The sequence below is a fragment of the Streptomyces sp. NPDC014894 genome (genome assembly GCF_043080985.1).
In the GTDB taxonomy this organism is placed as follows: Bacteria; Actinomycetota; Actinomycetes; order Streptomycetales; family Streptomycetaceae; genus Streptomyces.
This window is the reverse complement of the sequence record NZ_JBIBWD010000006.1, coordinates 406,897-463,740: the sequence shown is the minus strand read 5'-3', so window position 1 is coordinate 463,740 and position 56,844 is coordinate 406,897. Positions and strand designations below refer to the sequence as shown.

The following is a 56,844-nucleotide window of genomic DNA, read 5'->3' as shown; positions in this document are numbered from 1 at the left end:
TAGTCGGTGGCGGTGGTGCCCGCGCCGGCCAGGGCGCGCAGCACGTCGGCGGGCGAGACGGTGAAGTCGCCGGTGCCGAGCGCCAGCACGGCGACGGTGACGAGTGCGGCGAGCAGGGCGAATCCGGTGGCCAGCGGCCGCTTCGGCAGCCGCAGGGCGATCCGGCCGCCGGCCGCCCGCAGCCGCAGCCCGGGGACGAGCCGGCGGACCTCGGCCCCGGCTCCGGCCTCGCCGCCGGGGGCCGGGTCGTGGCCCGGGCCCGGGCCGGGCCCGCCGGGGCTCTTGACGAGGTCGGCGGTGAGGGAGTCGGGTCCGCTCACACCTGGGGCTCTGCTCATACCTGGGGCACCTTGCGCGTACGGACGAGGGCGATGAGGACCGGCGCGCCGATGGCGGCGGTGACGATGCCGACGGCCAGCTCGTCGGGGCGCACCACGAGGCGGCCGAGGACGTCGGCCCCGAGGAGCAGGACGGGGGCGAGGACCACGCAGTAGGCGAGGATCCAGCGGTGGTCGGGGCCGGTGATGAGGCGGGCGACGTGGGGCACGATGAGCCCGACGAAGCCGATGGGGCCCACGGCGGCGGTGGCGGCTCCGCAGAGCAGGGTCACGGAGAGGACTCCGAGGATCCGGGTGCGCACCACGCGGGCGCCGAGGGCCTTGCCCGTCTCGTCGCCGAGGGCGAGCGCGTTGAGGGACCCGCTCAGCGAGAGGGCGATGAGGGCGCCGGCGATCAGGAAGGGCGCGACCTGTCCGAGCACGGCCCCCTCGCGTCCGGCGAGGGTGCCGACGGCCCACATCCGCAGTTCGCCGAAGGCCTCGTCGTCGAGGAAGGTGACGGCGGAGATGCCGGCGATGAGCGAGGCGTTGACGGCGGTGCCGGCGAGGATCAGCCGGACGGGGCTCGCGGCCCCTCTGCCGGAGGTGCCGAGGATGTAGACGACGACCGCGACGACGACGGCTCCGGCGAACGCGAACCAGACGTAGCCGAGCAGGGAGGTGATCCCGAAGCCGCCGATGGCGACGACGACGGCGGCGGAGGCCCCGGACTCGATGCCGAGGAGTCCGGGGTCGGCGAGGGGATTGCGGGTCAGGGCCTGCATGACGGCCCCGGAGAGGCCGAGTCCGACGCCGACGGCGATGCCGAGCAGGGTCCGGGTGAGCCGGTAGTCCCGCACGATGACGGCGTTCTCGGAGCCGTCGGGATCCAGCAGTCCGCTCACGACGTCGCCGAAGGGGATGGACTTCGCGCCCAGCGAGATGCTCAGGACGATCATCAGGGCGAGGACCGCGCAGCCCACGAGGAGTCCGGTGAGCCGGGTCGCGATGCTCCGGCGCACCGGGGAGGGCGGCTCGGGGGCGGCGGGCGTCCCGTCGCGGACCGTCCGGCGGAGCGGGGGCGGGGGCGCGGGGACGCCGCTGGTCGTCTGCGGGCCCGGGGCGTCCTTCGGACTTCGGGGCTCGACCGCGCTGCCGCGCGAGGGGACCGTGGCCACTTCACCTTCTCCCTCTGAGTACAGGGAACCGATCACGGCCGCACCTGAATAGAACTAAGGTAAGCCTATCTTAAGTGCGCTCCGGGGAGACTCGCGGCGCGCTTCCGGAAGTCCTCGTGTCACCGCGCGAGTTCGGCCGCGAACCGGAAGGGGAGGGCAGGGTGGGCCAATGGCCACACTTAGGTTAGGCTCACCTAAGAACGAGGAGGTTGCTCATGCCTGACCACAGAGCGTCCGGCGGGGAGTTCGCCGGCCGCGTGGCACTCGTCACCGGTGCCGGACAGGGCATCGGCGCGGCGGTGACACGTGCTCTGGCCGCGCTCGGCGCCACGGTGGCAGCCACCGACCGGGCCGCCGACACGCTCTCCGCCGTCGCCTCGGAGCAGGCCGGGGAGCCGGGCCGGGACCCCGGGCGGGTCAGGGCCTATCCGCTCGACGTCACCGACGCCGGGGCCGTCGAGTCCACGGTCGCCCGCGTGGAGCGCGAACTCGGCCCCATCGACATCCTGGTGAACGTCGCGGGCGTGCTGCGCACCGCTCCCGTGGTGGAGATGACCGACCGGGACTGGGCGGACACCTTCGCCGTGAACACCACCGGCGTCTTCCATCTCTCGCGGGCCGTCGTCGCCCGGATGACACCGCGCCGCTCCGGCTGCGTGGTCACGGTCGCCTCCAACGCCGCGGGCATCCCCCGCCCCCGGATGGCCGCCTACGCCGCCTCCAAGGCCGCGGCCGTGATGTTCACCAAATGCCTGGGCCTGGAGAGCGCCCGCGACGGCATCCGCTGCAACGTGGTCGCCCCCGGCTCCACCGACACCCCGATGCAACGCGCCCTGTGGACCGACGAGTCGGGCCCCGCGCGGGTCATCGACGGCGACCCGTCCCCGGCGGCGTACCGCACCGGCATCCCGCTCGGCCGGATCGCCGCACCCGAGGACATCGCGGACGCCGTGGTCTTCCTCGCCTCCGACCGGGCCCGGCAGATCACCATGCACGATCTGTACGTCGACGGCGGCGCGACCCTGCGCTGACCGGACCGGCCGGTCCGCCGCGGCCGGCCCCGCCCCGGGCCCTCGCCCGACCGCTCTTCCCCCGCCCCCGCACCCTCACTTCGAACAGAGGAGTCACCGTGTCGACGGCTGCCCACCAGGTCGCCACACACCGAACGATGGACGAGCCGGCGCACCCCGCCGTCGGAGCCGCCACCGCACTTCTCGACGCCTACCGCCCGGACGCCCGCTTCCTCGCCACGCCCACCCGCACGCTGCTGGCGCACGGAGTCCGGAGCGCGATACCCGAGGGCGACGGGCCCGTCGCCCACCGGGTGGCCGCCGCTCTCGCCGGATCCCCCTCGGCCACGGTCGTCGGGGCCATCCCCTTCGACCAGACGGCGGCCCCGGCGCTGGTGATCCCCGAGGTCGTCCGCACCGGCCCGCCGCTCGTCTCCGACCCGCTGACCGCGCTCCCCGCGGGCAGCGCGCCGTCGGGCGGCTGGGAGATCCGGCCGGAGCCCGCGCCCGAGGTGTACGCCAAGGGAGTGGCCTCGGCCGTCGACCGGATGTGGCAGGGCGAGTTCAGCAAGGTCGTCCTGGCCCGCACCCTCGCCCTCACCGGCCACGACCCGCTGGACATCCCGGGGATGCTGGACCGGCTCGCCCGCCGGGACCCGGCCGGCTACACCTTCGCGCTGCCGACCGGCCCCGGCCGCACCCTGCTGGGCGCCAGCCCCGAGCTGCTGGTCTCGCGCCGGGGCGGCCGGCTGGTCTCCAACCCGCTCGCCGGGTCCACCCCGCGCAGCCCCGACCTCGCCGAGGACGTGCGCCGCGCCGCCGCGCTCCTCCAGTCGGCCAAGGACCTCCACGAACACGCCGTCGTGGTGGACGCCGTGCACCAGGGGATGGCGCCGTACTGCTCGTCCATCGACGTGCCGGCCCGGCCCACCCTGATCCGCACCGCCGCCATGTGGCATCTGTCGACCACCGTCACCGGCGAACTCGCCGACCCCGGGATCTCCGCGCTGGAGATCGCCTGCGCGCTCCACCCGACGCCCGCGGTCTGCGGCACCCCCACCGCGCTGGCCCGCACCGTCATCCAGGAGACCGAACCCTTCGACCGGGGCTTCTTCACCGGCGTGGTCGGCTGGGGCGACGCGTCCGGCGACGGCGAATGGGTCGTCACCATCCGCTGCGCCGAGGCCGAGGAGCGCACCCTGCGGCTGTACGCCGGGGCCGGGGTCGTCGCCGCCTCCGAGCCCGAGGCGGAGACCGAGGAGACGGCCGCGAAATTCCGTACCTTCCTGAACGCCGTGGGAGCCGAGCTGTGAGCACCGTTCCGGCCGGGGCCGCCGCCCCGGAGACCGCCGCCGGGCCCGAGGAGCCCCCCTCCCCCCGGACCACCGGCGCCCCCGAGGCGCCCACCTGGCCCGAGGAGTTCGCCGCCCGCTACCGGGCCGCGGGCCACTGGCGCGGGGAGACCTTCGGCGGGATGCTGCGCGACCGGGCCGAGGTCCACCCGGACCGGATCGCCGTGATCGACCCGGCCGGCGGCCCCGCCGGCGGCCGGCGCGTCTGGACGTACGCCGAACTCGACCGCCGGGCCGACCGGATGGCCGCCGGATTCGCCGCGCGCGGCATCGGCCGGGGCGACCGGGTCGTGGTCCAGCTGCCGAACGTCGCCGAGTTCTTCGAGGTGGTCTTCGCGCTCTTCCGGATCGGCGCGCTCCCCGTCTTCGCGCTGCCCGCCCACCGCAAGACCGAGATCGGCTACTTCTGCTCCTTCACCGAGGCCGTCGCCTATGTGATCCCCGCCGTCCACGAGGGATTCGACTACCGGACGCTGGCGACGACGGCCCGCGCCCAGGCCCCCTCCCTCAAGCACGTCTTCGTCGCCGGGGGCGACGCCGGGTACTTCGAGAGCCTGGCCGAGGTGCCGGCCGAGCCGGTCGACCTGCCCGAACCGGCCCCCGGCGACCTGGCGTTCCTCCAGCTCTCCGGCGGCAGCACGGGCGTGCCCAAGCTCATCCCGCGCACCCACGACGACTACATCTACTCGCTGCGCGGCTCCAACGAGATCTGCGCCGTCGACGAGAACAGCGTCTATCTGTGCGTACTGCCCGCGGCGCACAACTTCCCGCTCTCGTCCCCCGGCTCGCTGGGGACGCTGTACGCGGGCGGCCGGGTCGTGCTCTGCCCCCGGCCCGTCCCCGACGAGGCGTTCCGTCTGATCGAGTCCGAGGGCGTCACCATCACCGGCGTGGTCCCGCCGCTGGCGCTGGTCTGGACCGAGGCCGCGCCCCGGTCCGCGTACGACCTCGGCTCGCTCTCCGTACTGCTGGTGGGCGGGGCCAAGTTCAGCGAGGAGACGGCCCGCCGGGTGCGCCCGGCGCTGGGCTGCTCGCTCCAGCAGGTCTTCGGGATGGCGGAGGGGCTGGTGAACTACACGCGGCTGGACGATCCGCAGGAGACGGTCCTCACCACCCAGGGCCGGCCGATCTCCCCCGACGACGAGATCCTCGTCGTGGACGACGAGGACAACGAGCTGCCGGTCGGCGAGACCGGGCATCTGCTGACCCGGGGCCCCTACACGATCCGCGGCTACTGGAAGGCGCCGGAGCACAACGCGCGCTCCTTCACCGAGGACGGCTTCTACCGCACCGGCGACGTCGTCCGACTCACCGCGACGGGCCACATCGTGGTGGAGGGCCGGGCCAAGGACCAGATCAACCGCGGCGGCGAGAAGATCGCGGCCGAGGAGGTGGAGAACCACATCCTCGCCCACCCCGCCGTCCACGACGCGAACGTGGTCGCCGAGCCGGACCCGTATCTGGGCGAGCGGACCTGCGCGTACGTGATCCTCCGGCCGGGCGCCGAGCCGCTGCGGGCGCCCGCCGTGAAGAAGTTCGTACGGGAACGGGGACTGGCCGCCTACAAGGTGCCGGACCGGGTGGTCTTCGTGGACGCCTTCCCCAAGACCGGCGTCGGCAAGGTCTCCAAGAAGGATCTCCGCGCGGCGGCGACCTCCCCGGCCGCCCCGTAAGCCGCCGCCCCGACCCGCACACCACCGCACGGAACGGAATCCCCATGGCTCTGCCCGCCATCGCCCCCTACTCGATGCCCAAGCCGGACGAACTCCCGGCGGGCCGGGTCGACTGGGAGGTGGACCCGGCCCGCGCGGTGCTGCTCGTCCACGATCTCCAGAACTACTTCCTGTCGGCGTACGGGGACCACCCCGAGCCGCTGAACACGCTGCTGCACCAGGTGTCCCTGCTCCGCAAGGACGCGGACCGGCTCGGGGTGCCCGTCGTCTACACCGCCCAGCCGGGCGGCCAGACGGCGGCCGAACGCGGCCTCCAGCAGGACTTCTGGGGCCCCGGGCTGCCGAACGACCCGCACGCCGCGGCCATCGCGGAGGCCGTCGCGCCCGGGCCGGGCGACACGGTGCTGACCAAGTGGAAGTACAGCGCGTTCGTCCGGACCGATCTCCTGGAGCTGCTCCGCGAGCAGGGGCGCGACCAGCTGATCGTCACCGGCGTCTACGCCCATATCGGCGTGCTGACGACCGCGTGCGACGCCTGGATGCAGGACGTCCAGGCCTTCGTGGTGGCGGACGCCGTCGCCGACTTCTCCGAGCGCGAGCACCGCATGGCGCTGGAGTGGGCGGCCGGGCGCTGCGCCCGGGTGATCACGGCGGACCGCGTCTTCTGATTCCGGCCCCGGACGCACACGGGCCCCGGGCGCATCGCGCGCCCGGGGCCCGTGTGCGTCCGGGGCCGGTCAGTCGGCGCGGCCGAGGAAGTCGTATCCGGCGTCCTCGACCGTCTCGGAGACCAGCCCGTCGTCCGGCTCCGTCTCGGTGGTCACGGTCAGCACCCCCGTGGAGATCTCCATCCGCACGGTGCGCACCGTGTCGAGCGCGCGCAGCGCGGTGCTGATCCGGGCCTGGCAGTGACCGCTGTTGACTCCGGCGACGCGGTAGGCGGTGCTGTGGAGCGCCATGGTGTTCCTCCTTGATGCTGATACCCCTGGGGGGTGTCTGACAGCTCCATTTATACCCCCAGGGGGTATCCATCGGCAAATGCGGGCCCCCGGACCCTCGGACCCTCTGGCTCGCGGGCTCTCTCCGCCGGGCCGGACGGCCGCTCAGCGGAAGATGGCCATGGCCTGGATCTCCAGGATCTGCTCCGGGGCGTTCCAGTCCTGGACCTTGCCCAGGCAGCGGGCCGAGAAGGCTCCGTCGGGGACCTCGTTGCGCAGGCCCTCCGTGACGCAGACGAGCCGGACGCGCGGCCCGCGGGCGGGGTCGTCCGGGTCGCCGTAGGGGGCGATGAGGACGGTGGAGTCGGGGGACTCGCTGATCTTGCGGAAGCGGCCCCGGATCAGGACGAAGTCCTCGATGTCGCGCAGCCGCACGTCCTGCGGCGCGGGCCCCGGACCGCCCCGCAGGGAGAGGGCGCCGGCCAGGGCCGCGTTACGGCGTACCGTCTGGTTGACGAGGTCGACATGGACGATGACGTCCTTCGCCTCCAGCACATCCATGATCACGCCGATCACCGAGATCGGCTCGGCGACCTCCAGATACTTGCTGACGATCTCCTTGTTGTCGCGCTTGCCGCCGCCCGCGCTCACCCCGAAGACCGTCGCCCGGATGGTGCCGTCGGCGCTGTCGCTGGTCCGCTGCTCGACCTCCTTGCGCAGGGCCGCGGTGTAGTTGCGCATCTGGTAGTGGTCCATGACGGAACGGTCGTGGAGGTAGAAGCAGATGCTGTAGGTGAGATTGCGGTCGCGGCCGCGCCGCCTGCGGGCGAGCAGCAGGAGCACCGGCGCGGTCAGCAGCGTGAGCGCGCCCGCCGCGGTCAGCAGCCACACCAGCATCCAGGGCCACCAGACGCTCCACCACTCCTCAGTCCACACAGCCACGGATCTCCTTGAAGGCGTCGAGGACGGGCCGGTCGGCGGCGTCCGCGAGGCGGCCGCCCGTCGCCCGGGCGGCCCGGCCCAGTTCGGCGGCGTCGGCCTCGCCGTAGCGGACGGTGTGGGTCCGGATCTCCCGGGCCCCGGCGGACCGGTCCCGGTGGCGGCGGAGGAAGGCGTCCAGACCGATGCCCGCGTTGTTCCGGCCGTCCGTCATCAGCACGATGGAGAGCCGCTCGCCGGGGTGGTCGCGCAGGATCCGGCCGGCCGTCCGGTAGGCGTGGTCCAGTCCGGACCAGATGGCGGTGGCGTCGTCGAAGTCCTCGGAGGCCACCAGATCGCGCAGCCGCTCCAGGTCCCGGCCGTCGCGATAGGTCACGGTCCGCTCGTCGAGCACCCGTCCGCCGAACCGGAGGACAGTGATCTTCTCGCCCCGGTGGAAGCGGAGAAACTTTCCCGATCGCGAATCGTCCGCGCCGCCGAGGCCGTCGAAGGCGGCCCGCAGCCGCTCGATGCGCTCCCCGCGCATCGAGCCGGAGTAGTCGAGGAGGAAGAGCACATGGGCGGTGCGGCGGCGCCGGGGATCGCCGTAGTCGGCGAGCAGCCGGTCGACCACCTGCGGGCGGTCCGGGAAGTAGAGCGCGTTGCCGATGGGTTCGCGCAGGCCGGGGATGCGCTCCAGGGCGGGGTCGATCGGCCGCCGCAGGGTGCGTTCCATGATCTTTCGCTGTACGGGTTCGCTCTTCAGCCACTCGACCAGCCGGTCGTAGGGGGCGCGCCGGGCGGGGTCGAGGAGGAGGAGCGGGTGGTCGGAGAGGACCATGCCGTCCTTGGGGTGGACGATCTCCAGCGGGGTGCGGAGCTTTCCGGAGGCGTTGAGGGCGAGCAGTTCGGACTCGTGGGTGATCAGGGCGTCCAGGGTGTCCTGACGGGCGGCGAAGGCGTCGGCGAGCCGGGCCGGGGAGTCCTCGGTGAGGGCGTGGCCGCTGAAGAAGCCGCTGAGGCGGTCGCAGGAGACGTCGCCCGGGCGCAGTACGCCGCCGGTGCCCGCGGCGGCGGTCGCCACGCCGACGAGGGCGGCGAGTCCGCTGGTGGTGTGGCGGGGGTCGGCCATGGCGAAGGAGAGGGAGCCGCCGGCCGCCGCGTCGGCCGCGTCCGCCCAGGAGATCTGCCGGTCGCGGCCGGCGGCGCGCAGCCGGGCGGCGGTGGCGGGCTTCATGCCGATGACGACGGGGGAGCGCATGATGCCGGTGGTCAGGGGCGGTTCGGCGCGGCGGCCCGCGGCCCGCAGCCGGAGCTGGAAGGAGCGGTCGGAGGCGAGCCAGGCGATGTCGTGGCGGCGATCGCCGCGGGCGAGTTCGCGGTCCGCGTCGGCGGCGCCCCGGTACTCGGTCTCGATCCGGATGCCGGTCTCCCGGCGGAAGTCGTCGAGGAAGGGGCCCATGTCGGCCAGCTCCGGGGCGGCCAGCAGCCGGAGGGTGACGGGCGCGGGCGCCTCATCGGTGCAGGCGACGGCGGCGCCGAGCAGAAGCAGCGCGAGGAGGAGGGGGAGGCCGCGGCGGGCGCGGCGGCGCGGGGCGGCGGCGGGACGGGCCGCGGGGACCGGCCCGGGCCCGGGCGTCATCCGCCGCCCTCGGGCGGGCAGTCCCCGACGATGGAGATCATGCGTTCCAGAAGGCGGAGCCGGGGCATCGCGGCGCGGGTGTCGGTCGCCACGGCGGGCACGGGTATCCCGCTCTCGTCGAGGAAGCGGGTGAGCTGGTCGCCGGCGACCTCTCCGGTGGGGTCGAGAATGCGGAATCCGAGCTCCATGGCGCGCCGGCGCAGCTCGGGGTCCTCGCTGATCAGCCGGCCGAGCCGGTCGCCGTCCTCGTTGAGGGCGAGGAACTGGGGCTGGGAGACCAGTTGGCTGTCCGGGTAGAGCAGGACGCGGCGGGAGTCCAGCTCCTTGGACTGGGCGAGGTGGTGCGCCTGGTAGGTGAGGTACTGGTGCTCGTACGCGACCACGACCGGGGCCACGCCCTTGCCCTCGGGGGAGACATAGGTGCGGAAGACGTCGGCGTGCGGAAGTCCTTGTTCCATGAGCGGTTTGATCCGCCGGGCGCGCTCGTCCGCCTCCCGGTCGGTCTCGGGGACCTCGTCCGCCTTTCCGCGCCAGGTGAAGGAGACGAGGGCGAGATAGGTGCCCGCCGAGTTGGCCGTGCAGACATCGGGGCTCTGGGCGAGAATTCGGTTGGTGTTGGTGATTCCGTGGCGCTGGATTCCGATGTCGTTCCACTGGCGCTTGCGGTGGACCAGTTCCAGGAACTTCCGGGTGTCGAGCCGGTAGTAGAGGGGTTTTCCGCCGTCGGACGCCTCCTGGACGGTGGCGATTCCGGCGTCCTTGAGAGCCTCGGCGTACTCCCGATAGGAGGCGAGCACGATCGGGCTGACGAACGGCCGGTAGATCTTGGTGAATTCGTTGCGGGCGGCGCGTTCACGGGTGATGAGATCTCCGGCGGGCTGCCCGGAGGGAAAGACGAAGTCGTAGGAGGAGAGGTCCCGGATGGCGACCTCGCGGGATCCCGTGCTGGTGATGTGGATCCTGAGGTGGTGCTTCAGCAGGATCCGCCGGACCTGTTCGTCCTCGAAGAAGTCCCGCTTGGAGGCCATCTTGCCCTCCAGCGTGATGACGCGTTCGAAGGGCAGCAGGGTGTTCCCGGAGACGCCGAGCGCGGTCGCGCCGGTGAGGACCGTGGCCAGCGCGGGCAGCAGGACGGCCAGGAGGCCGCGCCGCGACCAGGCGGACGACGGCGGGCGGCGCAGCGCGAGACGCGGCTCCTCCGCGACGGGTCTCTCTCCGACGGTCACCGATACCTCCCCCGACTCCCCCGGCCCGGCGGGGTGAGCATTCCCCGGCGAGCCCCCGTTCCACCGTCCGTACGGACATCCGTACGACCGTCCGACGCGATTCCCGTACGGCCCCCCCGGCGCGCTCCCCGCCGCCGTCCGCCGTGGCGCGCGGGGCCCTGGGCGGCAGCCCTCAGGGCCGTCGGCGGCGGTCCGCGGCGAACGGCCCGGTCGCCCGTGTCACGGCGTACGGACCGCGCCCAGCCGCTCGGCGACGCCCAGCCTGGCGGCCCATTCCAGGGCGGAGGGCAGCCGGGACTCCCGGGGCAGCGGGCCGCCCGGCCGGGTCGCCGAGTCCATCAGGTCCTTGAGGGCCGACTCGTTCACCGTGCCCGCCCCGACCCGGGCGACGAAGCGCGCGGCGGCGTCGCGGTCCCGGTAGCCGGCGTCGGCGAAGCTGTCGGAGAGGTACTGGTCGTCGAAGATGCCGGCGTATCCGTCGCAGGAGGCGACCAGGCCGTCGTCCAGGACGTAGTCGGGGTAGGGCGCCCGTCCCCACCGGCCCTGCTCCCACCAGTACAGATAGCCCAGTTCACAGCCGTCGTTCATTTCCCGCAGCCGGTCCAGCGGCAGCCAGGCGGGCGCGTTCACCAGCAGGTCGACGGGCTTGTCCCCCCGGTAGGTGGTGTCGCTGCAGTCGACGTCCTGACCGTAGAAGAGCGCTCGGTCCTCCGACTTCAGCACCAGGGTCCAGCCGCCATTGGAATGCGAACACGAAAGCTCACGATCGATCAAACGGAATGCGGGCCTCGCAGTTCTGGTGACGGCGATCAGTACGAGTGCGACGGCGCGTTCCCACATCCGCTCGGGCCTGCCCAGCTGTATGGGAATTGCCGGCTCGTTGGTCATTTCAGTCCCTGCTGTCAACGCTACGTATTGCTGACCGAACATTCAGCGCTACCGAACCATACGGCCGGACCGAGCGGCGACGCCAACGCGCGGCGTGGCGCTCGCACCGGGCAACGAACTCGTCCTGAGTTGTGCCGGTTCACTGTCATGGATATGCATGCGAAGCACCATGGGATGAATATTCTTCAATGGGCGGGGAGAGGGAGGGCCGGCGCTCGGCCGGGCGGCCGTCAGAAGGTCGTTCGCGCCCGCCCGCGCCGCGGGGAGTCCGCCCCCGGCTCCGCCGCCGGACGGCCGGGGATCCGGCCCGGTCCGACCGCCGGACGGAGGGCGGCCGGGCGCAGCGCGCCACGACCCGTACTGAGGCGAGGGACCCCTGTCGGACTCATGGGGGTGAACGTATCCCCCGCTCTCGATTCAGTGTTCGCATTTGCTTATCGTTTACCGAATCCTCATGACTCGGCTGGCTGAAACCAGCCCCCTCCACATAAGCGGAAGCTGTCTGTCCGGTAGTTCGGCTCCCCCGGGCGCAGCCGCGATGACCCGCGGATACCACAGAGCAGGCCCCCGGCGCACTCCGGCGCGCCGACACACCGGGGAAGGTTGCGCGAATGCTTCCGCCCGCGCGGAGAACGGCCGGATCCATGAATCGCCGCGGAGTCAGCCGTGCAACGCCCGACGATCTCGCCCGGCGACGGCCCCGGACGGGCCGGGTACTGTGACGCCGATGTTCTCCCCCTCCGGCCCCACCGCCCGCGAACTGGCCGTCCAGGCGCTCTCCTCGGTCGAGCGAGGCTACGACCTCCTCGCCCCCTCGTTCGACGCGACCCCCTTCCGCACCCCGGACCTGGTGCTCGATCCGGTGGTGCGCGCGGTGCGCGCGCTCGGCCCCTTCCGGTCCGGGCTCGACGTCTGCTGCGGTACGGGCGCGGGGACCGAGGCGCTGCGGCGGCTCTGCGCGGACCGGGTCACGGGCGTCGACTTCAGCGCAGGGATGCTGGCCCGGGCGCGGGCCGCCCTGCCGCCCGCCCCGGACGGGCCCGGCGTCGGCTGGGTCCGGGCCGACGCCCGGGCCCTCCCCTTCGTCTCCGCCTTCGACCTGGTCACCAGCTTCGGCGCGTTCGGCCACTTCCTGCCCGCCGAACGGCCGGACCTCTTCGCCGGGATCCACCGGGCGCTGCGCCCCGGCGGGCTGTTCGTCTTCCCGCTGCCCGCTCCCCCGCCGGTCGGCTCCCGGACGTACTGGTCGCTGTGGGCGTTCGACGCCGTGATGCGGGTGCGGAATCGGGTGTGGCGGCCGCCCTTCGTCATGTACTACCGCACCTTCCGGCTCGCCGACGTCCGGGACGAGCTGGTCCGGGCGGGCTTCTCGGTCGGGTCGATCCCGCTGGAGGAGCTGGGCCGCCGCCCGGACGGCGCGCCGAACTGCCGTCTGGTGACGGCCCGCAGGACCGGCTGAACGCGCGGCCGGACCGAGCGCGCGGCCCGGACCGGACCCGTCGCGCCGACCGGGCGGGTCCGGCCGGTCCCGGCGCTCAGGCGGGCGAGCCCAGGCGCGGGGCGTCGTGGTGGATGGGGATGTGCGCGCCCGTCAGGGAGAGTCCGCTGCCGCCGCGTCGCTCGGCGACGATCTCCGCGGCGATCGAGAGGGCGGTCTCCTCGGGCGTATGGGCCCCGAGGTCCAGCCCGATGGGGCTGTGCAGCCGGGCGAGTCCGGCGTCCGGCACCCCGGCCTCGCGCAGCCGCCGCACACGGTCCTCGTGCGTACGGCGGGAGCCCATCGCGCCGACGTAGGCGACCGGCAGCGTCAGCGCGTGCACCAGGAGCGGCACATCGAATCTGGGGTCGTGGGTGAGGACGCACAGCACCGTGCGGGAGTCGGTCACGGTGGCGGCGAGATAGCGGTGCGGCCAGTCGACGACGACCTCGTGGGCGTCCGGGAAGCGGGCCGGGGTGGCGAAGACGGGGCGGGCGTCGCAGACGGTGACCCGGTAGCCGAGGAAGGCTCCGACGCGGGCCAGCGCCGAGGCGAAGTCGACCGCGCCGAAGACGATCATCCGGGCGGGCGGCACGCTGGTCTCGACGAGTACGGTCAGCGGGCTCTCGCACCGCTCGCCGTCCCCGCCGCCGAGCACGGCGCGGCCGGTGCTCCCGGCGTCCAGCATCGCCCCGGCCCGGCCCACCGCCACGCGGTCGAGCCCCGGCCCGGCGCCGAGGGTGCCCTCGTGCCCTCCGCCCGGCCGGACCAGCAGGGCCTGTCCCGCGCTCGGTCCGGGGCCGTCGGCGGCCCGGACCAGGGCGACCGTCTCGCCCCGGGCGGCGGCGGCCAGCGCGCCGGCGAGCACCCGGCCCGGTCCCTCCCGGAGCGCGGGAGGGGAGCCGTCCGGCGCCCCGGCATCGGCGGACCGGGGCGCGCGGACCGGCGCGACCAGGACATCGATGACTCCGCCGCAGGTCAGACCCACGGCGAAGGCGTCCTCGTCGCTGTACCCGAAGCGCTCGACGACGGTCTCGCCGTCGTCGAGCGCCCGTCGGCACAGTTCGTACACCGCCGCCTCCACACACCCTCCGGAGACCGATCCGATCACCGTGCCCTCGCTGTCGACGGCCAGGGCCGCGCCCGGGGGGCGCGGTGCGCTGCCGGTGACGGCCACGACGGTGGCGACGGCGAACGAGCGGCCCTGGCGGACCCATCGGCCGAGTTCCTCGGCGATGTCCAGCATGGCGGCCTCCTCGGGGGCTCCTCGGGGTGCGGCGGGCGGACCGGTCAGCCGCCGGTGAGGTGCTCGGGCCGGACCGGGACGCGGTTCAGCTCCAGCCCGGTGGCGTCCCGGATCGCCGCGAGCACGGCGGGGGTGGACGAGAGGGTGGGGGCCTCGCCGACGCCGCGGAGCCCGTAGGGGGCGTGGCTGTCGGCGAGTTCGAGCACATCGACGGGGATCGCCGGGGTGTCGAGGATGGTGGGGATCAGATAGTCCGTGAAGGAGGGGTTGCGGACCTTCGCGGTCACCGGGTCGACGAGGATCTCCTCCATGATCGCCATGCCGAGGCCCTGGGTGGTGCCGCCCTGGATCTGCCCGGCGACGGAGAGCGGGTTGAGCGCCTTGCCGACGTCCTGGGCGCAGGCCAGCTCGACCACCTTGACCAGGCCCAGTTCGGTGTCCACCTCCACCACGGCGCGGTGGGCTGCGAAGGAGTACTGGACATGGCCGTTGCCCTGCCCGGTGACCCGGTCGAACGGCTCGGTGGGCCGGTGCCGCCACTCCACCTCGGCCTCGACCGTCTCGTCCCCGAGCAGCTCCGCCAGATCGGCCAGCGCCTCGCCGCCGCCGGTGACCACCCGGCCGCCCTCCAGCAGCAGTCCGTCCTCGGCCCAGGCGGGGTGGCGGGCGCCGAAGAGCCGGCGGCCCCGCTCCAGCACCCGTTCCCGGACGGTCTCGCAGGCGTGTTTCACGGCCCCGCCGGTGACATAGGTCTGGCGCGACGCGGAGGTGCCGCCGGCCGAGCCGATCCGGGTGTCGGCGGGCCGCACTGTGACCTGGGCGACGCCGAGTTCGGTGCGGGCGATCTGGGCGTGGACGGTGATGCCGCCCTGGCCGACCTCGGCCATCGCGGTGTACACGGTCGCGACCGGGACCCCGCCGGCGTTCTGGAGGCTCACCCGGGCGGTGGAGTAGTCGTCGAAGCCCTCGGAGAAGCCGACGTTCTTGATGCCGACCGCGTAGCCGACGCCCCGGACGACGCCCTCGCCGTGGGTGGTGTTGGAGAGTCCGCCGGGCAGGGCGCGGAGGTCGGGTGCGCCGCCCGCGGTCTCCCACTGGCGCTCCGGCGGCAGCGGGCGGGCCTTGACCCTGCGCAGCAGTTCGGCGACCGGGGCCGGGGAGTCCACCGGCTGGCCGGTGGGCATCAGGGTGCCCTGTTCCATGGCGTTGCGGCGGCGGAACTCGACCGGGTCCAGGCCCAGCCGGGCGGCCAGCTTGTCCATCTGGGCCTCGTAGGCGAAGCAGGCCTGGACCGCGCCGAAGCCGCGCATGGCCCCGCAGGGCGGGTTGTTGGTGTAGAGGGCGAGGGCCTCGACGTCGACGTCGTCCACGGCGTAGGGGCCGACCGCGAGGGACGCGGCGTTGCCGACGACGGCGGGCGAGGAGGAGGCGTACGCGCCGCCGTCCAGGACGATCCGGCAGCGGACGTGGGTGAGCCTGCCGTCCCGGGTCGCGCCGTGCTCGTAGGTCAGTCTCGCCGGGTGGCGGTGGACATGGCCGAAGAAGGACTCGAAGCGGTTGTAGACCATTTTGACGGGCCGGCCGGTGCGCAGCGCGAGCAGACAGGCGTGGATCTGCATCGAGAGGTCCTCGCGGCCGCCGAACGCGCCGCCGACCCCGGCGAGCGTCATCCGGACCTTGTCCTCGGGGAGGCCGAGGACGGGGGCGATCTGGGCGAGGTCGGAGTGGAGCCACTGGGTGGCGACGTGGAGTTCGACGCCGCCGTCCTCGGCGGGGATCGCGAGTCCCGACTCGGGTCCCAGGAACGCCTGGTCCTGCATGCCGAAGACATAGCTGCCGCGGACGGTGACCTCGGCGCGGCGGGCGGCCCGGGCGGCGTCGCCCCGGACGATCGGCTGGCGGTGGAGGATGTTGGGGTGCGGGACATGGCCGCTGTGGTGGTCGGCGCGGGCCTCGTGGACCAGGGGCGCGCCGGGCGCGGTGGCGGAGGCCTCGTCGGTGACCAGCGGCAGTTCCTCGTAGTCGACGCGGATCCTCTCGGCGGCGCGGCGGGCGGTCTCGGGGTGGTCGGCGGCGACGAGGGCGACGGGCTCGCCGTGGTGGCGGACCTTGCCGGTGGCGAGGACGGGGGTGTCCTTCATCTCCAGTCCGTAGGTCGTCACGGCGGTGGGGAGGTCCTCGTGGGTGAGGACGGCGCGGACGCCGGGGACGGCGAGCGCCCGGGAGATGTCGACGGAGCGGATGGCGGCGTGGGCGAGGGGGGAGCGCAGGGTGTGGCCCCAGAGCATGTCCTCGTGCCACATGTCGGAGGAGTAGGCGAACTCTCCGGTGACCTTGAGGAGGCCGTCGGGGCGGAGGGTGGACTCGCCGACGCCCCCGGCGGTGCGGGAGCCCTGGGTGAGGGCGCCGGGCGGCCTCGTGGTGGTCATCGGTCCTCCCCCTCCTGGCGGGCGGCGGCGAGCCGGACCGCGTCGAGGATCTTCTCGTAGCCGGTGCAGCGGCAGAGATTGCCGGAGAGCGCCTCGCGGATGTCGGCGTCGGACGGCAGGGCGTTGCGCTCCAGGAGTTCGTCGGCGGCGACGAGGAGGCCGGGGGTGCAGAAGCCGCACTGGACGGCGCCGGCGTCGATGAAGGCCTGCTGCACGGGTGAGAGGCCCAGGGCCTCGGGGCTCCAGCGGCGGGCGTCGCTCGGGTCGGCGCCGGTCGCGGGGCGGCCCGCGCGCCGGGCCGCGTGGTCGGCGAGTCCTTCGACGGTGACGATGTCCCGGCCTTCGGCCTGACCTGCGGCGACCAGACAGGAACAGACCGCGACCCCGTCGAGCCGGACCGTACAGGATCCGCATTCGCCCTGCTCACAGGCGTTCTTGGAGCCGGGCAGGCCCATGCGTTCCCGCAGGACGTACAGCAGGCTCTCGCCCTCCCACACATCGTCGGCCTGCTGCCGTCTGCCGTTGACGGTGAAACTCACACGCATGGGGCGCTCCTTCCCTCACGGTACGACTCCCACGTCCAGCCGAGCGTCCGGCGCGCCATCACCCCGACCGCGCGGCGGCGGTAGCCGGCGGTGCCGCGCACATCGTCGATGGGGTCGCAGGAGGCGGCCGCCAGCTCGGCGAAGCGCGCGGCGACCGACGGGGGGATGATCTTCCGGCTCTCCCAGAGGCCGTCCTCCTCCAGCGCCGCGCTCAAAAACTCCTCGGCCGCGGCGGCCCGCACGGGGGTGGGGGCGGCGGAGCCGATGCCGGTGCGGACCGTGCGGCGGCGGGGGTGCAGGGCGACGGCGAAGGCGCAGACGGCGATGACCATCGCGTTGCGGGTGCCGACCTTGGAGAACTGCTGGGGTCCGTCGGCGCGGGCGATGTGGACGGCCCGGATCAGCTCGTCGGGGGCGAGCGCGTTGCGTTTCACGCCGGTGTAGAAGGAGTCGACGGGGATACGGCGGCTGCCGCGCACCGACACGGCCTCGATCTCGGCCCCCGCGGCGAGGAGGGCCGGATGGGCGTCCCCGGCCGGGGAGGCGGTGCCCAGATTGCCGCCGACCCCGCCCCGGTTGCGGATCTGCGGGGAGGCCACGGTGTGCGCGGCGATCGCGAGACCCGGCAGCTCGGCGCGGAGATTCTCCATGATCCGCGTGTACGGGACGCTCGCGCCGAGCCGTACGGCGTCCTCGCCGACCTCCCACTCCCCCAGCTCACCGATCCGGCCGAGGTCCATCAGGCGGTCGGGGCGGCGGCGGTCGAAGTTGATCTCGACCATCACATCGGTGCCGCCCGCGATGGGCACGGCGTCGGGGTGCTCGGCCTTGGCGGCGAGCGCTTCCTCCCAGCTGGCGGGCCGAAGAAAGTCCATGAAGGCTCTTTTCTGGGATCTCGCTGGCTTCATCGGGCGACGGCCGCGGTGCGCGCCCGGCTCGCCGACGGGTCTCGGCGAGTTCCTTCCCCGTGCGCAGCCGAAGTGATCCGGCCCCAGTCAACAAGGGTGCGCCGGGTCCGGTGCAGTCACCGAAGACATGAAGGAGTTGGCTGGCCGCCGAGGTCTTCTTGTAGATTCGAACGAAAAGCGGGGCTCGGTGATACCACCGTTCCCCCAGGGACACGGCGGCCCCATGCCGCCGAAGACGACGAGACGGATCGGCGAGGGCGAGATGCGGCTGCGCGCACTGCTGGAGAACGACGCGCTGGGCCTGCGGCTGCTCGGCGGCGCCCAGGAGCTGGACCGGGGCGTGCGCGGGGTGATGACCACGGACCTGCGCGATCCCAGCCGCTATCTGTCCGGCGGCGAGCTGGTGCTGACCGGGCTGGCCTGGCGGCGCTCGCCGGAGGACTCCGAGCCGTTCGTCCGGATTCTGGCGGGTGCGCAGGTCGCGGCGCTGGCGGCGGGCGAGGCGGAGCTGGGGGCGGTGCCGCCGGATCTGGTGGCGGCGTGCGAGCGGCACCGGCTGCCGCTCTTCGCCGTCCATGAGTCGGTGGCGTTCGCGACGGTGACCGAGTACGTCGTCCGGCAGGTCTCGGGCGAGCGCGCGGGCGATCTGGCCGCGGTGGTGGACCGCCACCGCAGGCTGATGACCTCGGGCCCGGCGGGCGGCGGCCCCGACGCGGTGCTCGACCTCCTCGGCACCGATCTCGATCTGCGGGCCTGGGTGCTGTCGCCCACCGGCCGGCTGATCTCGGGCGAGGGCGAGGGGGAGCCGCTGCCGGCCGCCGTACGGGTCGCGCTGGCGGGCGAGCATCTGGCGGCGGCCCGCACCGGGCGGCGCGGGCCGCACCGGGCGACGGTGAACGGCACGGCGTACTCCCTCTTCCCGATCGGCGGCGCGGGCCGGGGGACCCCGGCGGCGGGCCGGGACGCACGGGAGAGCGTGCTCTTCGACTGGCTGCTGGCGGTGGAGGCCGACGCGGGCGACTGGCCCGCCGAGCGGCTGGATCTGCTCCAGGGCGTCACCCAGCTGATCGCGGTGGAGCGGGAGCGCCGGGAGACGGCCCGCGCGGTGCGCCGCCGGCTGGCCCAGGAGGTGCTGGAGCTGGTCCAGACGGGCGCCGCGCCCGCCGAGATCGCGGCACGGCTGCGGGCGGCCGCGCCGGTGCTGCTGCCGGGGCTGGGGACCGCGCCGCACTGGCAGATGGTCGTCGCCCGGGTGGAGTGGGCCCCCGACGGGGCCGGCGCGGTCCCGGAGGCGGGTCCGGCGGCCCAGTCGCTGCTGGAGGAGATCCTCGTCAGCCCCTCGGACGCCGGACCGGACTCCTCGGACCGGATCGCGGTCGCGCACGCGGGCGGCGAGGCGATCGCCCTGCTGCCGCTGCCCCAGGCCGGCGGACCGGACGCGGAGCCCGGGCCGGGCCCCGAGGAGGGGCTGCACGCGGAGGCGCTGCTCGCCCGGGTCCGCGAGCCGCTGTCGGCCGGTCTCGGCGACGACGGCCGGCTGACGATCGGCGTGAGCGCGGCGGTCAGCTCGGCGGAGGGGCTGCGCGGCGCGCTGGAGGAGGCCCGGCACGCCCGCCGGGTCGCCGCGGCCCGCCCCGGCCGGGTGTGCGCCGCGGGCCACCACGAGCTGGCCTCGCACGTACTGCTGCTGCCGTTCGTCCCGGACGACGTCCGGCGGGCGTTCACGGCCCGGCTGCTCGACCCGCTGCGGGAGTACGACCTGCGCCACCGGGCGGAGCTGATTCCGACGCTGGAGGCGTTCCTGGCGAGCGACGGCTCCTGGACCAGGTGCGCGCAGCGGCTGCATCTGCATGTGAACACGCTGCGGTACCGGGTGGGGCGGATCGAGCAGCTCACCGGGCGGGATCTGTCCCGTCTGGAGGACAAGCTGGACTTCTTCCTCGCCCTGCGGATGAGCTGAGGCACCGGGCGCGGGCCGGGTCGGGCAGTCCCGGCGCGACGGCGCCGGGTCGGGCCGGGCGGTCGCGGCGGGGGCCGAGCGGTTCCGGCGCGGGTCACCGGGCGGGGGCGGCGGGCGCTCCGGTCGCCCTGTGCCGTTCCGCCGCCGCCTCGACGCCGTCCAGCAGCACGGCCAGCCCCTCGGCGAAGACGTCGTCCTGTTCGCGTTCCCACGCGGTCCCGGAGCCGCCGCCCTCGCGGGGGGACGAGGACTCGGCGGCGAGCCGCACCGACCGGGGGAAGCGGGCAGCGAAGTCGGGCGCGACCTCGGCCAGCAGCGCGGAGCGGCCCGCCCACCACTCCGCGTCGGAGACTCCGGTCGCCGTCGCCGCCCGCCCGGACTCGGCGGCGGTCCGCGCGGAGCCCCGGACGTAGTGGAACAGCGAACTCACCACGGCCCGCAGGGTCCTGGGCGGCAGCCCGGCCCCGTCCAGGGCCCCGAGCAGCGACTCCAGTACGGCCTGCTCGTGCGGGCCCAGCACCGGGCGGGCGTACGAGACCTGGAGCACCCAGGGGTGGCGCAGGCACAACGCCCGCAGCTCCCCGGCCCACACCGTCACGGCGGCCCGCCAGTCCTCCCCCGCGCCGTCCCCGGCGGGCGGTCCGGACAGCTCCGCGTGCACCCGGTCGTACATCAGGTCGAGGAGTTCCGCCTTGCCGGGCACATAGGTGTAGAGGGTCATGGAGGAACGTCCGAGCCGCTCGGCCACCGTGCGCATCGAGAGACCGGCCATGGTCTCCGCGTCGGCGACCTCGATCGCCGCCGCCACGACGGCGTCGACGCTCAGCGCGGGCTTGGGCCCGGGAGCGGTCCGCCCGCCCTCGCCGCCCTCGGTGTCGCCGGAGCGCGCCCACAGCAGGGCCATGGACACAGCCGCGTCGCCCTGACCGGCGATGATGCTCACCAGAGATCTCCTTACGTCATAAGGTATTGTCCGAGCCATCACTTTACAGCGTAAGGAAATATGAGGGCCCGGCGACGGGCCGGATCGGGAGAGAGCCGATGACCGAGGCGACACTGCACGACGGAAGCTCCCTGGAACTGACCGTCCACGGCGACGGACCCGACCTGCTGCTCCCGGTCGACCCGCGTCCGGCGGAGGGATCGCGCGCCGAGGAGCTGCGGAAGTGGGGGGTGGACCCGGCGCTGGGACGGACCCTGATCGACGGGCTCGGCGACGCGTTCCGCGTCATCGCCTTCGACTACGAGGGCCACTTGATGAGGACGCCCCGGCCGGACACCCTGACGCCCGACAGCATCGCCGCCGATCTGCTGGCGGTCGCCGACGCCGCCGGGGCCGGCCGGTTCGCCTACTACGGCTACTCATGGCTGGCGCTGAGCGGGCTCCAGCTCGCGATCCGCACCGACCGCCTCTCGGCGCTCGTCATGGGCGGCTTCCCGCCCGTCGACGGCCCCTACGCCGAGATGCTCCGGGTCACCGCGGCCGCCCACGAGATGTCGGGCCCGGCCCCGAGCGCCCCCGAGCCCGCCGCCGGATCGGCCGACGCCGACTGGTCTGCCGCGAAGGTGTCGATGAGCCGGGCGCAGACCGGCCAGTTCCTCACCCTCTACCGAGCCCTGCGGGGCTTCGACGACCGGGCCGCGCAGGCGCTGATCGGCTGCCCCCGGCTGTGCGTGGTGGGCTCGGCGGACGAGATCCGCTACGGCGAGCGCTGGGGCGGGGTGACCGTGCGCGTCGCGGGCCCGGTGGTGGCGGGGCGCGCCGAGCTGGAGGCCGCCGGGTGGGACGTGGCCGTCCTGGACGGGCTCGACCACACACAGGCCATGCAGCCCGAGCGGATGCTGCCCGTGCTGAAGCCCTGGCTCACCGCGCGGCTGACCCCGTGACCGCGTGACCCCGTGACCGCCCGGGCCGTCGCTCAGACCCGCGCGATCAGCCCATAGCGCTCGTCCGTCACCGCGCGGCCCCACAGCAGGGCGTCGTCGCCGAGGGGCTCGACCCGAAGCTCGGCGACGAGCGGGCGCACCGCGTCCGCCAGCTCTTCGGCGCCGACGCCCCCGTGCCACGGCAGCGTGTCCGCCCCCGCCACATACGGGTCCGCCGCCGCCCCGGCCTCCCGCCAACGCCCCTCCACCAGAACGAGCGTGCCGCCCGGGCGGATCCTGCTCACCCACTCCTTCAGCGCGGCCCCCGGATCGGGCAGCGTCCACACCAGATGACGCGAGAGCACCACGTCGAACCGCTCGTCGCCGAGCGGCGGCGCGGCCGCGTCGCCCACCAGGAACCGGCCCGCCAGCCCGCCGGCCACCAGCTTGACCCGGGCCCGCTCGACCATCCTCGGGGACAGATCCACCCCCGTGACCCGATGTCCTACCTCGGCCAGCAACCGGGCCAGGGAGCCTGTGCCGCACCCCACGTCCAGCACGTCCGCCGGGCCCAGCGGAAGCCACGAGTCGAGCAGCCGGGCCCAGCGGGCGCGCGTCGCCCCGTCCCTCAGGCCATGATCCGGCTCATCGTCGAAGCGCGGGGCGGCGGCGTCCCAATAGGCCCTGACCTCAGCGGAATTCGTCATCCCCCGATCCTCCCACCCCCCACTGACACCCCTCCCTCCCCCACGCCGCCCACCCACCGATCCACGAACGCACACCCCCACACACCATCCCAACCCGCGACGCGAACCCAGCCGTCCCGCGACAGGAACCCAGCCCGTCCCGCGACGCGAACCCAGCCCGTCCGGCGATTGAGGACGGACCCGCACCACGGGACCCCGCAGCCAACCGCACCACCACACCGGGGCTCCGCCCCGCACCCCGCGCCTCAAACGCCGGCGAGGCTGAGGGGTTCCACAAGCCCGTCCGGCGATTGAGGACGGACCCGCACCACAGGACCCCGCAGCCAACCGCACCACCACACCGGGGCTCCGCCCCACACCCCGCGCCCCAAACGCCGGCGAGGCTGAGGGGTTCCACAAGCCCGTCCGGCGATTGAGGACAAACCGAACCCGAGAGGCATCACGCCCCCTCGCCCGCGGAGCGCCACAGCACGCGCCGGAACGCGCCCGGCACCGCGGACAGCTCGCTCCACACCCCTTCCTGCGCGACGCGCCCCGCCTCCAGGACGGCGACGCGGTCCGCGCGGCGGATCGTCGCGGCGCGGTGGGCGATGACGACCTTGGTGCAGGGGGGCAGACCTGCCGCCAGTTCCGCGTCGCCGACCCCGTCGAGGCGTGCCGTCGTCTCGTCGAGCACCAGCACTCTCGGCTCCGTCAGAAGCGCCCTGGCCAGCGCCACCCGGGCGCGCTGGCCGCCGGACAGGGTCGCACCGCGTTCGCCGACCGGCGTGTCGTACCCCTGCGGCAGCGCCCGTGCGACGGCGTCGACCCCGGTGGCGGCCGCGATCTCGTGGAGCCGCAGCTCGGTCGCCGCGGGCGCGCCGAGGCGCAGGTTCTCCGCCAGCGTCCCGTGGAAGAGCGGGGCGTCCTGGCCGACGACGGCCACCGCGCCGCGCAGTTCCCGTTCGGAGATGTCGCGGAGATCCACGTACTCCCCGTTCTCCGCGACCAGTTCGACGCTCCCCTCGGCCGGGTCCCAGAACCGGGCGATCAGATGCGCGCAGGTCGACTTGCCCGCGCCGGAGACCCCGATCAGGGCCACCGTCCGTCCCGCCGGGACGAACAGATCCACCCCGTCGAGCACGGGAGCCCCGCCGTAGTCGAAGCGGACGCCCCGCAGCCGTACCCCGAGCGGTCCGGGCGGAACCGGCTTCGGCGAGGAGGGCTCGGGCGCGCCGGCGGGGGCCCCGGCGGCGGCGCCCACCCGGGCCGCGGCGGCCCGCAGCCCGCCCGCCTGCCCCAGCGCCGCCGCCGCGTCGGCGACCGGCGCGAGCACCCCGAGGGCGAGCGCCATCGCGGCGGGCGCCCAGGCCCCGGGGACCCGCGCGGCGGCGACCGCGACCACCGCCACGACCGCCGCGACCACCAGCAGATCGCGGATCGCGGCCGCGTCCGCCTCCCAGGACTGCTCGGCCCGCTGGGCCTGTCCGAGCCGGCGGCCGAGCCCCCGCAGCCGGGCCCGCCGCCGCTCCAGCGCGCCGAAGGCCAGCAGTTCCCGCAGTCCGTCGACGCTCTCGACCGCCTCGGCGGAGAGCCGGGCGGCCGCTTCCCGGGTGCGGGCGGCGCGTTCGGCGCGCCCGCGCCCCTCCAGCAGCGGTGCGAGCGCCAGCAGTGCGGCGGCCGGCAGTACGGCGGCGAGCAGCCACGGCTCCACGGCGGCCAGCACCAGCGTGCCGCCGCCGAACACCGCCCCGGTCGCGAGGAGCTGGGCCACGGCGTGCGCGTAGAAGAATTCGAGCGCCTCCACGTCCCCCATCGCGGCCGACGCGAGGTCCCCGCTGCGCCGCCCGTCGATCCGCGCGGGCGCGCTGCGGGCGAGCCCGTCGAAGACGCGGACCCTCAGTTCGGCCAGGACCCGGTAGGCGAGGTCGTGCGAGAGGTCCATCTCCCACCAGGTGGCGAGCGCCCGCAGCAGCACCAGTCCGACGAGCGCGGCGAGCACTCCGGGTCCCGGCGCGGCGGAGTCGATGACCGCCGTCCCGACGGCGTGCGCGGAGAGCGCGACCAGCGCGGCGAGCGCGGACTGTCCGACGAGGGCGGCGCAGACCGTCCGTACGGTCATGCCGCGGTGCGCCCCGAGGACGGGCAGCAGACCGCGCAGGGCCCCGGCCCGGGGCGGCTCGGGCTCCGGGCCCGGCTCAAGGCCCGACTCCGGCTCCAGGTCCGGATTCACGTCCGGATTCACGTCCGGGTCCGGGCGGTTCGTCGTGCTCACGCGGCCCGCACCGCCTCGACCAGCCGGGCGTACACGCCGTCGCGGGCCAGCAGGTCCGCGTGCTCGCCGACCGCCTCGACCCGTCCGCCGTCGAGGACGACGATCCGGTCGGCGTGGCGTACGGAGGCCAGCCGGTGGGCGACGACCAGACAGGTCCGCCCGCCCGCCGCCCGGATCAGCTCGCGTACGATCCCGGCCTCCCGGTGCTCGTCCACCGCGCTGGTCGCCTCGTCCAGGACGAGGACGGGCGCGTCGGCGAGCAGCGCCCGGGCCAGGGCGAGCCGTTGCCGCTGTCCGCCGGAGAGGGTGGAGCCGCGTTCGCCGACCACGGTGGCGTATCCGGCGGGCAGCCGGAGTATCTCGTCGTGGACGCCGGCCGCCCCGGCCGCCGCGTACAGCTCGGCGTCGCTCGCCCCGGGCCGGCCGAGCCGGATGTTGGCGGCGACGGAGTCGTGGAAGAGATAGGTGTCCTGGGAGACCACGGCCGTCGCGCGGCGCAGCGCGTCGAGGGAGTACGCGGTGGTCTCGGCCCCGCCGACCCGGATCCGTCCGGCGTCCGGGTCGGCCTGACGGAGCAGCAGCGCGAGGAGGGTCGACTTGCCCGCGCCGGAGGGGCCGACGATCGCGGTGGTGCGTCCGGCGGGGGCGGTGAAGGAGACGTCGGCGAGCGCGGGCCGCTCCCCGCCGGGGTGGGTGAAGTCCACGTTCTCGAAGCGGATGTCGGGCGGGCCGTTCCAGTCGGCGCCGAGGCGTCCCTCGTCGGGGACGGCGTGCGGGGCGGTGCGGAGCCGGGCGATGCCGTCCGCGGCCGAGACGCCGAGATAGCCGGAGTGCCAGGCGCGGGAGAGGTCGCGTACGGGCCGGAAGCACTCGGAGGCCAGCAGGAGCAGGAGATAGGTCCCGGCGGCCGTGGCGCCCGGGCCCGCGGCGGATCCGCCGGAGGCGGCGGTCGCGCAGGCGAGGAGGACGGCGGCCAGCGTCCCGCCCTGGACGGCGAGATCGGTGATGCCGGTGTCGACGAGGGAGACCCGCAGTTTGGCGACGGTGGCCCGGTGCAGCTCGCCGGACCGCTCCTCCAGCCGGGCCCGGACCCGCCCCACCGCGCCGGCCGCGCGGAGGTCGGGCATGCCCTGGAGGGCCTCCAGATAGTCGGCGGCCAGCGCCTCGTACGCTCCCCAGTGCTGTCGGCCGCGCCGCGCCAGCAGCCGGTCCCACCAGCGGGGCGCGAGGAGCGCGAGCACCAGCGCGGGGGCGAGGACGGCGGCCGCCCAGGGCTCGACGAGGGCGGTGGCGGCCAGCAGCGGCAGGGGCAGCGCGCAGGTGACGAGGGCCTGGGGCAGATAGCGCGACACATACGCGTCCACGCCCTCGACCCCGTCCACGAGCGTCGCCCGGACGGCCCCGGCCCGGTCCCCCGCGCTGTCCGGCGGTCCGGTGCGGCCGAGGCGTACGAGGAGTTCGTCGCGGAGCGCGGTGCGCACCGCCGCCCCCGCGTCGACGGCGACGGTCCGCTGCCGGCGGGAGAGCGCGGCCCGGATCAGCACGGCGGCGAGGACGCCGCCGAGGAGCGCGGGGAGCGCGCCCGTACCGCCGCGCGCGATCCCGGCGAGGGCGAGGGCGAGCAGGACGGCCTGGGCGAGATGGGTGAGGGCGACGGCTCCGAGCAGCCCGGTCGCCAGAAGCAGGGGCCGGCGGGCGGTGCGTGCCGCGCGCAGCAGCTCCGGGTGGAGCATCATGAGGTCTCTTCTCCTGTGGTGGTACGAGGGGCGGCGGCCGGGGTGCGGCGGCGGCCCAGGGCGAGCCCGTGGATCACCCAGTCGCGCCCGGGCTCCCCGCCGAGCGCGGCCCCGAGGTCGGCCCGCTGCCAGGAGCCGACGGGCCGGGACGCCGTTCCGAGGGCGGCGGCGGCGAGTTGGGCGTGTCCGACGGCGTGTCCGGCGAGCAGATGGTCGCGGCGGATCCGGGCGGGGCCCGCGTCCCGGGGGCAGCCGTACGCGAGGAGTACGGCCCCGGCCCCGGTGAGCCAGCCCTGCCCGGCGGCCCAGACGGCGAGGGTGGGGAGCACCTCGCCGGTGGCGAGCGTCCGGGGCGCGCCGTGCTCCGTGCCGATCAGTCCGGGCGCGTCCCGGCCGCCGACGGCCAGGCACCAGCGCGGCCCGTCGGCCGGGCAGACGGCCTCGGCGGCCTCCAGGACGGCCAGGAGGGTCTCGCGGTTCGGCGGCGGGGCGCCGGAGCCGATCTCCCCGGGGTCGGCGCTGCGCCGCCGGAGCGGCGGGGACGTCGCGGCGGGGGGCCGGGCGCGGGCCCGGATCCACTCCGCGCCCCGGGCCCCCGCGACTTCGCCGAGGACCCGCCGGGCCTCGGCCAGATCGCCGGGAGCCCCGTCGTCGGGCCGCTCCTCCGGCTCGGCCGCCCGGTCCCGAAGCTCTCCGCCCCGAAGCTCTCCGTCCCGAAGCTCCGCCTCCCGAAGCTCCCCGTCCCGAAGCTCCGCCTCCCGAAGCTCCCCGTTCCAAAACTCCGCGTCCCGGAGCTTTCCGTCCCGGAGTTCCCCCGCCCGAAGCTCCCCGTCCCCCGTCAGCCGCACCGCCGCCAGCGGGAAGCGCATCCCCTTCGCCGGATCGCCCGCGAAGGACGCTCCGACGCACCATGCCGGGGCCGGGGACCCGGCGGCCGGAGCGCCCTCGGCCGCCCGGGCCGCCGTCACCAGGCCCGCCGCCGCGTGCCCCACGTCCAGCAGCACCAGCGGCCAGCCCCGGTGGCCGTAGTGCGACACCGTCCGCTCCGGGCGCGCGCCGAGCAGCGCGAACGCGCCGCCGCGCGGGACCGGATCCGGCGCGCCGCCGAGCCCGAGGAGGAGATGGCGGCCGGGGTCGTACCCGTACCGCCCGGGGCGCACCCCGAGCCCCGCGCCCAGCAGCAGCCGGGTCTCGACCGGGTGGAGCGCGCCCGCCGACGGGACGGGGCGCAGCCGGCCGCCCGCGAGGGAGAGCCGCAGCAGGCGGTCCAGCGCGGGCGGTACGGGGAGCGGCTCCCCGTACGGCTCCGGCGGCGGCCCGGCGGCGAAGTCCGGTCCGGGGACCTCCGCCGATCTGGTCCGGGCCAGCGCCCGGCGGAGATACGACGACATCGCGATCAACCCGCTCTCACATGTGCGGCGGCGGTACGAGGGTGAGGTCGCCGGGTCCGTTCGGCGGCTCGGCGCGCCAGCCGCGCGCCACGGCGGCCTGCCCGAAGCGGGGGCAGCCGAAGTATCCGAAGGCGGCCGGGGCGTTGGGCACCAGGCCCGAGACCAGGACCCGGGCCACCCGCAGGGGCGTCTCGGCGACGTCCTCCGTGGTCAGGTCGAGGGTGATCACGCGGTGGCCGCCGGCGGCGAGACGCGCGTCGAGGGCGGTCCGGTCGCCGGGGGCGACGGCGTCGACGCCGACCACGCCCAGCTCCGGCCGGGTGAAGCGCCGGGCGAGCGGCGCGGTCCTGGGGTCGAGCCAGACCTGGACGTGCGCGCCCAGATCGCGTACGGCGGCGAAGTCCGTTCCGCAGTCGTCGAGATAGCGCCGGTCGGGGCGGTGGTCGAGATAGAGCCCCCGGGCCAGCACGCCGGCGTCGATCGCGCGGAACACCCAGCCGTCGGCGTCGACCGCGCCCTGGGTGAAGACCCAGGTGTGGACGGCCTCCAGCACCGCCTTGCGGGCCGCTTCGGCCGGGTCGTACCGGCAGGCGAAGCCCGCCGCGTGGATCCCGCGCGCCGGGTCGTGGACCAGGGCGGCCATACAGGGCGCGAACTCCGACGGCAGCTCCACGATCCAGACGTCGAGCGCACAGCCTTCGAGGTCGCGGGCGAGCCCGGGCACGGAGGCGGGGTCGATGCCGCGCGCGGGTCCGTCGAGATGCCACCACAGCTCCAGGGCGTCGCGTTCGACGACTTCGAGGAGGCCGCGCTCGACGGCGTCGTCGAAGCCCTGGCCGGTGGCGATGCCCGCGTAGTTGAGGTGGTGGGTGCGGGGGAGGTCGCGCAGCGCGCCCTGCCGCCAGTTGAGGTGGGTGAGCGCGACGGGGGCCCAGCACTCCTCGGCGGCGGTCCCGGCGGTGCCGGCGGCCTCGGCGGCCCGGGCCCAGAGCGCCGGGGTGTCGGCGGTCAGGGGCCGGTAGGGGAAGCCGGGCCGCCGGTACTGCCAGTCGGCGTACGCGGGGAGGTCCCCGGGGCCGTACACCGTCCGTCCCTCGGCGAGGAGTTCGGCGGCGGTGGCCCGGCGAGGCGCGTCGGGGTGGCCGGGCGGGGGGATCCGATTGCCGCAGTAGCGTTCGGCGGCCTCGGCGACGGCGGCGATCCTGGCCCCGGCCGGATCGCCGAAGGTGGTGCCCAGCGAGACCCGGTCGGCGGGCCACGCGCCGAAGCGGCGGGCGTCGGAGACCTCGGCCGTCATCGCGGTGTAGCGGGGCGGCGCGCCGGACGGATGCGGTACGGGTCCGACCGCGCGGATCAGCCCGCAGACGGGGTCCACGAGGTCGTCGGGCGTCATCGGGGTCATGAGCACATCTCCTGTACGGGGTCGACGCGGCGGCCGGGTCCGGCGGGGAGCAGCAGCGCGCCGCCCGCCGGGTCCAGGCTCCGGCGGGAGGGGGCGAGCCGGGTCGCGGTCATCGGGTTCTCGCCGGTGTGGGGGTTGCGGGCGTGGGCCGGGAAGTGGTGTCCGGAGATCTCCAGCCGGAGCCGGGAGCCGGCGGCGATCCGGCGGGCGAGGGGGCCGAGCGGGACGGTGAACTCCGCCGGGCGGGCGGCCGGGTCGGCGCGGCGCGCGGTGCCGAGGGCGAGGAGTTCGGCGCGGCCCCGGGCGTCGAGGGCGATCAGCCGGACGAACCAGTCCGCGACGGGGGTGTCGGCGGTGGCGCGCAGCCGGGCCCCGGCCGGGCCGAAGAGGTCGAGCGGGCGGGGCAGCGGCTCGGAGAGGAGCAGGGCGCGGTCGGGGGCGCGGTGGGTCGGGACGTCCAGGCGGTCGGAGCGGACGGGGTGGTCCGGGTCGGCGAGGAAGTCGCCCCCGTGGAGGAGCCGCAGACCTCGGGGGTGGCCGAAGGGCCACGGGCGGCGGCGCCGGGGGCGGTCGGCCGGGTGCCAGTGCTCGGCGCCGCCGAGGGCGACCGCGCCGCGGCGGTCCGGCGTCAGCGTTCCGGCCAGGGCGGCGCGCGCCCAGCGGGCGTACAGCTCGCCGAGGTCGATCCGGTGGCCCGGGCGGGCCTCGGGCGCCGGGTCGGCGGTGAGGCCGTGGCCCCACGGGCCGAGGAGCAGCCGGGCGGGGCCGGGCCAGCCGTGCCACAGGCCCAGGGTGTCGGCGGCGAACGGGTCGCGGGCCCCGCCGACCGCGAGCAGGGGGGTGAGGGCGGCGCGGGCGGGGTGTTCGGGGCGGGCGGGGCGGTCGGCGTCCCAGAGGACGGGCCAGGACGGGAGGGCTCGGCCGAGCCGGTCGGGGAGACGGGTGAGGGGGAGGTGTTCGAGCAGACGGGGGTCCTGGGCGAGGGCGCGGTCGAGGGCGGCGGGGTCGGAGTCCGGGCGGTCGCCGTGGGCGGCCCACCAGCCGGCGCGGGCCAGCAGCCGTTCCACGCCGGAGGGCTCCCGGGCGGTCTCGGCGGGGCCGAGGGCGGGGACGGCGGCGATGACGGCGTCGGGCGCGCCGCCGCCGGCCGGGCTCCGGAGCGGGGCGAGGGCGCAGTGCGCGGCGTACGAGGCGCCGGCGGTGACGACCCGTCCGTCGCTCCAGGGCTGGGCGCGGATCCAGCGCAGCGCGGCGGCGCCGTCTTCCGCCTCGCCGGTGTACGGGTGCCACTCCCCCTCCGCCCCGTGCCGCCCCCGCACATCCTCGACGATCGCGGCGAACCCGCGCGCGGCCCAGGAGCGGGCCTCGGGGAGGTGGTGGCGGCTGCCGTAGGGGGTGCGGATGAGGATGGCGGGGTGAGGGGGGTGGGGGGTGAGGGGGAGGATGAGGGTCATGAGTGCGGGTTGGGCCCGGGTGGGGAGGGGATGGGGGTGGCCCCGGGCGGGGAGGCCGGTGGGGGGTTGAGCCCGTCCCCGGGCAGCGGGCCGCACGGGGTGACGGGGCCGTCCTCAAACGCCGGACGAGCTGAAAACTCCAAGCCGCCCACAGACGGCGAGGCCGCTGAAGAGGTAGGGCTGACCCCGGACCGGAAGACCGGAGGGGAATCGGGCCCGACCCCGGACAGCGGGCCGCACGAAGTGACAGGGCCGTCCTCAAACGACGGACGAGCTGAAAACTCCGGGCCCTCCTCAGGGGCTGAGTCGGGTGGGGGGTTGAAGGCCGGGCGGGCTGAGGGTGTGGGGGCGTTCTTGGAGGGATTGCGGGGTGGTGGGGTTGGTGGGAGGGGGAGGGAAGGGGGGATGGGGAGGATGGGGTGGGGGGTGAGGGTGAGGGTGGGGAGGTGGAGGTGGTGGAGGAGGCGGGAGGGGGGTGAGGAGGTCGCCCAGGCGATGAGGGCGGCGGTGAGGAGTCCCGCGGTCAGGGCCGCGGACGCGGCGGTGTGGCCGGCGCCGGGGCCCTCCGCGCTCGGGCCGCGCCAGTAGGCGTCGAGTTCGCGGTGGGCCGGGGTCGCGGCGAGGCGGCGGAGGCGGACGTCGGCGGAGGTGACGTCGCCGGGGGCGGCGGCGAGGGGCTCCAGCCAGACCTGGTCCCCCTCGCGGTGACACCGCAGCCAGGCGACGGACCGTTCGGGCAGCCGGTCGGCCTCGTCCCAGAGGCCGGGCGGCACGGGCGCGTCCAGGCACCACACCACGGCGGTGCGGCCGGGCTCGGCCGCGTCCCCCGCCAGGGCGGTCGCGAGCCGGGACGGATCGACGCAGCGGACCGCGCCGCGCTCCGAGCGGACACAGCGGGCGAGTTGGTCGGTGAGCACGCGGTCGCCGAGGAGGAAGACCCGGCGGCCGCGCAGCGCGCCGCGCTCCGGGCGGCCCGCCGCCAGGAATCCGGCCTCGGCGAACGCCGCCGTGAGCCGGGCGAGTTCGGGTCCGGGGCCGGGTCCGGGGCCGGGGCCGGCGGGGGCCGTTCCGCGTACGGCGGCGAGCAGGGCCGCCTCGCCGACGCCGCCGGTGTCGACCCGGAGGAACTCCCCGTCGGCGGTGCGGACCGCGAGTCCGGGCCCGTCGGGGCCGGGGACGGAGACCAGGGCGACACCGGCGGCGAGCCGTTCGGCGGCCGCCCGAGGCACGAGGGACACGGGGCTGCTCCATGAGGTCGGACGGTCGGGAGAGGGGCGGGCCCGCCCGGGGCGGGAGAGCGCTTCCGGGCGGGCCCTGACGAACGGCGGTGCTTCCGGGGTTACTTGTCGTCGGCGGCGATCGCGTCCACCGCGGCCTCGTCCCCGTCGAACGGGTTCTCCACGAGGGCGTTGGAGTGGGTGGCGGAGAGGTGGGCGAGCTGGCCCTGCTCGGCGATCGGGCTGAACACCTTGTGCTGCTCCATGAGTTGGATCTCCATTCATCGGATGTCGATACGGAAATCGCCCGCGCCCCGGCCGAAGCCGTCGGCGTGCGGCGCACCACAGACACTAATGAATATGATTTTCATTCCGCAAGAGCCAGGGGATCGTCCAGCGGGTGATCCGGGTAACACACCGGCCACCCGCCCTCGGGATCGCGCCCCACCCGCCCCGCCACTCCCAGCACATCGGCCAGCAGCCCGGGCGTCACCACCTCCCCCGGCGGGCCGTCCGCGACCACGACTCCCGCGCGCAGGGCGACGATCCGGTCGGCGAAGCGGGCCGCGTGCCCGAGGTCGTGCAGCACCATCACCACCGTCAGCCCGCGCTCCCGGCGCAGCCGCACCACCGTCCGCATCACCTCCAGCTGATGCCGCAGATCGAGATAGGTGGTGGGCTCGTCCAGCAGCAGCACCCGGGTGTCCTGCGCCAGCGCCAGCGCGAGACGCACCCGCTGGCGCTCGCCGCCCGAGAGGGAGTCCACGGGCCGGTCGGCCCAGTCGCCGACCCCGACGTCCGCCATGGCCCGTACGCACACCTCGTCGTCGGCGTCCCGGAGCATCCCGAGCGGCCCCCGGACGGCGTACCGCCCCTGCCGTACGAGCTGTCGTACCGTCATGCCCGGCACGGCGGGGGCCGACTGGTGCAGCAGGGCGACCTTGCGGGCCGCCGCCCGGCGGGAGAGGGCGGCGAGGTCGTCGCCGTCGAGCAGCACCCGGCCGGAGCCGGGGCGCAGCAGTCCGGCGCAGAGTCTGAGCAGGGTGCTCTTGCCGCAGCCGTTGAGCCCGATGAGGGCCACCAGCTCCCCCTGGGCGACGGTCAGCCCGACGCCGTCGAGGACTTCGCGGCCGGGGTAGCCGAAGCTCAGCCGCTCCACCTGGATCATGTCTCCTCCTTCAGGGAGCGGCGGGCCACCGCGAGCAGCAGCACCGCTCCCGCACAGGTCGTCAGCGCGCCCGTGGGCACGCTCAGCCGGTCGGCGTCGAGCAGCTCGGCCAGCAGCCGGGAGAGCCACTGGGACGCCGCGTCCGCGCCGCCGACCACGGACGCGCCGAGCAGGGCCGCGCCGGGGAGCGCGATCCGCAGATCGGCGCCGAAGAGCGCGAACGCGAGGTGCGGCACCAGCAGGCCCACGAAGCCCATCGCCCCGACGGTCGCCACCGCGCCGGCCGTCAGCGCCACCGCGCAGACCAGCGCTCCCGCGCGGGCCCGGCCGGTGCGCAGACCGGCCGCGGCGGCCTGGTCGTCGCCGCAGCGCAGCAGGGTCAGCGGCGCGGCGAGGGCCAGGGCGAGCAGGGTCCAGCCGGCGGTCCAGGGCCACAGCAGGTTCCAGTGCTCCCACACCCGGCCCTCGGTGGAGCCGACCAGCCACTGCACGACGCTGCCGAGTTCGCCCGGCGCGACCAGCAGCACCATCGCGGTGAGCCCGGAGAGCACCGCCGAGACGAGCACCCCGTGGACGGCCGTGCGGGCGGGGTCGGACTGCTCGCGGCCCGTCAGCAGCCACAGCAGTCCCGCGCCGGCGAAGCCGCCGGCGCAGGCGGCGGCCACCACGGCGGCCGGGGAGTGCCAGCCCGCGAGGCCGAGTCCGGTCGCGGTCACCGCGCCGAGGACCGCGCCGGGGGTGACTCCGGTGACCTCGGGCCCGGCCAGCGGATTGCGCAGGGCGGACTGGAGCACGGCGCCGGCCAGTCCCAGGCAGGCGCCGGCGGCGAGGGCGACCAGGGCCCGGGGCAGCCTCAGCCGCAGGACGACATGGCGGGCCATGGGTTCGCCGCCGCCGGTGAGCACCTCCCAGACCTGTACGGGGCCGAGCGCCCGCCCGGCGATCAGTCCGGCGCAGCCCACCGCCAGGGTGAGCAGGGTGAGTGCGATCAGCCGTCGTCTCACGCGCCCGCCGCCTTTCCGGTCCGTACCGGACGGGCGGGCTTCCCGGTCCCTACCGGACGGGCGCGACGGACCGGACGGTCCGGCCGTGCCGTCCGGAGCAGGGCGACCCCGGCGGGGACGCCGAGCAGCGCCGTCCACGCGCCCACCGGCGTCTCCACCGGTGCGAGCGCGAGCCGCGCGGGCAGATCGGCGCAGGCGACGATGAGCGCTCCCCAGGCCGCGGACCAGGGCAGCAGCCGTACGGCCTCGGCCCCGGGCCGCAGCCGGCGCGCCAGGTGCGGGGCGAGGAAGCCGACCCAGGCGACCGGTCCGCAGACGGCGACGACGGGGGCGATGAGGACCACGGTGACGGCGAGCGCGGCGAGCCGGGCGCGCCGTACCCGTACGCCCAGGGCGCGGGCGTCGTCGTCGCCGAGCCGCAGCACGGAGAGGACCGGGGCGCAGAGCACCAGCGCGGGGACGGCGAGCACCAGCCAGGGCCAGAGTCCGGTGACGTCGGACCAGGTCCGTCCGGAGAGACTGCCCAGCAGATAGCGGTAGATGAGCTGGAGGTCGAGCTGGTCGGCCAGCACCATCAGCACCAGCAGGGCCGACTGGAGCGCCGCCGCCACCGCCGCGCCGGTGAGCAGCACGGCGGAGGGGCTGCGGCCGAATCCGGCGGCGAGCAGGGTGAGCACCCCGCCGGCGGCGGCCCCGGCGATCGCGAGCAGCGGCTGAAGGACGAGCGGCACCGACACGGCGAGGACCAGCGGGGCGGCGACGCCCAGCGCGGCCCCGGAGGAGACGCCGAGCATCTCGGGGACGGCGAGCGGATTGCGCAGCGCCTCCTGGAGGACCAGCCCCGCCGCGCCGAGGCAGGCTCCCGCGACGAGCGCCAGCACCAGTCGCGGCAGCCGCAGTTCGGTGACGACGAACTCGCCCGCCAGTCCGGTGAGCGGGATCGGGGGCGTGCCGAGTCCGAGCCCGGCGACCGTCCCCGCCAGCAGCAGGCAGAACACCGCGAGCGAGCGGCTCATGCGAGTTTGGCCAGGGCCTCGTCGAGGACGATGCCGAGCGAGCGGGTGCCTCGCCCCTTGGCCCAGACCTCGGCGTCGACCTCGTACACCCTGCCGTCGCGGACGGCGGGGATACGGGACCAGAGCGGGTTCTTCGCGAGCTTCTCGGAGAGGCTGCCGTCGCTCGGGGCGCCGAAGGAGAGGGTCTCCACGAAGAGCACGTCGACGTCGCGGGCGAGGATCTCCTCCATGCTGTACGAGCCCTCCACGCCGCGGCTCTTCCAGGGGTAGTGGGAGAGCTTGGGGAAGAGTCCGGCGGTGACGTCGTTGCCGGGGGTGGCGACGCCGAAGTTCTCGTCGCCGCCGAAGATGATCAGGCTGGTGGCGTCGGTCCGGCGCTCCTCGGCGCGGGCGAGCTTGTGACGGAAGGCGCGTTCGGCGCGTTCGCCCTCGGCGGTGCGTCCGGTGAGGGCGGCGAGGCCGCGCAGATATCCGACGCTGTCCGTCCAGTCGCCGGGCTGCACGGGCCAGAAGACGGTGGCCCCCTCCAGCGCGGGCGCGAGCTTGCCGTGGGTGTCCTTGAGGCCGATGACCAGGTCGGGGCGGTGGGAGAGGATCGCCTCCGCCTCCGGGCTGAGGAAGCCGCCGGGGACGGCGGGTATCTTTCCGGCCTTCTTCGGGCCCAGGAACTTCGGGTGGGCGAGGAGCGCGGAGTTGGTGGCGACCGGGGTCATGCCCAGTTCGGCGAGCATGTCGTCGCAGAGGGCGACCAGGCAGACGACGCGCTTCGGGGGCCGGGGGGTGTGGACGGTGACGCCCCGGACGTCGGTGATCTTCCGGGCGGGTTCGATCGGGGCGGCGCGCGGATCCGTCCGCACGGGCTTGCCCGCGCCGCCGTCCTCACCCCCGTCCGGGCTTCCGCAACCGGCCAGCAGACTCCCCAGCACCAGGGCGGCGGCCCAGCGGCGGGCGGACATCAGCGCTCTGTTCGACATCGGCTCTCTCTCACTCGGAACGGAAACACGTGGGCCACATGATAATCATTACCAATAAGATGTTCTGTCCACCCATCCCCCGGAGTCGCCGTGACACCCCCGAACGCCGCCCCGCCCCGACTGCTCGTCGCCGACCATGTGGCCGGATCCATCAGGGTGTTGAGCCTTCCCGACGGCCGCGAGACGGGCCGGATCGAGGGCCGCTCGCTCGCCGAGCACGCCGGATTCCTGGCCCTGCCCGGGGGCCGCACCGCCTTCGTGGACGACCTCGCGGGCGAGCTGGTCGTCCTCGATCCGTACGGTCCCGACGCCGGCCGGCCGCTGATCGCGGCCACCGCGCCGGTGGCGACGCCCGCCGAGCATCTGGCCGCCGACCCCTCCGGGCGACTGCTCGCGGTGAGCACCGGGCTCGGCCGGAACGAGGAGGCGTGGAGCGATCTGCTGACCGCCGTGGACCTCGCCGGACCCGGCCGCCCCCGCTCGACCCGGGTCCGCACCCGCGCGGGCGAGCCCGGGGTGACACTGCTCGGGCCGGCCGCGCGCAAGGCCAGGACCAGTACGTACGGACCGAATGACCCGGACCGCGCGAACGACCCGGACGGTACGAACGACCCGGGCGACCCGGGCGGCTCGAACGGACCGAACGGCTCGAACGGCCCCGGGGCGCGCGAGGCCCCCGACGCGCTGGTCGTGCTGCGGCACCGCGAACCCGGCTCGCTCACCGCGTACCGTCACGCCGACCTGCTGGCCGCCGCGCCCTCCTGCCCGCCCGCCGCGCCCGTGCGCGACCTCCCCCTGCCGGACCACGACGGCCACGGCGACGCCCACGACCCCGCGACCGGGCGGCTGTTCGCGGCGGCGGGCTCGGGCGTCCACCGGGCCCGCCGGGCCGGCTCCGGGCTCGTCGCCGAGGAGTCCCTCTCCTGGGGCGGCCCGGGCCGGGGATATTTCCTGCGCCTCGATCCGGTGCGCCGGATGCTCTGGTCCTGTGTACGGGGCGGGCCCGCCGACCCCGGGCGGTGGCCGGAATGGACCAACGACGCCTGGTGGCACCTCCTCGACCCGCCCGCCTCCGAAGCGGCGACTTCCGGCCACTCCCCCATCGGCGGAGTCGCTCTGGAGCACTCGGCGGGCGCGCGGAACGCGCCGCGCGCCCCCGGACGCGTCGGGCGGGTGCCGCTCGGCCCCGGACTCGTCTTCCGGCTGGCGGTCGCCGCGCGCCACATCGCCTTCGCCCGGGTCCACCCCGACGGCGATGAGCTGGTCCTCGTCGCGGCGGAGCCCGGCGGGACGCCCCGGGTCGCCGGCCGGCTGCCGCTGCCCGCGATGGCCGGGGCCCCGCGCGCGGGAGGGACCCCGTGGGACGGTGTGCAGCGCCGGGCGATCGCCGCCTCGCCCGGCGGCGACCTGGTCGCGGTGAGCCGCGGCGGCCATGGCGAGATCCATCTGGTGGACGCCGCGCGGGCGGAGCCGGTGACGACGCTGCGGCTGCCCACCCCGCTCGACGAGGGTGGCCATCTCGCGCTGGTCCGCCCGGGCGACGGGGCGGAGCTGGATCCGGTCGGCCGATGAGAGTTTGTGAAATAATTCACCCAACCCCTTGGCCCGGCACCCCCATCCATGCTGAGATTCCCTCGACTCAACAGCTCAATGGCGTGCTCGGGGAGGGCGTAGTGGCGCATACCGCCATGTCTGGTTCCGGAACCACAGCAGGTGACGATCCCCTCCAGACCGCGGTATGGCGGCTGCGCTCGCGCGGCTGCTGGACCGACGCGGCGGCTCTGCTGGAGCCCCACGCGGCGTCGCCCGCCGCGGCCCTGGAGCGGGCCGGACTCCTGGTGGAGCGCTGCCTGTTCACCGGGGAGGGCTGGGCCGAGGCGGAGGACGCCCTGCGCACCGCGGAGGCCGTGGCCCGGGACGACGAGGAGCGCGGCGGCGCGGCGTCCGAGCGCGGCCGGCTGGCGTACGCGGCCACCCGGCGCGGGGTCCGGGACCGGGCGGACGAGGCCCGCTCGGCGCTCGGCCGGGCGGCGGCGCTGCTCGCGCCGACCTCGCCGGGCCGGCCGCTGCTCGACTTCCGGCGCGGACTGGTGGCCGAGCACATCGCGGCCTCCCCGCAGGCCGCCCGGGCCGCCTACCGCCGGGCGCACGAGGGCGCGGCGGCCCAGGGGGACCCGCTGCTGCTCTCCTTCACCTGGCACCACCAGGCCGGACTCCACCTCCAGGAGGGCGAGTTGACGCAGGCGCGGCACGGTTTCACCGAGGCGCTGCGGATCCGGGTGGAGCTGGGGTATCTGATCGGCACGGCCCCGACGCTGGCCTCGCTCGCCGACTGCGAGCCGGAGCCGGAGGCGAGCCGGCTCCGGGCCGAGGCCGGACGGCTGTTCCGGCTGCTCGGCGGGGTGCCGGTCTGGCTCGCGGCGCGGCTCGCCCTGCCCGCCCAGCTCACCGCCCCCGCCGTGGGCCCGCCGGTCCGGCCGGAGCCCGCGACCTGACCGTCCGCCCGCGGAGCGCCCCCGGCGTCCGGCCCTCAAGGGCCGGGCGGCCACGGCCGACACTCCGGACATGGCGTACGCACCCACTCGCCGGGCCGGACACGGCCGGCGCGTCCCCGCCCGCGGGCCTCTTCACCCGTACGGGCCCGGGCGGACGGCCGGCTCAGACCTCCGCGCCGCCGAAGTGGGCGCGTACGAGTCGGCGCACCGCCTCCTGGTCGCCCGCGATCAGGGCGTCGAGCAGCGCCGTGTGCTGCGCCGCGTCGGCGGCCAGGTCGGCGCGGCGGGCGGCGGGCCCGGCGGCGAGGGGCCACGCGGAGCGGCGGTGGAGATCGGCGGCGACGGTCACCAGCTGGGCGTTGCCGCCGAGGGAGAGCAGGGCGCGGTGGAAGGCCCGGTCGGCCTCCGCGTATCTCGCCCGGTCGCCTTCGGCGGCCGCGGTCTCGGTGGCGCAGGCGAGGGGGCGCAGTTCGCGCCAGCGGGCGGCGGGGACGGTGCGGGCCAGCCGGAGGATGACCGGGGCCTCGATCATGGCGCGGACCTCGGCGATCTCGGCGAGTTCGCGGGGGCCTCGGGCCGCGACCCGGAAGCCCCGGTTGGGGACCACCTCCACCGCGCCCTCGGCCGCCAGCCGCTGCATCGCCTCGCGGACGGGGGTGGCGGAGACGCCGAAGCGCTCGCCGAGCGCCGGGGCGGAGTAGACCTCGCCGGGGACGAGTTCGCCGTCGGCGAGGGCGGAGCGCAGGGCGCGGAGGATCTGGCCGCGCACCGAGTGCCGCCGGACCGTGTGGGCGGCGACCGCGGGCGGGGCGGGCGGCTCGCCGTGGGTGTGCTCGCCCCGGGTGCGCTCGGGACGGACCTCCTCCGGCAGACGCGCCCGGCCCCCGGAGGCGGGCACTGGCACTGGCGCCGCGGAGAGGGCGGGGGCGGCGGCGACCGGCACCGGCACGGACCCCGCGGGGGCAGACGGGGGCACGGCGGGGGCGGACGCGGGCGCGGGCACGGGGCGCGCGGAGGCACGGGGTCTCGCCGTCTCGGCGGTCCGGGAGCGGCACGGCTGAGGGGGCGACGCCGCCTGACCCGCTCGGGCCTGCTCCATCTCGGGTCCTCCTCCGGCCGGATGCCGGGCCCGCCGGCACGAACCGGGCCCCTGTGCACGATAGGCGGACGAAGCCTCAGTTCACACATCACCCCGGTCGGGTAAGGTAAGCCTTACCTGCTAACGATCGCGATTCGGTGGTCCCGGCATGACGTCTCCCGTGATCCTGCCCGCCCTCGTCTCCCCCGTCGAGGACGCGTACTCCCGCCTGACCGAGGTCTTCCCCCGGCTGACGGTGCGTGAGCTGCGCCCCGGAGAGCTGACCCCGGCGGGCGACGGCTGGGTGAACGCGGAGGAGCTGGCGCGCGGAGGGGCCGCGCTGGACGCGTTTCTCGCCTGGGACGCGGCCCAGGTGCTCCGGGACCACGGCCAGGAGGGCCGGCCGGACGTGGTGACCGGCTTCGGTCTGCACCGCTACGCCTGGCCCGCCTGTCTCCTCGTCACCGTGCCCTGGTTCCTGGCCCGTCGGGTGCCCCGGCTCGCCCCGGGACAGGTCTCCTTCCGGCGCGCGCACGGCCGGATGGCCGTCCGGGTCGCCGAGTTCGCCTGTCTCCCCGGGGATCCGGCGGCCCGGCTGCCGGGCGCCCGGGTGGTGCCGGACGAGGAGGCGCTCCGCGCCGAGGTGCGCTCCGTCGTCGCCGCGCACCTCGGCCCCGTGGCGGAGGGCTTCGCGCCCCGGATGCGCCGCGGACGGCGTTCCCTCTGGGGCATGGTGACGGATGATCTGATCGAGGGGATCTGGCACATCGGGAATCTCCTCGGCGAGGAGTCGAGGGTGATCTCGGAGCTGGAACTGCTGCTGCCGGGAGCGCTCGCGCCCTATGTGGGAATTCCCGGTTTCCGGCATCTGACCGGACCCCGGGGCGAACGACTGGCGACCCGGGACCGGGCGAGCTGCTGCCTGTTCTATACACTGCGGCCCGACGACACCTGTGTCACCTGCCCCCGCACCCACGACACCACCCGGGTGGCGCGACTGCTGCCGAGTGCCTGATCACTGGCCCGGCGGTTGTCACGCGGCGGATGTCACGCCACCCGTCCGAGTGATATAAATCGTACGCAACTCACTCTGCCCGTACGGCAGTTCGAGTGAAACCCATCTATCCGTATGCCGTATGGCCCCATTGGCGTTCTCTTGCCACAAAACCCCCTGGGATCGCCGGGACTTCGGTCAATATGGCGGCCGAAACGCCCTACCGCGATGCAGATGCAAGGGACACCAACATGAGAGACATATCGCTAACCTGGCTGCTTCCCGGCGGCGTGATGGTCGTGGGAGTCCTGGTCGCGGTCGCAGTGCTCGCGCGCGGCAAGAAGGCCGCGGCCAAGACCCAGCCGGAAGACACCTGGGAGCGCAGCGAGGACCGCCGCAGGCGCAAGGAAGCCATATACGGCACGGCGTCCTACGTGCTCCTCTTCTGCTGCGCCGCCGTCGCCGCCGCGCTCTCCTTCCACGGTCTGGTCGGCTTCGGCAGGCAGAATCTGAACCTGTCCGGCGGCTGGGAGTACCTCGTACCGTTCGGTCTCGACGGCGCGGCCATGTTCTGCTCGGTGCTCGCCGTGCGGGAGGCCAGCCACGGTGACGCGGCCCTCGGCTCACGTCTGCTGGTGTGGACGTTCGCCGGCGCCGCCGCCTGGTTCAACTGGGTGCACGCGCCGCGCGGGCTGGACCACGCGGGCGCGCCGCACTTCTTCGCGGGCATGTCGCTGTCGGCCGCCGTCCTCTTCGACCGCGCCCTCAAGCAGACCCGCCGGGCCGCGCTGCGCGAGCAGGGTCTGGTGCCCCGCCCGCTGCCGCAGATCCGTGTGGTCCGCTGGCTGCGCGCTCCCCGGGAGACCTTCAACGCCTGGTCGCTGATGCTCCTGGAGAACGTCCGCACCCTGGACGAGGCGGTCGAGGAGGTCCGTGAGGACCGGCAGGCGAAGAAGGCCAATCAGCTCCGCGCCCGTGACCAGGCCAAGCTGGACCGGGCCCGGATAAAGGCGCTCAACCGGCAGCACCGCGCCTGGGGCCGGGGCCGGGTCATGCACGAGCCCGAACTGCCCGTGCTGGCCTCCGGGCAGCAGTCGGGTCCGAGCAACTCGGGGAGTGCCGCCCAGGCGCTCACCGAGGGATCGAAACCCGTCGCGGAGCCTGCCATAGAAACCGGACAGCTGCCTCCTCCTCCCTCTCGGCACTCTCTCCAGTCCGGCTCCTCGGCCCACGCAAGTGACCCCATCACGGTCGACCTCACCGCCGAGGACGACACCCAGACCCTGCCCCGTCTCGACTCGCTGGAGCGGAAGCTGAAGGATCTGGAGAAGCAGTTCGGCTGAGCCCGCCCGGGCGCGAGAGCGCTCGGCGGGAGGCGGCTGAAGCCGCGTCAGCGGCACAGCGGCGCGGAGGGCCGGTCCGAGTCATTCGGACCGGCCCTCCGCGCGTTCGGACCGGGAGCCCGGAACCGGTCGCCCGGAACCGGTCGCCCGTACCGCCCGGGGCCGGCCCGCGCGCCGGATCAAGCCGGGTGTTCGTGCAGTTCAAACCAGATGACCTTGCCCGCGCTCTGGGTCCGGACGCCCCAGGAGTCGGCGAGGCTCTCCACCAGGACGAGCCCTCTGCCGTGGATGTCGAGGGCCTCGCGCCTGCGGCCCGGAGCGTCGGGCTCGGGCAGTCCGGGGACGAAGTCCCGCACCTCCACCCGCAGGGTCGAGGAGGCGACCGTCGCCGTGACCACCGCGCCGTGCCCGGTGTGGATGAGGGCGTTGGTGACCAGCTCGCTGGCGAGCAGCTGGGCCACATCGGCCGTATCGGGCCCGTCCCACGTCCGCAGTAGTTCCCGCAGCGCCCGCCGCACCTCCCCGACGGACCTCAGGTCGGCACAGCCCAGCCGCCGGTGCAAGGGCTCGTGCCCCGGAGCGGCACTCGGTGCCCTGCCGGGCGTCCGGGCCGCCGCCCGGGCCGCGACCGGCTCCGGCTGCACGCCCTGCGGCGCCGCCCGCCGGCCGGTGCGCCCCGGGCACCCGTATCCGCCCAGCCGGCCTCCGCGGCCCCCTTGGCCTGCGCCTCCGGCCCCTCCCTGATGTGTCGTCATATCCCCACCCGCACGTCGGACCGCTGTCACGACTGGCTCCGTGTCTCGAACACTTTCACGGAGTGCAGTGCCCCCAGTGCCCCCGGCCCACGCCTGCCGAACGGTCAACCGGTGCCAGGAGCCGGAGCGATTTCGTACCGACTGCGGACGGCGTCTACGCCTGTTGCCGGAGACGGCGCTCATCCCCGGTACCGCCGGGGTCCTTAGGGCCTGGGCACATTGCGCAGATTGGAGCGGGCCATCTGCACCATCCGCCCCACCCCGCCGTTGAGCACGATCTTGCTGGCGGAGAGCGCGAATCCGGTCACCATCTCGGCGCTGATCCTGGGCGGGATGGAGAGCGCGTTCGGATCGGTCACCACGTCCACCAGCGCCGGGCCCTTGTGCCGGAAGGCGTCCTTGAGCGCGCCGGCGAGCTGTTTCGGCTTCTCGACCCGCACCCCGTGGGCCCCGGCGGCCCGGGCGAGCGCGGCGAAGTCCGGATTGACGTTGGTCGTCCCGTACGAGGGAAGCCCGGCGACCAGCATCTCCAGCTCCACCATCCCCAGCGAGGAGTTGTTGAAGAGCACCACCTTCACCGGCAGGTCGTACTGGACGAGGGTGAGGAAGTCTCCCATCAGCATGGTGAATCCGCCGTCGCCGGAGAGCGAGACGACCTGGCGGCGGCGGTCGACCAGCTGGGCGCCGATCGCCTGCGGCAGGGCGTTGGCCATCGAGCCGTGGCTGAACGAGCCGATGATCCGGCGGCGGCCGTTGGGCGAGAGATAGCGGGCCGCCCAGACATTGCACATGCCGGTGTCCACGGTGAAGACGGCGTCGTCCGCCGCCAGCTCGTCCAGGACCGAGGCGACGTACTCCGGATGGATCGGCACGTGCTTCTCCACCTTGCGGGTGTACGCCTTGATCACGCCCTCCAGCGCGTCGGCGTGCTTCTTCAGCATCTTGTCCAGGAACTTGCGGTCCGTCTTGGCCCGCACCCGGGGAATGACACAGCGCAGGGTCTCGCGCACATCGCCCCAGACCGCGAGCGCCAGCTGCGAGCGACGGCCCAGGTTCTCGGGCCGGATGTCCACCTGGACGATCTTCACATCGTCGGGGAGGAAGGCGTTGTACGGGAAGTCCGTGCCGAGCAGGATCAGCAGATCGCACTCGTGGGTGGCCTCGTACGCCGCTCCGTAGCCGAGCAGTCCGCTCATGCCGACGTCGTACGGATTGTCGTACTGGATCCACTCCTTGCCGCGCAGCGCGTGCCCCACCGGGGACTTCACCCGCTCGGCGAACTGCATCACCTCGGCGTGCGCGCCCGCCGTGCCGCTGCCGCAGAACAGGGTGACCCGATTCGCCCCGTCGATCAGCCGGACCAGCTTGTCGATCTCGTCGTCGCCCGGCCGCACCGACGGGCGGGAGGTGACCAGGGCGTGTTCGACGGACTTCTCGGGCGCGGGCTGGGAGGCGATGTCCCCCGGGAGGGTGACCACGCTGACTCCGCTGCGGCCGATCGCGTGCTGGATCGCCGTCTGGAGCAGCCGCGGCATCTGCTGGGGATTGGAGATCATCTCGCTGTAGTGGGAGCACTCCCGGAAGAGCTGGTCCGGATGGGTCTCCTGGAAGTAGCCCAGACCGATCTCGCCGGACGGAATGTGGGAGGCGAGGGCGAGCACGGGGGCCATCGAGCGGTGGGCGTCGTACAGACCGTTGATGAGATGGAGGTTCCCCGGGCCGCAGGAGCCGGCGCAGGCCGCCAGGGTGCCGGTGATCTGGGCCTCGGCCCCGGCGGCGAACGCCGCGGTCTCCTCGTGCCGGACCTGGATCCAGTCGATGGCCGAATTGCGGCGGATGGCGTCGACCACCGGGTTGAGGCTGTCGCCGACGACTCCGTACAGCCGCCGGACGCCGGCGCGGACGAGGATGTCGACGAACTGCTCCGCGACGTTCTGCTTGGCCATGGGTGAGCGCCCTCTCTGCGGTGTGACGGCCCGGAGAGTCCATCAACCCATGGCCGGCGCGGTTCCGCCTCTCGGTCGCCCCCGTGCGGGACGGCCCCGGGTCACCCCTCCCAGACCGCCGCGGCGGTGCGGTCGTCCGCGTACCCCTTCACCCTGAGCTGGGCGTCCGCCAGGAACGCGGCGAGACCCGGCGGTTCGGCGGGCCCGCCCCACCGGCCCGCCAGCTCGGCGGCGAGCACCGGCTCCGAGCGCAGGGGATCGGCCAGGCCGGGGCCGCAGAGCAGCAGAACGTCCCCCGGCCGGGCCTCCGCCGCGCGGAAGCGGAACGGCTCCGCCGGGGGCGGCGCCGGGACCCGGGGATCCGCGCCGCCGGGCGCGGCGGCGGACCGGGGTGTTCCGGTCCCGCCCGCGAGCGGGCGCGGTTCGGGCGGCACGGGCTCGATGTCCTGCCAGAGGCCGTCGCGGAGCCGGAGGAGACCGCCGGGACCGGAGCCGAAGAACACCCGGGTGCGGCAGTCCGGGTCGGCGGAGAGCAGCAGACAGCGCAGCCCGGAGGTGTGCTCGGCGAGGTCCGGGGCGTGCTCCGCCGCCGTCGCCCGCATCCTGCCGAGGGTGTGGTCGGTGAGCCGCCGCAGCCCCGCCGCGAGATCGCCGCGGCGACCGGCCCTGATGTCCTCGGAGAGCCGGGCATGGCTGCGCCCGACGGCTCCGCCGATCCGGCGGCAGACGTCCGCGGCGGCGAGATGGGCCCCGGCGGCGGACCGGGCCCCGCCCGCCACCGCGACCAGCACCAGGGCGGCGGGCCCGCTCCCGAACCGCGCGGTGAGCAGGGCCTCGCGGCGCACCTCCCCCCGGTAGCGCGCTGAGTCCCCGCGCACGGAGGCGGCCCGCAGGGTGAACGAGCCGTAGGCGGCCCCCTCGACGACCGTGTCGGGGACGAGATGCCCGAGATTCTCCGGGGTGGCGGCGGGGAGGGCCGTCGGCTCGGACGCGTAGGTCGGCGGGCCGTCGCCGACATACGCCGGGCGTATGTCGGGCTCGCTCACGGGCGGGGGCGGGAGCGGGGCCTGCGGCGGGTACGGGACGGGCTGGGGCGGCGCGCCCGGCGGAGGCGGCGGGGGCTGCGGCGGACCGCTCAGCGGCGGGTACGTGATGGCCGGCGGCTCGGCCGGGGGCGCGGGCGGCGGGGGCGGCGGGAACTCCAGCGGCGGCTCCCAGGGGGCGCGCGGCCGGGCCGGGCCGCTGTCGTACCCGGACTCCCCGGCCGGCGCGGGGCTCTCCTCGGCCGGCGCGGACCACGGAACGCCCGCGCTAGGGCCCGGCCGGACGGCTCCTCCCCCGGCGGCCCCCGGCGTCTCCTCGTCCGCACGCTCCACCGGGCCCCGGCGACCGGTCCCGACGCCGTCGGACATGCCCCCCGCCGGGGTCGGTTCGGCCTCCCACCAGGCCCGCTCGGGGGCCGGGTCGGGGACGGGGGCCGGGTCGGGGACGGGGTCGGGGGCCACCGCGCGGGCGGCCGAGGCGAACCGCGCGTCGAGGGTGTCGTCCGGGCGCGCCCGGAGTCCGGGCTCCTCGGGGCGGATCCGGCTCCCGGGGCCCGCCTGCCGTTCGGCCCGTTCGGCCCGTTCGGCCCGCTCACCCGGCTCAGCCCGTTCGGCCCGTTCGGCGGGGCCCGCCCCGGCGGCCCCTCCCGGACCGGTGCGTAAACCGGAATCCCTGCCCGGGCCCAGGGGACGCCCCACGCCGGGTCCCGCGCCCGAAGCCGTTCCGGCGCCCGCCTCCGGCCCGACCCGCTTGCCCAGGCCGACGCCCGGACCGGAACCGGAATCCGTCTCTGTGCGGCTACGGCCGGCGGGGTCTGCGCGCTCGCCGAAGCCGGTCCCCGGGCCGGCGCCGGAGACCGGGCCGGCGCCGGAGACCGGGCCGGTTCCGGGGTCCGCGCCGCCGGCGGCCCGTTCGCCGGGGTCCGGGCGGTCCGGGCCCGGGGCGGAGTGCGCGTCGCGGACGGCGCGGGTGTCGCGTGCGTCGCGGACGGGCCGGGCGGCCTGCTGCGGACCCGGGGCGCGGCCTGACCGGTCCGGCCCGGTACCGGAATCCCGGCCCGCGCCCGTGTCCGTAACCGCGCCCCCGCCGGCGCGGCCCGTTCCCGTGCCCGGGGCGGTCGCGGGGTCCGGAGGAGTGTTCGTTACGGCGGCGGCGCCCGGGTCCGCGTTCGTTTTCGTGTCCGAATCCCCGCTCGCGCCGGGGCCCGCCCCGGCTTCCGCGCGCGCGTCCCGGTCCGGCGCGGGCGCGTCGTACAGCCGGTCCCACCAGTCGTCTTCGGCCTGCTGACTCATGCTCTTCATTGTCCACCGGGAGGGCCTCCCGGAAACGGCCGTCCGGGAAAGCCGCCGGGGCGGACCGTGCGCGTACTCCCGCTCCCCCAGCGGGAGTTGAGGCTCCCGGGGCCGCCGGCTCCGCGCGTTCGGGGCGGACGCGGCGGTCGGACGCGGGAGCCGCGTGACCTCCCCCATGCCCGGACGCTCCCCGGTGCAGGGATGATGTGCGTGGCGTCAAGGGGAGGTCCGGTGCTGGGAGCGATTGGTCTCGACGCGAGACAGGAGTCCGCGTATCGCGCGCTGGTCGCGCTCGGAGCGGCGGAGGTCGGCGATCTCGCGCATCGGCTGGCGCTGCCGGAGACCGATACGGAGCACGCGCTGCGCCGACTGGAGCAGCAGGGGCTCGCCGCGCGGTCGTCGGCGGGCGAGGAGCGCTGGGTGGCCGCCCCGCCCGGGGTGGCGCTGGGCGCGCTGCTGACCCGGCAACGGGCCGACCTGGAGCGGGCCGAGCTGGCGGCGACGGCGCTGGCCTGCGAGTACCGGGCCGAGGCCGCCGAGCCGGCCGTACACGATCTGGTGGAGGTGGTGACGGGCGCGAGCGCGGTCGCCCGACGGTCGGCGCAGCTGCTGCTGGGCGCGGCGCACGAGGTCTGCACCCTGATCACCGCCGCCGACGTCCGCCCCGAGGTGCGGCCCGGGGTGACGTACCGGGTGGTCGTGGAGCGCGAGGCGCTGTCGCGGGGGACGCGGGAGCTGATCGGCGCGCTGGGGCCGGACGGCCGGGTGCGCGTGGTGGACCGGGTGCCGAGCCGGCTGGTGGTCGCCGATCGCGCGCTGGCGATGATTCCGCTGACCGCGCGGGACAGCGGCCCCGCCGCGCTGGTCGTGCACGACTGCGGTCTGCTGGATTCGCTGCTCGGCCTCTTCGAGGCGGTGTGGCGCGAGGCGCTGCCGCTGCGGCTGACGCCCGGGGGGTACGAGGAGTCGGCGGCCGGCCCGGACGCCACCGACCTGGAGATTCTGTCGCTGCTGCTCGCGGGGATGACGGACGCGCGGGTGGCGAAACGGCTGGATCTGGGGCTGCGGACGGTGCAGCGGCGGGTGAAGGGGCTGATGGAGCTGACGGGTGTGACGACCCGGCTCCAGCTGGGCTGGCACGCCTACGCCAAGGGCTGGGTGGCGCGCGACCCGCTGGATTGAGGCCCCGGGCGCGGGGCCTCGCGCGGGGTGCGAACTGCGGGATCGGCCCCGATCCCGCACCCTTGGCAGATGAGCGTGTGGCAGCTCGTGCTGGTCGGCCTGGTGATGGTGCTGGGCCTCGTCGGGGTGATGGTCCCGGGGGTGCCCGGGCGGTGGCTGGTCTGGGCTGCGGTGCTCTGGTGGGCGCTGCACGAGCTGTCGGCGACGGCGTGGGTGCTGCTGGTGGCCGCGACGGTGCTGCTTCTGGTGGACCAGGTCGTGGTGTGGCTGCTGCCCGTGCGCCGGGCCGGGCGGGCGGGTCTCACCCGGCGGTTGAGGGTCTTCGCGGGGCTGGGGGCCGTGGCCGGATTCGTGGTGCTGCCGGTGGTGGGGGCGGTGCCGGGGTTCGTCGGGGGGATCTACGCCGCCGAGCGGATGCGGCTGGGCGGTCACGGCCAGGCGAGGGCGTCCGCCCGGGCGGCGATGCGGGCGGCGGGGACGAGTCTGCTGGTGGAGCTGTTCGCCTGTCTGCTGGTGGCGGGGGCGTGGCTGGCGGTCGTGGTGTGGGGCTGACCGGGTGAACGGCTCGCGGGGCCCCGGGGAGTCCGCGGGAGGCTCCCGGGAGGTCAGTGCTGGGCCGCCGCCCGGGTGACCCGGTCGTCCCTCGTCGGCGCGGACAGATCGTCGAGGTCGACGGCGTCGGCCAGGGCCTGGAGGCCGGCGTCGTTGAAGTGGAGGTGGTCCCCGGGGTCGTAGGCGGGCAGGATCCGCTCGGGCCGCTCGGGGTCGCGGACGGCCGCGTCGAAGTCGGCGACGCCGTCGAAGATTCCGCCGGTCCTGATGAGGTGGTTGACCGACTGGCGGGCCGCCTCCCGGGCGGGGGTGTGGCCGCCGTGTCCGGCGAAGGGGGCGATGGTGCCGCCGATGACGCGGATGCCGCGGGCGTGGGCGCGCTGGACGAGTCCCCGGTAGGCGGTCTCGAAGGCGGCGGGGTCGATCTGCTCGGGGACGCCCTTGAGGTCGTTGACGCCCTCCAGCACGATCACGGCCCGTACTCCGCTGCGGGAGAGGACGTCGGCGTCGAACCGGACCAGCCCGGCGGGGCCGGTGCCCTCCAGGAACAGCCGGTTCCCGGCGATTCCGGCGTTGAGCACCCCGAGCTGACGGTGCGGCGGCAGTTCGCGGAGGCGGGCGGCGAGCCGGTCGGGCCAGCGGCGGTTGGCGTCGAGGGTGGAGCCGGTCCCGTCGGTGATGGAGTCGCCGAGCGTGACGACGCTGCCCCGGGCGCGGGAGCCGCGGACGTCGACTCCGGTGAGGTAGTACCAGGACCGGGTGGTGGAGGTGAACCCCGTACCGCTCTCGTCGGCGGTCCGGTCGCCGCCGGGGGCGAGGAAGTTGGTCTGGAAGGCGGAGCGGTGGAGGGTGGCCGGTCCGGCGGAGCCGACGGGGGTGTAGAGGGTGACGAGCAGATTGGCGTCGGCGGGGACCGCCAGCGGCACGGGGTCGGTGAGCAGGTCGCGGCCGGCGGGGACGGTGAAGGCCGACGCGCCCTGGTACGTCGCGCGGCGCATGGAGCCGGGGACCGCGGCGGGGTCGGCGGGCCGTCCGGGGAGCTGGAGCGCGACGGTGACCGCGCCGAGTTGGAGCGGGGTGGCGCCGAACCGGTTGGTGAGCCTGATCCGGGCGAGGCTGCCGCCGACGCTGGTGTGCACCACATTGCGGATGGTGGCGCCGGGCAGCGGGGGCACCGCGTGGGACGGGGCGGCCTGCCAGGTGCCGGTCCAGCCGTGCCGGTGGGCGGCCTGGGCCGTGGTCGCCCGCGCCGTCGCGGACTGGGTGCCCGTGGGGGTGAGGAGGGTGAGCGTCGCGGCTGCCACCAGGGTGCACAGCAGACGTCGGGACGTGGTCATACGGCACCGCCTGTTCACTTCGGGTCCCACGGCACGCGACCCGCGGTCGACGGCGCACGGCTCATGGCCCGCCGCCTGAGCCGACTATACGAGTTCCCCGGCCCGCGCCGGACGCGGGCTCCGCGCCGCCCCGCCGGCCCCGGGCCCAGGACCTGCGCCGATGGGCCGATGCGGGGCGGGGGCCCGGCATGTGAGGCTTCGCATATGACCGAATTCACCGAGGCCGAGCGGGCCTATCTGGCGACCCAGCGGCTGGGGCGACTGGCGACCGTGGATCCCAAGGGGCAGCCGCAGGCGAACCCCGTCGGCTTCTTCCCGCAGGACGACGGCACGATCCTGATCGGCGGGCACGCGCTCGCGACGACGAAGAAGTGGCGCAATCTGCGGACCAATCCGAAGGTCGCGCTGGTCGTGGACGACCTGGTGAGCGTGCGGCCCTGGCGGGTGCGGGGGGTGGACGTCAGGGGCGAGGCCGAGCTGCTGACGGGGCCGCACGAGCTGGGCTCCTTCCTCAGCGAGGAGCTGATCCGGATCCATCCGAAGAAGATTCACAGCTGGGGTCTGGAGGAGGGCTAGCCATGTGCGCCGGGCCCGGCGCGGTCCGGCCGCCGCTGGCCGGGGTGCGCCCGGCTCAGCGCAGCCGGCCCCGCTTGGCCTCCATCGCCGCGCGGCCCTCCGCGCCCTTGAGCCGCCACTCCCTGCGGATCTCGGAGCGGGCCCGGGCATCGGTCTTGGCGACGATGTACCGGTTCTCCCGCTGGAGTTTGCGGTAGCTGTCCAGCCGGCGCTCCGCCAGGGAGCCGTCCGCGATCGCGGCGGTCACGGCGCAGCCCGGCTCGGTCTCGTGCGCGCAGTCGTGGAACCGGCAGTCCTCGGCGAGCGCCTCGATCTCGGCGAAGACCTGGCCCACCCCGGTCCCGGCGTCGAAGAGTCCGACGCCCCGGAGCCCGGGGGTGTCGATCAGCACTCCGCCGCCCGGCAGGACGAGCAGATTCCGGGTCGTGGTGGTGTGCCGCCCCTTGCCGTCGATCTCTCGGATCTCCTGAACGGCCATCACGTCCGCGCCGGCCAGCGCGTTGGCGAGGGTGGACTTCCCGGCGCCGGAGACGCCGAGCAGCACGCTCGTACCCCCGGCGACGACGGCCGCCAGGGTGTCGGTCCCCTGGCCGGTCAGGGAGCTGACGGGCAGCACGGTCACCCCGGGAGCGCCGGCCTCCACGTCCGCGACGAGGTGGGAGAGCCCGACGGGGTCGGGTACGGCGTCGGCCTTGGTGAGCACGACCAGCGGCTGTGCGCCGCTCTCCCAGGCCAGGGCCAGGAACCGTTCGAGCCGCCCGAGGTCCAGCTCGACGGCGAGCGAGACGGCGATGACGGCGTGGTCGACATTGGCCGCGAGGATCTGTCCCTCGGAGCGCTTGGACGAGGTGGAGCGTACGAAGGCGGTGCGGCGCGGGAGAAGGGCCCGGACGAACAGCGGATCGCCCGTGCGCTCGACGGCGGCCCAGTCGCCGGTGCAGATGACCCGCAGCGGATCGCGCGGGGTGACGTACGAGGTGTCGGCCCGGACCGTGCCGTCGGCCGTGACGACGTCGCAGTGGCCCCGGTCGACCCGCACCACCCGCCCGGGCACAAGGCCCCGGGCGGCGTACGGGGCGAACTCGGCCGCCCAGCCGTCGTCCCAGCCGTAGGGGGCGAGGGCGCGCGGGAGGTCCGGACCGGAGGTCGTGGGGAGAGAAGCGTGGTGCAAGGGAAGCCCTTCGAAGGGCGGTCCCGGCGAGCGAGGACTCGCTGTGTGTCAGCCGGAGACCACAGGGGTGGGAAGGATGAACTCCAGATCGCGGGCAGTGCCCGTCACCGTGACCGTCATCAATGTCCTCACCTCCTGATTCCTCGACGAACCGACGCCCCGCCGGGTCCTGGCGGAACCCGGCCACGATAACGCCGGCGAGGGCGGGTGTGCCAGTGCTTTACGAGGGGCCGGCGGCCGGCCCCCTCGGCTCAGAGTTCGCGGGCCGCCGGAAGGGCCGATTCGGCGATGCGGTGGAGGATGTCGGGGTCGGCGGCGTAGACGCCGTGGTCGCGCGGCCAGTGGAGGACGAGGTGGGTGATGCCGGCGGCGGCGTAGCGCTCGGCGAGGGCGAGGAAGGAGTCGGGGGAGGTCAGGAAGGGGCCGGCCGGGTCGGTGGAGACGAAGATCCGGTCGAGTTCGTCCGGGTCGCGGCCGAGGCGGTCGCAGGCGGTGCGGAGGGCGGTGACCTGGGAGGCGACGGCGTCGAGGCACTCCTCGGGGGTGAAGCCGCGGCCCCAGTCGGCGGGGCCGACGCTGACCCAGGCCTGGCCGTGGCGGGCGGCGAGGGCGAGTCCCCGGGGGCCGGTGGCCGCGATGGCGAGGGGGAGGCGGGGGCGCTGGACGCAGCCGGGGATCATCCGGGCCTCGTAGGCGGAGAAGTGCTCGCCCGTGTGGGTGGTGACGGGATCGCGCAGCAGCCGGTCGGTGAGGTGGACGAACTCCTCGAAGCGCTCGGTGCGGGCGCGGCGGGTGAGGGGCTCGGGGTCGATGACGCTGGAGTCGCCCGCGCCGACGGACCCGGCGCCGACGCCGAGGACGAACCGTCCGTGGGAGACGTCGTCGACGGCGATGGCGTCCTTGGCCACGGTGACCGGGTGGCGGAAGTTGGGCGAGGTGACCAGGGTGCCCAGAGTGATGCGGGAGGTGACGCAGGCCGCCGCGGTGAGCACGGGGAAGGTCGAGAACCAGGCGCTGTCGCGCAGGGACCGCCAGGAGAGGTGGTCGTAGGTCCAGGCGGAGTCGTAGCCCAGTTCGTCGGCGGTGCGCCAGCGGTGGGCGGACTCCTTCCAGCGCCGCTCGGGCAGAATCGCCACTCCGATGCGCACCAGGGGCTCCTGTCGTCGGCCGGTCCGGGGACGGTGTGCTCAGCCGGCGACGATCGCGTCGGCCTCGACCTCCACCAGCAGCGAGGGGGCGGCGAGCGCCGAGACCTCGACGATGGTGCTGGCGGGGCGGACCGCGCCGAAGAACTCGATGTGGACGCGGCCGATCGCCTCCAGGGCGCTGATGTCGGTCACGTAGAAGCGGGTCCGTACGACGTCCTCGCGGGCGGCGCCCGCCTTGTCGAGCGCGGCCACGACGCGGCGCAGGCACTCGGCGGTCTGGGCGACGATGTCGGCGCCGCCCACCGGTCCTTCGGGGCCGGCCGAGGTGCAGCCGGCGACCATCACCCAGGGGCCGACCCGTACCGCGCGGGAGTAGCCGAACAGGTCCTCGAAGCGGGTTCCGGTGGAGACGAGCATGCGGTCGGACACCTGTGCTCCTCAGCTGGGTGACGGGCGGGGCGCGGCGCGGACGGGCCCTTCGAGTGTGCCGGAGATCGCGGCCGGGCGAGGGGCCCGGAGCGGGGTCTCTGTCCCGCCGGCGGGACAGGGTCTTCGTCCCGCCCCCGGGAGGGGGCACGAACGGCGGGCCGCGGGAATACGGTTGACGGGCGGAATTCCCCGTCGCGGCGGCGTCCGCCGCCGGCTGAGCGACACCGTCGCCTACTCACCGGGAAAGCCATGATGAGTCTCTCTGACACCGCGGCCCTGTCGGCGTCGCCCCCGAGATCGGCGCGGTGGGAGTTCGGCGGGCATCTGTACGGACTGGAGCCGCTGGCCCTGCCGCCCACCCGGCTGCCCCGGCCGGTCGGGCACGCCCCCGGCCCCTTGCCGGAACGATTAGTTCCGCATCCTCCGGGGCGGGCCGTCGACGGACTGCCGCCCACCAGTGAGAGCGAGGTGGAACGGCTCTTCTGGTTCCGCTGGATCACGGGCCATCAGACGACCTTCATCCTCTGGCAGCTGCTGGCCGCCGTCCTGGACGAGGCCCGGCGGCCCGGCGCCGACCCGGACGCGCTCGCCCGGGGCGCCCGCGCTCTGGTGCGCGGCTACTCCCTGATGCTGCTCTACTCCGGCTCCCCGCCCCGGCCGCTGTACGAGCGGGTGATCAGGGGCCCCATCGCCCGGATGCACCCGAATCTCAGCGGGTCCTGGGCGCGCGACTACGCCGGGGTGCGCCCGCTCATCCGGGGCAAGACCCGGCTGGGCGGCGAGCGGGAGGCGGCCGCCCTCGCCGCCGAGTGCGAGCTGAACGAGCGGGTGCACCGGGGCATCGCCGCCCGGCTGGTGCCGTCCGGGGTCTCGCTGCTGCTCGACGGCGAGGTGCGCCGGGGCGAACGGCCGCTGGGCCGCGACACCCTGCGCTGGCTCTACGACGGCATCTTCCTCACCACCCGGGCGGCGGTCTCCCACGAGGCGGTGACGGGACAGCTGCTCCGCCGGCTGCACGCGATCCTCCTCGATCTGTCCGCGAACGGACTGCACCCCGCGTGCGCTCCCAGCGCCGAGCAGGAGCCCCCGGACCTGCTCGGCGACGACGTACTGGCCCTGACGGCCGCCTTCCCCGAGACCCTGCTCGGACTGGCCGCGATCGCCGGGCCGCCGGGGGCCGGACAGCCGCTCGCCGGCGCCTCGCCCCGCTGACCCTCCGCCCCGCGAAACCGCCGGTACGGCGCCGAAGGACGCCGGCCCGCACCGCCGGAGACCCACCGGAGCCCCGGAGACCGGAGGAATCCGCCGGCACCGCCGGAGATCACCGGACACCGGACACCGCCAGAAAGGGACCCCATGACCGGACCGTTCCACACCGCGGGAAGGCCGGAGCTGTACGGCGCCTTCGGCGCCGTCTCCGCCACCCACTGGCTCCCGTCGGCGGCGGCCATGGCCGTCCTGGAGAAGGGCGGGAACGCCTTCGACGCCGCGGCCGCGGCCGGATTCGTGCTCCAGGTGGTGGAGCCGCACTACAACGGGCTCGGCGGCGATGTGCCGATCCTCTCGTACTCCGCCACGACCGGCGAGGTCCAGGTGATCTGCGGCCAGGGCCCGATGCCGCGGGCCGCGACCCCCGAGCGCTTCCGGTCCCTGGGCCTGGCGGGGATCCCCGGCTCGGGGCTGCTGCCCGCCGTGGTGCCGGGGGCCTTCGGCGCCTGGATCCGAATGCTCGCCGAGCACGGCACCCTGCCCCTCGCCGACATCCTGGAACACGCCGTCGCCCACGCCGAGAACGGCTTCCCGCTGCTGCCCGGCACGGCCGACGCCATCGCGGTCCTCGCTCCCCTCTTCGCCGACGAGTGGTCCGAGTCCGGCCGGGTCTATCTGCCCGGCGGACGGCCCCCGGCGGCCGGGTCCCGATTCCGCAATCCGGCGCTGGCCGCGACCTACCGGCGGCTGCTGCGGGAGGCGCACGCGGCGGGCGGCGACCGGCAGGTCCAGCTCGCGGCCGCCGAACGGGCCTTCTACCAGGGCTTCGTCGCCGAGGCCATCGACTCCTACCTGGCCAAGGCGGAGGTCCTGGACTCCACCGGCCGCCGCCACCGGGCGCTGCTGACCGGACAGGACCTGGCGGAGTGGCGGGCCGCGGCCGAGCCCTCCGTATCGCTGCCGTACGGCGAGTACGCCGTCCACAAGCCCGGCCCCTGGTCGCAGAGCCCGGTCTTCCTCCAACAGCTGGCGCTGCTCGACGGATTCGACCTGGCGGGCATGGGCCAGGACGGCGCGGAGTACGTCCACACCGTCACCGAGTGCGCCAAGCTCGCCTTCGCCGACCGCGAAGCCTGGTACGGCGACCCCGACCACAGCGACATCCCGATCGACACCCTGCTGAGCCCCGCGTACACGGCCGGCCGGCGCGCCCTGGTGGGCCCCCGGGCGGCGGAGGCGCTGCGGCCCGGCTCCCCGGACGGCCGCCGGCCGTGGGTGCCCGAGCCGCCGGACGGCCCCCCGGCGGCGGGCGACGACTGGATGAGCCAGCTCGGCGACGGGCTGCCCACCGTCGTCCGCGCGACCGCCGCCCGCAATGACACCTGCACCGTCGTGGTGGCCGACCGGTTCGGCAATCTGGTGGCGGCGGTGCCGAGCGGCGGATGGCTCAAGAGTTCGCCGGTCGTCCCGGGCCTCGGGTTCTCGCTCGGCACCCGGGGCCAGACCATGACGCTCCAGGAGGGCCACCCCAACTCCCTCGCCCCGGGCCGCCGTCCGCGCACCACCCTCAGCCCGAGCCTGGTGCTCCGGGACGGCCGCCCCTTCCTGGCCTTCGGCACCCCCGGCGGCGACCGGCAGGACCAGTGGACGCTGGAGTTCTTCCTCGGCGTCACGGACTTCGGCCTCGGCCTCCAGGCCGCCACCGAGACCCTCGCCTTCCACACCGACCACTTCTCCTCCTCGTTCACCCCGCACGAGTCCCGCCCCAAGGTCCTCACCGTGGAGCGGAACTGCGATCCGGCGGTCGTGGCGGAGCTGCGGGAACGCGGCCACGACGTCCGGCTCGTCCCCGAGTTCTCGCTCGGGAAGGTCTGCGCCGTGGGGATGGACCACGAGCGCGATCTGCTGCGGGCCGCCGCGAGCCCGCGAGGCCGCCAGACGTACGCCGCGTGCCGCTGACCCGCCCCGCGCCCCGCTCACTCCCCGCGCCTCCCGCACCGGACTCACCGCACCGCCCTCGCACGGAGCCCCGCTCACCGCACCGCCCTCGCACGGAAAGGACTCAGCCCATGCCCGACGCCTCGGCCGCCGGTCTCGCCGGCGCGCCGCCGGGACCGCGGCGCGCCCCGCTCCCGCCGGTGATCCATCACATCGCCGTCCAGACCACCGATCTGGAGGCCAGCCTCGCCTGGTACCGGGACTTCTTCGGAGCCTCGGTCTCCTGGACCCTGGACTCCTTCTCCGAGCTGAGCCTGAGCCGGCTGCCCGGGCTCTCCCGGCTGGCCGAGGTCACCGTGGGCGGCCTCCGCTTCCATCTCTTCACCCGGGGAGCCGAGCACGGCGGCCCGCCGCCCGCCGGCACCCATCAGTTCCAGCATGTGTGTCTGGAGGTGGGCG

48 protein-coding genes and 1 pseudogene (2 of these 49 cut by a window edge) are annotated in these 56,844 nt (G+C 75.2%); 17 read left to right on the top strand and 32 right to left on the bottom strand.

What is annotated here, in order from left to right; all coding sequences use genetic code 11:
* Both ACF089_RS17850 and ACF089_RS17845 read right to left on the bottom strand, forming a co-directional pair.
* Positions 1–338: the 5' end (the start) of a FecCD family ABC transporter permease gene (locus ACF089_RS17850; protein WP_392027165.1), read on the bottom strand. 841 nt of this gene lie to the left of the window's left edge; 338 of the gene's 1,179 nt are visible here — the first part of the coding sequence; it begins with the start codon at positions 336–338; its stop codon lies off the left edge, out of view.
* Entirely contained in the window at positions 335–1,339 is a 1,005-nt protein-coding gene (locus ACF089_RS17845) for a FecCD family ABC transporter permease (protein ID WP_392027236.1), read from the bottom strand. The genes ACF089_RS17850 and ACF089_RS17845 overlap by 4 nt, the downstream gene beginning before the upstream one ends.
* A gap of 371 nt (positions 1,340–1,710) precedes the next feature.
* Here ACF089_RS17845 and ACF089_RS17840 point away from each other — a divergent pair, with 371 nt between their 5' ends.
* The 4 genes from ACF089_RS17840 (at position 1,711) to ACF089_RS17825 (ending at position 6,198) form a co-directional block, all read left to right on the top strand.
* On the top strand, positions 1,711–2,526 hold the full coding sequence (locus tag ACF089_RS17840) for a 2,3-dihydro-2,3-dihydroxybenzoate dehydrogenase (protein WP_392027162.1): 816 nt from the start codon (positions 1,711–1,713) through the stop codon (positions 2,524–2,526).
* Between the two features lie 137 nt (positions 2,527–2,663).
* Positions 2,664–3,818: an isochorismate synthase gene (locus tag ACF089_RS17835; protein WP_392027233.1), complete on the top strand. Its 1,155-nt coding sequence runs from the start codon at positions 2,664–2,666 to the stop codon at positions 3,816–3,818.
* The gene (locus ACF089_RS17830; protein ID WP_392027159.1) at positions 3,815–5,530 is read left to right on the top strand and encodes a (2,3-dihydroxybenzoyl)adenylate synthase; all 1,716 of its coding nucleotides are present in this window, start codon (positions 3,815–3,817) and stop codon (positions 5,528–5,530) included. Before ACF089_RS17835 ends, ACF089_RS17830 begins: the two co-directional genes overlap by 4 nt.
* A gap of 44 nt (positions 5,531–5,574) precedes the next feature.
* Positions 5,575–6,198, top strand: coding sequence for an isochorismatase family protein (locus ACF089_RS17825; protein WP_392027156.1), 624 nt, complete (start codon positions 5,575–5,577; stop codon positions 6,196–6,198).
* Between the two features lie 69 nt (positions 6,199–6,267).
* Here the strand turns inward: ACF089_RS17825 and ACF089_RS17820 are convergent, their stop codons facing one another.
* The 5 genes from ACF089_RS17820 to ACF089_RS17800 all read right to left on the bottom strand — a co-directional run bounded on the left by ACF089_RS17820 (position 6,268) and on the right by ACF089_RS17800 (position 11,142).
* Positions 6,268–6,489: a heavy-metal-associated domain-containing protein gene (locus tag ACF089_RS17820; protein WP_392027153.1), complete on the bottom strand. Its 222-nt coding sequence runs from the start codon at positions 6,487–6,489 to the stop codon at positions 6,268–6,270.
* 144 nt (positions 6,490–6,633) lie between these two features.
* The gene (locus ACF089_RS17815; RefSeq protein WP_392027150.1) at positions 6,634–7,410 is read right to left on the bottom strand and encodes a hypothetical protein; all 777 of its coding nucleotides are present in this window, start codon (positions 7,408–7,410) and stop codon (positions 6,634–6,636) included.
* On the bottom strand, positions 7,394–9,028 hold the full coding sequence (locus tag ACF089_RS17810) for a substrate-binding domain-containing protein (protein ID WP_392027147.1): 1,635 nt from the start codon (positions 9,026–9,028) through the stop codon (positions 7,394–7,396). Before ACF089_RS17810 ends, ACF089_RS17815 begins: the two co-directional genes overlap by 17 nt.
* Positions 9,025–10,254: a hypothetical protein gene (locus ACF089_RS17805; RefSeq protein WP_392027144.1), complete on the bottom strand. Its 1,230-nt coding sequence runs from the start codon at positions 10,252–10,254 to the stop codon at positions 9,025–9,027. Before ACF089_RS17805 ends, ACF089_RS17810 begins: the two co-directional genes overlap by 4 nt.
* A gap of 219 nt (positions 10,255–10,473) precedes the next feature.
* Positions 10,474–11,142, bottom strand: coding sequence for a hypothetical protein (locus ACF089_RS17800; protein ID WP_392027142.1), 669 nt, complete (start codon positions 11,140–11,142; stop codon positions 10,474–10,476).
* Between the two features lie 727 nt (positions 11,143–11,869).
* Between ACF089_RS17800 and ACF089_RS17795 the strand changes: the two genes are divergently transcribed.
* Entirely contained in the window at positions 11,870–12,601 is a 732-nt protein-coding gene (locus ACF089_RS17795) for a class I SAM-dependent methyltransferase (protein WP_392027139.1), read from the top strand.
* Positions 12,602–12,677: 76 nt separating this feature from the next.
* Here ACF089_RS17795 and ACF089_RS17790 read toward each other — a convergent pair whose 3' ends face one another.
* Genes ACF089_RS17790 through ACF089_RS17775 form a run of 4 tightly spaced genes read right to left on the bottom strand, consistent with a single transcriptional unit; the run spans position 12,678 to position 17,714 of the window.
* Entirely contained in the window at positions 12,678–13,865 is a 1,188-nt protein-coding gene (locus tag ACF089_RS17790; RefSeq protein ID WP_392027136.1) for an XdhC family protein, read from the bottom strand.
* A gap of 44 nt (positions 13,866–13,909) precedes the next feature.
* On the bottom strand, positions 13,910–16,294 hold the full coding sequence (pucD, locus tag ACF089_RS17785) for a xanthine dehydrogenase subunit D (protein WP_392027133.1): 2,385 nt from the start codon (positions 16,292–16,294) through the stop codon (positions 13,910–13,912).
* A complete protein-coding gene (locus tag ACF089_RS17780; RefSeq protein ID WP_392027131.1) occupies positions 16,291–16,839 on the bottom strand; it encodes a (2Fe-2S)-binding protein in 549 nt (182 codons plus the stop codon). The genes pucD and ACF089_RS17780 overlap by 4 nt, the downstream gene beginning before the upstream one ends.
* The gene (locus ACF089_RS17775) at positions 16,830–17,714 is read right to left on the bottom strand and encodes an FAD binding domain-containing protein (protein WP_392027128.1); all 885 of its coding nucleotides are present in this window, start codon (positions 17,712–17,714) and stop codon (positions 16,830–16,832) included. Before ACF089_RS17775 ends, ACF089_RS17780 begins: the two co-directional genes overlap by 10 nt.
* A 295-nt stretch (positions 17,715–18,009) precedes the next feature.
* Here ACF089_RS17775 and ACF089_RS17770 point away from each other — a divergent pair, with 295 nt between their 5' ends.
* Complete coding sequence (locus ACF089_RS17770) at positions 18,010–19,707, top strand: PucR family transcriptional regulator (RefSeq protein WP_392027230.1); 1,698 nt, start codon at positions 18,010–18,012, stop codon at positions 19,705–19,707.
* 94 nt (positions 19,708–19,801) lie between these two features.
* On the opposite strand, the gene ACF089_RS17765 is transcribed toward ACF089_RS17770, so the two are convergent.
* The gene (locus tag ACF089_RS17765; RefSeq protein WP_392027125.1) at positions 19,802–20,650 is read right to left on the bottom strand and encodes a TetR/AcrR family transcriptional regulator C-terminal domain-containing protein; all 849 of its coding nucleotides are present in this window, start codon (positions 20,648–20,650) and stop codon (positions 19,802–19,804) included.
* 98 nt (positions 20,651–20,748) lie between these two features.
* On the opposite strand from ACF089_RS17765, the gene ACF089_RS17760 reads away from it, so the two are divergent.
* Positions 20,749–21,594, top strand: a complete 846-nt coding sequence (locus tag ACF089_RS17760) for an alpha/beta fold hydrolase (RefSeq protein ID WP_392027123.1) — start codon at positions 20,749–20,751, stop codon at positions 21,592–21,594.
* A gap of 32 nt (positions 21,595–21,626) precedes the next feature.
* Here ACF089_RS17760 and ACF089_RS17755 read toward each other — a convergent pair whose 3' ends face one another.
* The 12 genes and pseudogenes from ACF089_RS17755 to ACF089_RS17700 form a co-directional block, all read right to left on the bottom strand.
* Positions 21,627–22,280, bottom strand: coding sequence for a class I SAM-dependent methyltransferase (locus ACF089_RS17755; protein ID WP_392027120.1), 654 nt, complete (start codon positions 22,278–22,280; stop codon positions 21,627–21,629).
* Positions 22,281–22,719: 439 nt separating this feature from the next.
* On the bottom strand, positions 22,720–24,492 hold the full coding sequence (locus tag ACF089_RS17750) for an ABC transporter ATP-binding protein (RefSeq protein ID WP_392027228.1): 1,773 nt from the start codon (positions 24,490–24,492) through the stop codon (positions 22,720–22,722).
* 38 nt (positions 24,493–24,530) lie between these two features.
* Positions 24,531–26,270 (bottom strand): ABC transporter ATP-binding protein/permease, encoded by a 1,740-nt coding sequence (locus ACF089_RS17745; protein ID WP_392027117.1) that lies wholly within the window; start codon positions 26,268–26,270, stop codon positions 24,531–24,533.
* A complete protein-coding gene (locus ACF089_RS17740) occupies positions 26,267–27,661 on the bottom strand; it encodes a nitroreductase (protein WP_392027115.1) in 1,395 nt (464 codons plus the stop codon). Before ACF089_RS17740 ends, ACF089_RS17745 begins: the two co-directional genes overlap by 4 nt.
* Before the next feature lie 16 nt (positions 27,662–27,677).
* Positions 27,678–29,054, bottom strand: coding sequence for a YcaO-like family protein (locus ACF089_RS17735; protein ID WP_392027226.1), 1,377 nt, complete (start codon positions 29,052–29,054; stop codon positions 27,678–27,680).
* A 5-nt stretch (positions 29,055–29,059) separates the two neighbouring features.
* Positions 29,060–30,517, bottom strand: coding sequence for a CocE/NonD family hydrolase (locus ACF089_RS17730; RefSeq protein WP_392027112.1), 1,458 nt, complete (start codon positions 30,515–30,517; stop codon positions 29,060–29,062).
* Positions 30,514–31,755 (bottom strand): hypothetical protein, encoded by a 1,242-nt coding sequence (locus tag ACF089_RS17725; RefSeq protein ID WP_392027110.1) that lies wholly within the window; start codon positions 31,753–31,755, stop codon positions 30,514–30,516. The genes ACF089_RS17730 and ACF089_RS17725 overlap by 4 nt, the downstream gene beginning before the upstream one ends.
* 101 nt (positions 31,756–31,856) lie before the next feature.
* A complete protein-coding gene (amiA, locus tag ACF089_RS17720) occupies positions 31,857–32,000 on the bottom strand; it encodes a streptamidine family RiPP (protein ID WP_392027107.1) in 144 nt (47 codons plus the stop codon).
* Between the two features lie 85 nt (positions 32,001–32,085).
* A pseudogene (locus ACF089_RS17715) lies at positions 32,086–32,902 on the bottom strand (ABC transporter ATP-binding protein).
* Positions 32,899–33,906 carry a FecCD family ABC transporter permease gene (locus ACF089_RS17710; RefSeq protein ID WP_392027105.1) on the bottom strand — a complete coding sequence of 336 codons (1,008 nt, stop codon included), beginning with the start codon at positions 33,904–33,906 and terminating at the stop codon, positions 32,899–32,901. The pseudogene ACF089_RS17715 and the gene ACF089_RS17710 overlap by 4 nt, the downstream one beginning before the upstream one ends.
* Positions 33,903–34,922 (bottom strand): FecCD family ABC transporter permease, encoded by a 1,020-nt coding sequence (locus ACF089_RS17705; protein ID WP_392027102.1) that lies wholly within the window; start codon positions 34,920–34,922, stop codon positions 33,903–33,905. The genes ACF089_RS17710 and ACF089_RS17705 overlap by 4 nt, the downstream gene beginning before the upstream one ends.
* Positions 34,919–35,896 (bottom strand): ABC transporter substrate-binding protein, encoded by a 978-nt coding sequence (locus ACF089_RS17700; RefSeq protein ID WP_392027099.1) that lies wholly within the window; start codon positions 35,894–35,896, stop codon positions 34,919–34,921. Before ACF089_RS17700 ends, ACF089_RS17705 begins: the two co-directional genes overlap by 4 nt.
* A gap of 90 nt (positions 35,897–35,986) precedes the next feature.
* Between ACF089_RS17700 and ACF089_RS17695 the strand changes: the two genes are divergently transcribed.
* Together ACF089_RS17695 and ACF089_RS17690 are read left to right on the top strand one after the other, a co-directional pair.
* The gene (locus ACF089_RS17695; RefSeq protein WP_392027096.1) at positions 35,987–37,468 is read left to right on the top strand and encodes a hypothetical protein; all 1,482 of its coding nucleotides are present in this window, start codon (positions 35,987–35,989) and stop codon (positions 37,466–37,468) included.
* 116 nt (positions 37,469–37,584) lie between these two features.
* Entirely contained in the window at positions 37,585–38,391 is an 807-nt protein-coding gene (locus tag ACF089_RS17690) for a hypothetical protein (protein ID WP_392027093.1), read from the top strand.
* A gap of 163 nt (positions 38,392–38,554) precedes the next feature.
* On the opposite strand, the gene ACF089_RS17685 is transcribed toward ACF089_RS17690, so the two are convergent.
* Positions 38,555–39,289, bottom strand: coding sequence for a GntR family transcriptional regulator (locus tag ACF089_RS17685; protein WP_392027090.1), 735 nt, complete (start codon positions 39,287–39,289; stop codon positions 38,555–38,557).
* 349 nt (positions 39,290–39,638) lie between these two features.
* Between ACF089_RS17685 and ACF089_RS17680 the strand changes: the two genes are divergently transcribed.
* Both ACF089_RS17680 and ACF089_RS17675 read left to right on the top strand, forming a co-directional pair.
* Positions 39,639–40,484, top strand: coding sequence for a (2Fe-2S)-binding protein (locus tag ACF089_RS17680; RefSeq protein ID WP_392027087.1), 846 nt, complete (start codon positions 39,639–39,641; stop codon positions 40,482–40,484).
* 230 nt (positions 40,485–40,714) lie between these two features.
* A complete protein-coding gene (locus ACF089_RS17675; protein WP_392027085.1) occupies positions 40,715–41,806 on the top strand; it encodes a DUF2637 domain-containing protein in 1,092 nt (363 codons plus the stop codon).
* A gap of 179 nt (positions 41,807–41,985) precedes the next feature.
* On the opposite strand, the gene ACF089_RS17670 is transcribed toward ACF089_RS17675, so the two are convergent.
* From ACF089_RS17670 to ACF089_RS17660, 3 genes are all read right to left on the bottom strand, one after another.
* Positions 41,986–42,369, bottom strand: coding sequence for an ATP-binding protein (locus ACF089_RS17670; RefSeq protein ID WP_392027082.1), 384 nt, complete (start codon positions 42,367–42,369; stop codon positions 41,986–41,988).
* Positions 42,370–42,764: 395 nt separating this feature from the next.
* A complete protein-coding gene (locus ACF089_RS17665) occupies positions 42,765–44,507 on the bottom strand; it encodes a pyruvate dehydrogenase (RefSeq protein ID WP_392027079.1) in 1,743 nt (580 codons plus the stop codon).
* Positions 44,508–44,608: 101 nt separating this feature from the next.
* Entirely contained in the window at positions 44,609–46,249 is a 1,641-nt protein-coding gene (locus tag ACF089_RS17660; protein WP_392027076.1) for a protein phosphatase 2C domain-containing protein, read from the bottom strand.
* Between the two features lie 825 nt (positions 46,250–47,074).
* On the opposite strand from ACF089_RS17660, the gene ACF089_RS17655 reads away from it, so the two are divergent.
* The gene (locus tag ACF089_RS17655) at positions 47,075–48,025 is read left to right on the top strand and encodes a helix-turn-helix domain-containing protein (protein ID WP_392027073.1); all 951 of its coding nucleotides are present in this window, start codon (positions 47,075–47,077) and stop codon (positions 48,023–48,025) included.
* Positions 48,026–48,094: 69 nt separating this feature from the next.
* A complete protein-coding gene (locus ACF089_RS17650) occupies positions 48,095–48,577 on the top strand; it encodes a DUF456 domain-containing protein (RefSeq protein ID WP_392027071.1) in 483 nt (160 codons plus the stop codon).
* 53 nt (positions 48,578–48,630) lie between these two features.
* Here ACF089_RS17650 and ACF089_RS17645 read toward each other — a convergent pair whose 3' ends face one another.
* Positions 48,631–49,914 carry an SGNH/GDSL hydrolase family protein gene (locus ACF089_RS17645; RefSeq protein ID WP_392027069.1) on the bottom strand — a complete coding sequence of 428 codons (1,284 nt, stop codon included), beginning with the start codon at positions 49,912–49,914 and terminating at the stop codon, positions 48,631–48,633.
* A gap of 204 nt (positions 49,915–50,118) precedes the next feature.
* Between ACF089_RS17645 and ACF089_RS17640 the strand changes: the two genes are divergently transcribed.
* Positions 50,119–50,490 carry a PPOX class F420-dependent oxidoreductase gene (locus tag ACF089_RS17640; protein ID WP_392027066.1) on the top strand — a complete coding sequence of 124 codons (372 nt, stop codon included), beginning with the start codon at positions 50,119–50,121 and terminating at the stop codon, positions 50,488–50,490.
* Positions 50,491–50,545: 55 nt separating this feature from the next.
* On the opposite strand, the gene rsgA is transcribed toward ACF089_RS17640, so the two are convergent.
* The 3 genes from rsgA to ACF089_RS17625 form a co-directional block, all read right to left on the bottom strand.
* Positions 50,546–51,661, bottom strand: coding sequence for a ribosome small subunit-dependent GTPase A (gene rsgA, locus ACF089_RS17635; RefSeq protein WP_392027064.1), 1,116 nt, complete (start codon positions 51,659–51,661; stop codon positions 50,546–50,548).
* Between the two features lie 251 nt (positions 51,662–51,912).
* A complete protein-coding gene (locus ACF089_RS17630; protein WP_392027061.1) occupies positions 51,913–52,809 on the bottom strand; it encodes an LLM class flavin-dependent oxidoreductase in 897 nt (298 codons plus the stop codon).
* 39 nt (positions 52,810–52,848) lie between these two features.
* Entirely contained in the window at positions 52,849–53,238 is a 390-nt protein-coding gene (locus tag ACF089_RS17625) for a RidA family protein (protein ID WP_392027058.1), read from the bottom strand.
* Between the two features lie 252 nt (positions 53,239–53,490).
* Between ACF089_RS17625 and ACF089_RS17620 the strand changes: the two genes are divergently transcribed.
* The 3 genes from ACF089_RS17620 to ACF089_RS17610 all read left to right on the top strand — a co-directional run.
* Positions 53,491–54,450 carry an L-tyrosine 3-hydroxylase gene (locus ACF089_RS17620; protein WP_392027054.1) on the top strand — a complete coding sequence of 320 codons (960 nt, stop codon included), beginning with the start codon at positions 53,491–53,493 and terminating at the stop codon, positions 54,448–54,450.
* 144 nt (positions 54,451–54,594) lie between these two features.
* Positions 54,595–56,406, top strand: a complete 1,812-nt coding sequence (locus ACF089_RS17615) for a gamma-glutamyltransferase family protein (RefSeq protein WP_392027051.1) — start codon at positions 54,595–54,597, stop codon at positions 56,404–56,406.
* Between the two features lie 110 nt (positions 56,407–56,516).
* Positions 56,517–56,844, top strand: partial view of a VOC family protein gene (locus tag ACF089_RS17610; protein WP_392027048.1) — the 5' portion only. The gene runs 203 nt beyond the window's last position; only the first 328 of its 531 coding nucleotides appear in the window; its start codon is at positions 56,517–56,519; the stop codon falls past the right edge of the window.

Coding starts and splice junctions, on each gene's coding strand:
- ACF089_RS17770 (WP_392027230.1), top strand. CDS start 18,010: ATGCGGCTGCGCGCACTGCTGGAGAACGACGCGCTGGGCCTGCGGCTG.
- ACF089_RS17690 (WP_392027093.1), top strand. CDS start 37,585: ATGTCTGGTTCCGGAACCACAGCAGGTGACGATCCCCTCCAGACCGCG.
- ACF089_RS17680 (WP_392027087.1), top strand. CDS start 39,639: ATGACGTCTCCCGTGATCCTGCCCGCCCTCGTCTCCCCCGTCGAGGAC.
- ACF089_RS17735 (WP_392027226.1), bottom strand. CDS start 29,054: ATGACGCCCGACGACCTCGTGGACCCCGTCTGCGGGCTGATCCGCGCG.
- ACF089_RS17640 (WP_392027066.1), top strand. CDS start 50,119: ATGACCGAATTCACCGAGGCCGAGCGGGCCTATCTGGCGACCCAGCGG.
- ACF089_RS17820 (WP_392027153.1), bottom strand. CDS start 6,489: ATGGCGCTCCACAGCACCGCCTACCGCGTCGCCGGAGTCAACAGCGGT.
- ACF089_RS17825 (WP_392027156.1), top strand. CDS start 5,575: ATGGCTCTGCCCGCCATCGCCCCCTACTCGATGCCCAAGCCGGACGAA.
- ACF089_RS17780 (WP_392027131.1), bottom strand. CDS start 16,839: ATGCGTGTGAGTTTCACCGTCAACGGCAGACGGCAGCAGGCCGACGAT.
- ACF089_RS17760 (WP_392027123.1), top strand. CDS start 20,749: ATGACCGAGGCGACACTGCACGACGGAAGCTCCCTGGAACTGACCGTC.
- ACF089_RS17705 (WP_392027102.1), bottom strand. CDS start 34,922: ATGAGCCGCTCGCTCGCGGTGTTCTGCCTGCTGCTGGCGGGGACGGTC.
- ACF089_RS17730 (WP_392027112.1), bottom strand. CDS start 30,517: ATGACCCTCATCCTCCCCCTCACCCCCCACCCCCCTCACCCCGCCATC.
- ACF089_RS17675 (WP_392027085.1), top strand. CDS start 40,715: ATGAGAGACATATCGCTAACCTGGCTGCTTCCCGGCGGCGTGATGGTC.
- ACF089_RS17645 (WP_392027069.1), bottom strand. CDS start 49,914: ATGACCACGTCCCGACGTCTGCTGTGCACCCTGGTGGCAGCCGCGACG.
- ACF089_RS17615 (WP_392027051.1), top strand. CDS start 54,595: ATGACCGGACCGTTCCACACCGCGGGAAGGCCGGAGCTGTACGGCGCC.
- ACF089_RS17755 (WP_392027120.1), bottom strand. CDS start 22,280: ATGACGAATTCCGCTGAGGTCAGGGCCTATTGGGACGCCGCCGCCCCG.
- ACF089_RS17665 (WP_392027079.1), bottom strand. CDS start 44,507: ATGGCCAAGCAGAACGTCGCGGAGCAGTTCGTCGACATCCTCGTCCGC.
- ACF089_RS17835 (WP_392027233.1), top strand. CDS start 2,664: ATGGACGAGCCGGCGCACCCCGCCGTCGGAGCCGCCACCGCACTTCTC.
- ACF089_RS17790 (WP_392027136.1), bottom strand. CDS start 13,865: ATGCTGGACATCGCCGAGGAACTCGGCCGATGGGTCCGCCAGGGCCGC.
- ACF089_RS17800 (WP_392027142.1), bottom strand. CDS start 11,142: ATGACCAACGAGCCGGCAATTCCCATACAGCTGGGCAGGCCCGAGCGG.
- ACF089_RS17810 (WP_392027147.1), bottom strand. CDS start 9,028: ATGACGCCCGGGCCCGGGCCGGTCCCCGCGGCCCGTCCCGCCGCCGCC.
- ACF089_RS17795 (WP_392027139.1), top strand. CDS start 11,870: ATGTTCTCCCCCTCCGGCCCCACCGCCCGCGAACTGGCCGTCCAGGCG.
- ACF089_RS17840 (WP_392027162.1), top strand. CDS start 1,711: ATGCCTGACCACAGAGCGTCCGGCGGGGAGTTCGCCGGCCGCGTGGCA.
- ACF089_RS17740 (WP_392027115.1), bottom strand. CDS start 27,661: ATGTCGTCGTATCTCCGCCGGGCGCTGGCCCGGACCAGATCGGCGGAG.
- amiA (WP_392027107.1), bottom strand. CDS start 32,000: ATGGAGCAGCACAAGGTGTTCAGCCCGATCGCCGAGCAGGGCCAGCTC.
- ACF089_RS17775 (WP_392027128.1), bottom strand. CDS start 17,714: ATGGACTTTCTTCGGCCCGCCAGCTGGGAGGAAGCGCTCGCCGCCAAG.
- ACF089_RS17745 (WP_392027117.1), bottom strand. CDS start 26,270: ATGATGCTCCACCCGGAGCTGCTGCGCGCGGCACGCACCGCCCGCCGG.
- ACF089_RS17650 (WP_392027071.1), top strand. CDS start 48,095: ATGAGCGTGTGGCAGCTCGTGCTGGTCGGCCTGGTGATGGTGCTGGGC.
- pucD (WP_392027133.1), bottom strand. CDS start 16,294: ATGACCACCACGAGGCCGCCCGGCGCCCTCACCCAGGGCTCCCGCACC.
- ACF089_RS17700 (WP_392027099.1), bottom strand. CDS start 35,896: ATGTCGAACAGAGCGCTGATGTCCGCCCGCCGCTGGGCCGCCGCCCTG.
- ACF089_RS17620 (WP_392027054.1), top strand. CDS start 53,491: ATGAGTCTCTCTGACACCGCGGCCCTGTCGGCGTCGCCCCCGAGATCG.